53 protein-coding genes, 1 tRNA gene and 1 pseudogene (1 of these 55 running past the window's edge) are annotated in these 57,671 nt (G+C 41.4%); 30 read left to right on the forward strand and 25 right to left on the reverse strand.

Annotated features, from left to right (window positions below; translation table 11 throughout):
* The 6 genes and pseudogenes from LX92_RS15235 to LX92_RS22480 form a co-directional block, all read left to right on the forward strand.
* Nucleotides 1-1,927: pseudogene (locus tag LX92_RS15235) on the forward strand (hypothetical protein); the annotation flags it as partial.
* 7 nt (nucleotides 1,928-1,934) lie between these two features.
* Nucleotides 1,935-3,386 (forward strand): hypothetical protein, encoded by a 1,452-nt coding sequence (locus LX92_RS15240; protein ID WP_109652451.1) that lies wholly within the window; start codon nucleotides 1,935-1,937, stop codon nucleotides 3,384-3,386.
* A 22-nt stretch (nucleotides 3,387-3,408) separates the two neighbouring features.
* Nucleotides 3,409-4,566 carry a gliding motility-associated C-terminal domain-containing protein gene (locus LX92_RS15245; protein WP_223308387.1) on the forward strand — a complete coding sequence of 386 codons (1,158 nt, stop codon included), beginning with the start codon at nucleotides 3,409-3,411 and terminating at the stop codon, nucleotides 4,564-4,566.
* 229 nt (nucleotides 4,567-4,795) lie between these two features.
* Nucleotides 4,796-5,536, forward strand: a complete 741-nt coding sequence (locus LX92_RS15250; RefSeq protein WP_109652454.1) for a M15 family metallopeptidase — start codon at nucleotides 4,796-4,798, stop codon at nucleotides 5,534-5,536.
* Nucleotides 5,537-5,575: 39 nt separating this feature from the next.
* Nucleotides 5,576-6,337: a M48 family metalloprotease gene (locus LX92_RS15255; RefSeq protein WP_109652457.1), complete on the forward strand. Its 762-nt coding sequence runs from the start codon at nucleotides 5,576-5,578 to the stop codon at nucleotides 6,335-6,337.
* Between the two features lie 132 nt (nucleotides 6,338-6,469).
* Entirely contained in the window at nucleotides 6,470-6,637 is a 168-nt protein-coding gene (locus tag LX92_RS22480) for a DUF6747 family protein (protein WP_170117868.1), read from the forward strand.
* Between the two features lie 98 nt (nucleotides 6,638-6,735).
* On the opposite strand, the gene LX92_RS15260 is transcribed toward LX92_RS22480, so the two are convergent.
* Nucleotides 6,736-7,131 carry an ankyrin repeat domain-containing protein gene (locus LX92_RS15260; protein WP_109652878.1) on the reverse strand — a complete coding sequence of 132 codons (396 nt, stop codon included), beginning with the start codon at nucleotides 7,129-7,131 and terminating at the stop codon, nucleotides 6,736-6,738.
* 244 nt (nucleotides 7,132-7,375) lie between these two features.
* Here LX92_RS15260 and gpmI point away from each other — a divergent pair, with 244 nt between their 5' ends.
* The 4 genes from gpmI (at nucleotide 7,376) to LX92_RS15280 (ending at nucleotide 11,397) form a co-directional block, all read left to right on the forward strand.
* Nucleotides 7,376-8,878 carry a 2,3-bisphosphoglycerate-independent phosphoglycerate mutase gene (gene gpmI, locus LX92_RS15265; RefSeq protein WP_109652460.1) on the forward strand — a complete coding sequence of 501 codons (1,503 nt, stop codon included), beginning with the start codon at nucleotides 7,376-7,378 and terminating at the stop codon, nucleotides 8,876-8,878.
* 13 nt (nucleotides 8,879-8,891) lie between these two features.
* On the forward strand, nucleotides 8,892-9,677 hold the full coding sequence (locus LX92_RS15270) for an ABC transporter substrate-binding protein (RefSeq protein WP_109652463.1): 786 nt from the start codon (nucleotides 8,892-8,894) through the stop codon (nucleotides 9,675-9,677).
* A 74-nt stretch (nucleotides 9,678-9,751) separates the two neighbouring features.
* Entirely contained in the window at nucleotides 9,752-10,570 is an 819-nt protein-coding gene (gene map, locus LX92_RS15275; RefSeq protein ID WP_109652466.1) for a type I methionyl aminopeptidase, read from the forward strand.
* A 59-nt stretch (nucleotides 10,571-10,629) separates the two neighbouring features.
* A complete protein-coding gene (locus tag LX92_RS15280) occupies nucleotides 10,630-11,397 on the forward strand; it encodes a class I SAM-dependent methyltransferase (RefSeq protein ID WP_109652468.1) in 768 nt (255 codons plus the stop codon).
* Here LX92_RS15280 and LX92_RS15285 read toward each other — a convergent pair.
* The 8 genes from LX92_RS15285 to LX92_RS15320 form a co-directional block, all read right to left on the reverse strand.
* Nucleotides 11,394-12,434 carry an FAD:protein FMN transferase gene (locus tag LX92_RS15285; protein ID WP_109652471.1) on the reverse strand — a complete coding sequence of 347 codons (1,041 nt, stop codon included), beginning with the start codon at nucleotides 12,432-12,434 and terminating at the stop codon, nucleotides 11,394-11,396. The genes LX92_RS15280 and LX92_RS15285 overlap by 4 nt on opposite strands.
* Nucleotides 12,412-12,768 carry a Na(+)-translocating NADH-quinone reductase subunit F gene (locus LX92_RS15290; protein WP_109652474.1) on the reverse strand — a complete coding sequence of 119 codons (357 nt, stop codon included), beginning with the start codon at nucleotides 12,766-12,768 and terminating at the stop codon, nucleotides 12,412-12,414. Before LX92_RS15290 ends, LX92_RS15285 begins: the two co-directional genes overlap by 23 nt.
* 89 nt (nucleotides 12,769-12,857) lie before the next feature.
* Nucleotides 12,858-14,165 carry an NADH:ubiquinone reductase (Na(+)-transporting) subunit F gene (nqrF, locus tag LX92_RS15295; protein ID WP_109652476.1) on the reverse strand — a complete coding sequence of 436 codons (1,308 nt, stop codon included), beginning with the start codon at nucleotides 14,163-14,165 and terminating at the stop codon, nucleotides 12,858-12,860.
* Between the two features lie 2 nt (nucleotides 14,166-14,167).
* Complete coding sequence (gene nqrE, locus LX92_RS15300; protein ID WP_109652477.1) at nucleotides 14,168-14,914, reverse strand: NADH:ubiquinone reductase (Na(+)-transporting) subunit E; 747 nt, start codon at nucleotides 14,912-14,914, stop codon at nucleotides 14,168-14,170.
* A 21-nt stretch (nucleotides 14,915-14,935) separates the two neighbouring features.
* On the reverse strand, nucleotides 14,936-15,583 hold the full coding sequence (locus LX92_RS15305; protein WP_109652479.1) for an NADH:ubiquinone reductase (Na(+)-transporting) subunit D: 648 nt from the start codon (nucleotides 15,581-15,583) through the stop codon (nucleotides 14,936-14,938).
* 1 nt (nucleotide 15,584) lies between these two features.
* Complete coding sequence (locus tag LX92_RS15310) at nucleotides 15,585-16,334, reverse strand: Na(+)-translocating NADH-quinone reductase subunit C (RefSeq protein WP_109652481.1); 750 nt, start codon at nucleotides 16,332-16,334, stop codon at nucleotides 15,585-15,587.
* Nucleotides 16,335-16,336: 2 nt separating this feature from the next.
* Complete coding sequence (locus tag LX92_RS15315) at nucleotides 16,337-17,620, reverse strand: NADH:ubiquinone reductase (Na(+)-transporting) subunit B (protein WP_109652483.1); 1,284 nt, start codon at nucleotides 17,618-17,620, stop codon at nucleotides 16,337-16,339.
* Between the two features lie 3 nt (nucleotides 17,621-17,623).
* Nucleotides 17,624-18,976 (reverse strand): Na(+)-translocating NADH-quinone reductase subunit A, encoded by a 1,353-nt coding sequence (locus tag LX92_RS15320; protein ID WP_109652486.1) that lies wholly within the window; start codon nucleotides 18,974-18,976, stop codon nucleotides 17,624-17,626.
* A 151-nt stretch (nucleotides 18,977-19,127) separates the two neighbouring features.
* On the opposite strand from LX92_RS15320, the gene LX92_RS15325 reads away from it, so the two are divergent.
* From LX92_RS15325 to LX92_RS22925, 5 genes are all read left to right on the forward strand, one after another.
* The gene (locus tag LX92_RS15325) at nucleotides 19,128-20,372 is read left to right on the forward strand and encodes a type IX secretion system plug protein (protein WP_109652490.1); all 1,245 of its coding nucleotides are present in this window, start codon (nucleotides 19,128-19,130) and stop codon (nucleotides 20,370-20,372) included.
* 28 nt (nucleotides 20,373-20,400) lie between these two features.
* Complete coding sequence (locus tag LX92_RS15330; protein WP_109652493.1) at nucleotides 20,401-21,534, forward strand: DUF3667 domain-containing protein; 1,134 nt, start codon at nucleotides 20,401-20,403, stop codon at nucleotides 21,532-21,534.
* A 1-nt stretch (nucleotide 21,535) separates the two neighbouring features.
* Nucleotides 21,536-21,931 carry a Co2+/Mg2+ efflux protein ApaG gene (gene apaG / locus LX92_RS15335; protein WP_109652497.1) on the forward strand — a complete coding sequence of 132 codons (396 nt, stop codon included), beginning with the start codon at nucleotides 21,536-21,538 and terminating at the stop codon, nucleotides 21,929-21,931.
* A gap of 81 nt (nucleotides 21,932-22,012) precedes the next feature.
* On the forward strand, nucleotides 22,013-23,641 hold the full coding sequence (gene pruA, locus LX92_RS15340; RefSeq protein WP_109652500.1) for an L-glutamate gamma-semialdehyde dehydrogenase: 1,629 nt from the start codon (nucleotides 22,013-22,015) through the stop codon (nucleotides 23,639-23,641).
* Between the two features lie 367 nt (nucleotides 23,642-24,008).
* Nucleotides 24,009-24,140 (forward strand): hypothetical protein, encoded by a 132-nt coding sequence (locus LX92_RS22925; protein WP_262509852.1) that lies wholly within the window; start codon nucleotides 24,009-24,011, stop codon nucleotides 24,138-24,140.
* Between the two features lie 4 nt (nucleotides 24,141-24,144).
* Here LX92_RS22925 and rsmG read toward each other — a convergent pair whose 3' ends face one another.
* Nucleotides 24,145-24,780 carry a 16S rRNA (guanine(527)-N(7))-methyltransferase RsmG gene (rsmG, locus tag LX92_RS15345; protein ID WP_109652502.1) on the reverse strand — a complete coding sequence of 212 codons (636 nt, stop codon included), beginning with the start codon at nucleotides 24,778-24,780 and terminating at the stop codon, nucleotides 24,145-24,147.
* 108 nt (nucleotides 24,781-24,888) lie between these two features.
* Here rsmG and LX92_RS15350 point away from each other — a divergent pair, with 108 nt between their 5' ends.
* Nucleotides 24,889-25,992, forward strand: a complete 1,104-nt coding sequence (locus LX92_RS15350) for a fatty acid desaturase family protein (RefSeq protein ID WP_109652506.1) — start codon at nucleotides 24,889-24,891, stop codon at nucleotides 25,990-25,992.
* Between the two features lie 13 nt (nucleotides 25,993-26,005).
* Nucleotides 26,006-27,190 (forward strand): pyridoxal phosphate-dependent aminotransferase, encoded by a 1,185-nt coding sequence (locus tag LX92_RS15355; RefSeq protein WP_109652509.1) that lies wholly within the window; start codon nucleotides 26,006-26,008, stop codon nucleotides 27,188-27,190.
* A 45-nt stretch (nucleotides 27,191-27,235) separates the two neighbouring features.
* Here the strand turns inward: LX92_RS15355 and LX92_RS15360 are convergent, their stop codons facing one another.
* Nucleotides 27,236-28,726, reverse strand: coding sequence for a TrkH family potassium uptake protein (locus LX92_RS15360; protein WP_109652512.1), 1,491 nt, complete (start codon nucleotides 28,724-28,726; stop codon nucleotides 27,236-27,238).
* A gap of 1 nt (nucleotide 28,727) precedes the next feature.
* The gene (trkA, locus tag LX92_RS15365) at nucleotides 28,728-30,077 is read right to left on the reverse strand and encodes a Trk system potassium transporter TrkA (protein ID WP_109652515.1); all 1,350 of its coding nucleotides are present in this window, start codon (nucleotides 30,075-30,077) and stop codon (nucleotides 28,728-28,730) included.
* Nucleotides 30,078-30,292: 215 nt separating this feature from the next.
* Between trkA and ubiE the strand changes: the two genes are divergently transcribed.
* Nucleotides 30,293-31,021, forward strand: a complete 729-nt coding sequence (gene ubiE / locus LX92_RS15370; RefSeq protein ID WP_109652518.1) for a bifunctional demethylmenaquinone methyltransferase/2-methoxy-6-polyprenyl-1,4-benzoquinol methylase UbiE — start codon at nucleotides 30,293-30,295, stop codon at nucleotides 31,019-31,021.
* A gap of 3 nt (nucleotides 31,022-31,024) precedes the next feature.
* Nucleotides 31,025-31,720, forward strand: a complete 696-nt coding sequence (gene porT, locus LX92_RS15375) for a type IX secretion/gliding motility protein PorT/SprT (protein WP_109652521.1) — start codon at nucleotides 31,025-31,027, stop codon at nucleotides 31,718-31,720.
* 53 nt (nucleotides 31,721-31,773) lie between these two features.
* On the opposite strand, the gene LX92_RS15380 is transcribed toward porT, so the two are convergent.
* Entirely contained in the window at nucleotides 31,774-32,433 is a 660-nt protein-coding gene (locus tag LX92_RS15380) for an RNA methyltransferase (RefSeq protein ID WP_317047070.1), read from the reverse strand.
* A 93-nt stretch (nucleotides 32,434-32,526) separates the two neighbouring features.
* Here LX92_RS15380 and tamL point away from each other — a divergent pair, with 93 nt between their 5' ends.
* From tamL to LX92_RS15435, 11 genes are all read left to right on the forward strand, one after another.
* A complete protein-coding gene (tamL, locus tag LX92_RS15385) occupies nucleotides 32,527-35,139 on the forward strand; it encodes a translocation and assembly module lipoprotein TamL (RefSeq protein WP_170117869.1) in 2,613 nt (870 codons plus the stop codon).
* 59 nt (nucleotides 35,140-35,198) lie between these two features.
* Complete coding sequence (gene fbaA / locus LX92_RS15390) at nucleotides 35,199-36,266, forward strand: class II fructose-bisphosphate aldolase (protein WP_109652524.1); 1,068 nt, start codon at nucleotides 35,199-35,201, stop codon at nucleotides 36,264-36,266.
* A gap of 26 nt (nucleotides 36,267-36,292) precedes the next feature.
* Complete coding sequence (gene accD / locus LX92_RS15395; RefSeq protein ID WP_109652882.1) at nucleotides 36,293-37,153, forward strand: acetyl-CoA carboxylase, carboxyltransferase subunit beta; 861 nt, start codon at nucleotides 36,293-36,295, stop codon at nucleotides 37,151-37,153.
* Nucleotides 37,154-37,249: 96 nt separating this feature from the next.
* A complete protein-coding gene (rpsO, locus tag LX92_RS15400; protein WP_109652527.1) occupies nucleotides 37,250-37,519 on the forward strand; it encodes a 30S ribosomal protein S15 in 270 nt (89 codons plus the stop codon).
* Nucleotides 37,520-37,714: 195 nt separating this feature from the next.
* The gene (locus LX92_RS15405) at nucleotides 37,715-39,946 is read left to right on the forward strand and encodes a polyribonucleotide nucleotidyltransferase (RefSeq protein WP_109652530.1); all 2,232 of its coding nucleotides are present in this window, start codon (nucleotides 37,715-37,717) and stop codon (nucleotides 39,944-39,946) included.
* A gap of 158 nt (nucleotides 39,947-40,104) precedes the next feature.
* Nucleotides 40,105-40,968 carry a sigma-70 family RNA polymerase sigma factor gene (locus tag LX92_RS15410; protein WP_013304569.1) on the forward strand — a complete coding sequence of 288 codons (864 nt, stop codon included), beginning with the start codon at nucleotides 40,105-40,107 and terminating at the stop codon, nucleotides 40,966-40,968.
* 334 nt (nucleotides 40,969-41,302) lie between these two features.
* On the forward strand, nucleotides 41,303-42,013 hold the full coding sequence (locus LX92_RS15415; RefSeq protein WP_109652533.1) for a peroxiredoxin: 711 nt from the start codon (nucleotides 41,303-41,305) through the stop codon (nucleotides 42,011-42,013).
* Between the two features lie 109 nt (nucleotides 42,014-42,122).
* A complete protein-coding gene (locus tag LX92_RS15420) occupies nucleotides 42,123-42,344 on the forward strand; it encodes a VF530 family protein (RefSeq protein ID WP_109652536.1) in 222 nt (73 codons plus the stop codon).
* Nucleotides 42,345-42,794: a tRNA (cytidine(34)-2'-O)-methyltransferase gene (locus LX92_RS15425; RefSeq protein WP_109652539.1), complete on the forward strand. Its 450-nt coding sequence runs from the start codon at nucleotides 42,345-42,347 to the stop codon at nucleotides 42,792-42,794. It abuts the gene before it with no gap.
* A gap of 154 nt (nucleotides 42,795-42,948) precedes the next feature.
* Entirely contained in the window at nucleotides 42,949-43,611 is a 663-nt protein-coding gene (gene rpe / locus LX92_RS15430) for a ribulose-phosphate 3-epimerase (RefSeq protein ID WP_109652542.1), read from the forward strand.
* Nucleotides 43,611-44,576: a YpdA family putative bacillithiol disulfide reductase gene (locus tag LX92_RS15435; RefSeq protein ID WP_109652545.1), complete on the forward strand. Its 966-nt coding sequence runs from the start codon at nucleotides 43,611-43,613 to the stop codon at nucleotides 44,574-44,576. The genes rpe and LX92_RS15435 overlap by 1 nt, the downstream gene beginning before the upstream one ends.
* 609 nt (nucleotides 44,577-45,185) lie before the next feature.
* Here LX92_RS15435 and LX92_RS15440 read toward each other — a convergent pair.
* The 12 genes from LX92_RS15440 to LX92_RS15495 form a co-directional block, all read right to left on the reverse strand.
* Nucleotides 45,186-45,259 (reverse strand) — tRNA-Arg (locus LX92_RS15440).
* A 30-nt stretch (nucleotides 45,260-45,289) separates the two neighbouring features.
* On the reverse strand, nucleotides 45,290-45,736 hold the full coding sequence (locus tag LX92_RS15445; RefSeq protein ID WP_109652548.1) for a GatB/YqeY domain-containing protein: 447 nt from the start codon (nucleotides 45,734-45,736) through the stop codon (nucleotides 45,290-45,292).
* A gap of 90 nt (nucleotides 45,737-45,826) precedes the next feature.
* Entirely contained in the window at nucleotides 45,827-47,737 is a 1,911-nt protein-coding gene (gene ftsZ, locus LX92_RS15450; protein WP_109652551.1) for a cell division protein FtsZ, read from the reverse strand.
* Between the two features lie 49 nt (nucleotides 47,738-47,786).
* Nucleotides 47,787-49,109, reverse strand: a complete 1,323-nt coding sequence (gene ftsA / locus LX92_RS15455) for a cell division protein FtsA (protein WP_109652554.1) — start codon at nucleotides 49,107-49,109, stop codon at nucleotides 47,787-47,789.
* Nucleotides 49,110-49,116: 7 nt separating this feature from the next.
* Entirely contained in the window at nucleotides 49,117-49,836 is a 720-nt protein-coding gene (locus LX92_RS15460; protein WP_109652557.1) for a cell division protein FtsQ/DivIB, read from the reverse strand.
* On the reverse strand, nucleotides 49,826-51,178 hold the full coding sequence (gene murC, locus LX92_RS15465) for a UDP-N-acetylmuramate--L-alanine ligase (RefSeq protein ID WP_109652560.1): 1,353 nt from the start codon (nucleotides 51,176-51,178) through the stop codon (nucleotides 49,826-49,828). Before murC ends, LX92_RS15460 begins: the two co-directional genes overlap by 11 nt.
* Nucleotides 51,179-52,312 carry an undecaprenyldiphospho-muramoylpentapeptide beta-N-acetylglucosaminyltransferase gene (gene murG, locus LX92_RS15470; protein ID WP_223308388.1) on the reverse strand — a complete coding sequence of 378 codons (1,134 nt, stop codon included), beginning with the start codon at nucleotides 52,310-52,312 and terminating at the stop codon, nucleotides 51,179-51,181.
* 10 nt (nucleotides 52,313-52,322) lie between these two features.
* Nucleotides 52,323-53,522, reverse strand: a complete 1,200-nt coding sequence (locus LX92_RS15475) for an FtsW/RodA/SpoVE family cell cycle protein (RefSeq protein ID WP_109652563.1) — start codon at nucleotides 53,520-53,522, stop codon at nucleotides 52,323-52,325.
* Nucleotides 53,523-53,524: 2 nt separating this feature from the next.
* Nucleotides 53,525-54,859, reverse strand: a complete 1,335-nt coding sequence (gene murD / locus LX92_RS15480; RefSeq protein ID WP_109652566.1) for a UDP-N-acetylmuramoyl-L-alanine--D-glutamate ligase — start codon at nucleotides 54,857-54,859, stop codon at nucleotides 53,525-53,527.
* Entirely contained in the window at nucleotides 54,860-56,080 is a 1,221-nt protein-coding gene (mraY, locus tag LX92_RS15485) for a phospho-N-acetylmuramoyl-pentapeptide-transferase (protein ID WP_109652569.1), read from the reverse strand.
* Nucleotides 56,081-56,100: 20 nt separating this feature from the next.
* Nucleotides 56,101-57,564: a UDP-N-acetylmuramoyl-L-alanyl-D-glutamate--2,6-diaminopimelate ligase gene (locus tag LX92_RS15490; protein ID WP_109652572.1), complete on the reverse strand. Its 1,464-nt coding sequence runs from the start codon at nucleotides 57,562-57,564 to the stop codon at nucleotides 56,101-56,103.
* Nucleotides 57,561-57,671, reverse strand: partial view of a penicillin-binding protein gene (locus LX92_RS15495; RefSeq protein ID WP_109652575.1) — the 3' portion only. The gene runs 1,896 nt beyond the window's last position; 111 of the gene's 2,007 nt are visible here — the last part of the coding sequence; the start codon falls outside the window, past its right edge; the stop codon is at nucleotides 57,561-57,563. Before LX92_RS15495 ends, LX92_RS15490 begins: the two co-directional genes overlap by 4 nt.

The raw sequence follows: 57,671 nt of genomic DNA on the forward strand, positions 1-57,671 counted from the left end.
TGTAAACGAAACAGACATCGCTGCCAATAAAGCGGCGATAACCTCCAACGATTCCGACATTGCAAACAATGCCGCAGCCATCACCGCACACAATACGGCCGATGGGGATTTAAGTGCTACAAACGAACTTACTGATTTAAAATTGGATGCTTCGAATATACTTACACTTACCAATCCTGCCACTGGCTCGAATCAAGTGGATCTATCTGGTTTTGTTTCTTCTGATAATCAATATCCAGATAAATTTGCATTGAATGGAACTTTTCTGGAATTATCCTTAATTCGGGATGGACTTTCGGATCGAACCGTTAACTTGGATGGTACTTTTGCTACCGATGCACAAGTAAGTACACAGATCAGCAATGCCATTACGGCTTCTGAAGCATTGGATTATGATAAAGTAATCGGGAATGAATCTGTTACTGCCTTAACTTTTGATGGAACTAATTTAACGTTAGAACAAGATGGTGCAGCAAATAAGACTGTAAATTTAAGTTCTGTGAGTTCTGACAATCAATATCCAGATAAATTTGCATTGAATGGAACTTTTCTGGAATTATCCTTAATTCGGGATGGCCTTTCTGACCGTACAGTTAACTTGGATGGTACATTTGCAACCGATGCACAAGTCAGCACAGCGATTGCGGCTTCTGAAGCACTAGATAATGATAAAAGTGCAACGAACGAACTATCTGATTTAAAATTGGATGCTTCGAACATACTTACACTTACCAATCCTGCTACTGGCACGAATCAAGTGGATTTATCTGGTTTGGTCTCTTCGGATGATCAACAAGTTGAATTATTCGCTTTCAATGGATCCACTTTTGAATTATTATTGGGAATTGAAAATGATGCAACGACCAGGGTAGCAAATTTATCATCCTTACATGCTGACGGTACTGAAACAAAAGTTGTTGCAGGGGATTCCAATATAATTGTGACAGGCGATGGTTCCTCAACTTCACCTTATGGTATTTATAATAATTTTACCGAAGTTGATGGAAGTATTTCCAACGAAATTCAGGATTTACAATTTTCCAGTGGTGTCATCTCATTAACAAACGACCCAGATGCCACTACCATAGACCTTAGCGCATACGACGATAATGCCGCAGACGATTTTGACGGGGAATGGACCAGCTTAAACAACATTCCAGCGGATATCGCTGATGGTGATAATGATACACAATATACGGCCGGAACTGGTATCAACCTTTCAGGAACCGAGTTCTCTGTCAACAACTTAGCCGGTGATGTTACAGGACCTACAAATGCCACTGTAATTGCCGATGGGGCAATTGTTGGTGGTGCAGGAGGTAAAATCGCGGATAATTCGATTACCGCATCCGATCTTGCCCCTAATTCTGTTAATGCATCGGAAATCAATGCAAATGCAGTAGGCACCTCAGAACTTAAAGTTGATGCCGTAGAGACCGAAAATATAAAGGACGCCAATGTTACTCCCGTTAAAATTGAACCGGGAAGCAATAATCAAGTATTGGTTACAAACAGTTCTGGAAACGTAGCCTGGGAAGACCAAACTTCGAATACGGTTGGTGCTGAGACCAACAATAGTATTTCCGCTGGAGCTAACGGTGGTGCATTTTATGAGAGTCCGATCAAGGCCTTCGGGAAAATATCTTCCGGTGGTGGAGTGACCAAAGCAACTGCAGGAGTTACGGCTACAAGAATAAGTACAGGTCGTTACCGGGTAACATTGCCAACGGGTGCTGTATCCGATGCCGACTATATCATTCAATTGACTCAGCCTGGAAGAGGTGGGGCCGGTAATGATGACCCGGGTATCTCCTACTCCAACCAAACCGCAACAAGTTTTGAGGTTATCATTGGGGACAATGACAATGGCGGTACGGACAGAAGTCGATTTGATTCGGAATTTATGTTTACAATTTTAGATTTATAATAAGAATATGAAAAAACAATTTCTACTTTTTACTTTACTTCTCATTACTGGTTTTTCCTATGGGCAGATTGAAAGCGGTCTTTTATTTGGCCTTACCAAAGGGACGACTGCCGAGATCAATGCCATTAGCGGAATGGAAGAAGGACAGATGCTCTATAATACCGATACACAGGAAATTTACGTTTACGATGGCTCCGCATGGGTAAAATCCTCAAATTCCAATTGGTTACAAAATGGCAATACCTCTAGTAACGGTTCTTTCCTCGGTACGACCAATGATGTGGCAATGGATATAAAATCGAACAACATAAGCATGCTGCAATTCGGTAGAAGACAAACCTTGGGCCTTACCCAATCGTATCCGGATTACAATGACAATGACCAATACCTGACCTACGTTAAAGGTAACAACGGAACCTCAGCCTTACAATTTCAGGCAGATGCCGCCGATTTTTACAAACCCATGTTCTTTACCGACTCTAATGGTAACTTCAGGTTAAAAGGAAGTGCCGCCCAAACCGATTTATTTGAAATAGGTTCTACGGGCACGTCCAATAACGGGGAAGTCGAATTCATTATCGGTGATGATGGGGCAGAACCTTTCGTATTCAAAAGATATGACTATAGGGACCAATTAAAAAAGGAATTGTTTCGCATACAAGGTAGTTCCAACGCACAAACTGCAAAACCAAGGGTAGGCATCAATACGGGCCAATTGGCAAATTCAACCTTGGAAGTCAATGGATCGGTCGCAACGGCCATTGCCTCACCGAGCTCAAGTTTAACCTTGGATGAAACACACCACACGGTTATCATTACTTCAAACAGTAGTATTACGCTACCCGCAGCCAATTCCTGCGAGGGTAGAACCTATATTGTCAAAAACACCTACGGTAGCGCCATCAATATTTCGACTTATGTTGATAATACCGGGACAAATTCGACCTCTGTTCCATCGAATAGTGTGGTACAGTTACAAAGTAACGGCAGTGTATGGCACTCCGTTACCCCAGGCACTCCAACCATAACCTATTCCCAAACCTTTTCGGGTAGGGCCTATTTTTACAATAACACATGGTACTCCCCTAACCAAACCTATGGCCTCGGTTTATATTGGAATCAAAGCCATGGTACAAGTAGCTCTCCAAGTTATAACACCACGGGTTTAGCAGGTTTGCCCATCACACGAAATGAGACCCTTATTAAATTTGTGATGAAGAATGATTTTAATGGAAATCCTTCCGGAACCCAATACATAAACTTATCAGTGCTTAGGAATGGGTCTTTTATTAACATAGGAACCTATACAATTACCGGAGGTAGTACCAATATAACTATGAGTAATCAAGATGTAAATTTCGAACTACAGGAAAACGACCTATTGGTTTGGGCCTGTAGAAGCATAAGCGGTATCAATCGATTTTCATACGCATCAATAACTTTTGAATTTGGCTATTAAATAAATGGATAAATACCAAACAATGAGGATTGCACTTATCATGTTTTTTGCTTTTAACCTGGCTTTGTCACAAGATGCCGTGCATAACTATGGCGCCATGCAAATACATGGTTCCACCATGGTCGGTTTTCATATGGATCTGATCAATGACGGTGACTTTGACCAAAATTCAGGGTTGGTAGGTTTTTATGGTTTTGACAAATCGATTATCGTTTCCGGTAGTCGTATTCCGGTATTCTACGATGCCGAAATCGCCGTGGATAACGGTTTGTATCTAAACACCCAAATAGATGTGACCAACAACGTGAACTTAGTCGTTGGCGACGTTATTACCCCAAGGATCAACACCGATGTATTTACCAATTTTATGGAAAATGCCTTCTATGTGGGTGAGAATGACGTATCCTTAATCGATGGATATGCCGCCTTTACCAACAAGGACAGTTTTACCTTTCCCGTGGGGGATGATGAAAGGTTAAGGCCTTTAAGTATCACTTCCGAAAAAATTGACCCACTCGTTAAATGCGCCTATTTTTTTGAAGACCCCAACTCCCCTTCCGTTTTTGCGAAGAGTTTTGAAACCGAGAAAATTGCCTCCGAGTATATGTCGGTGAGCGATAAGGAATATTGGAATTTGGAAGGCGAGGTATTGACCACCGTAACCTTAACCTGGGATGAATATAGCAATATTGGTTCCTTGGCAGAATTTCTTGGAGACCTGAAGGTTGTGGGCTGGAGCAAAGAACAGGACGAATGGGTAAATCTGGGAAACACCAATGTTGAAGGAGGCCTTGTACGTGGATCGGTCACCTCTGCCCCCTTTCTACCCAATGACTATGAAATATTGACCCTGGGGGGTAATGCCGACATCGTGGAAAAATTTGACACCGTTGAACTTGATAATTATTACATGACTCCTAACGGGGATGGCAAAAACGATTATTTGGTCCTTGATGGGATTGAGGTTTCGCCCAACAATTCCTTGCAGATATTCAATAGATACGGAGTACTGGTCTATTCCAAGGAAGACTACAACAATGAGTTCAATGGTATTTCGAATAGAGAATCGGTAATTTCCCGTGATAAAGGATTGGCCACGGGTATTTATTTCTACATCATTACCATGCATGATTTAAAACAGCGCCACCAAGGATATCTTTATCTTTCCCTGAAACAATAATCATACCTTGACAAAGATCGAATAAATGCCTATATCAAGGTGGGGTTTTGGAAGAACACCTACGATTTGTTTAATTTTAGCGTATTGAAAATCAGCGTCATCCTTAAAAAACATAAAAGGTCTTGCCTTTTAAAACATCAAAACGCGATAAATTACGTTATAGGTATAGAATGGCAGCATATTTGCAAGTAGCCTTTCAATAAATACCGTGGATTAAATCTAAAAAAACATGAAAAGAAGATCATTCATAAAAAAAAGTAGCGTTTCTGGATTGGCCTTGGCCTTGGCCCCATCACTAATGGTTGCCAAAGACCGTGAATTGGAATATTCCGTATTGGAATTAATGGGAAAGGAAGATATTCAGTTATATGGGGAAGGTATTAACCTTAGAAAGGAAGCCCATGACGCCTTTTTGGCCATGAAAAAAGCTGCTTACAGTGATGGGATTGATCTGAAAATCGTTTCCAGCTATCGCAGTTTTGATCGTCAGGAGTTGATCTGGGAGCGTAAATACATCAAGTATACCGAAGACAAAGGCATGGATCCTCTTACCGCCATTGAGAAAATTATAGAGTATTCGACCATTCCCGGTACCAGTAGACATCACTGGGGAACCGACATCGATATTATTGATGGGTACCGTAAGACCAATGGGGATGTGCTGGTTCCTGAAAAATTTGAAGCAGGTGGACCTTTTGAGGATTTTAAAAAATGGATGGATGGCAATGCCAACAAATTCGATTTCCATATCGTATATACCAAAGACCCTAAACGAAGAGGGTTTAAATACGAACCTTGGCATTACAGTTATGCCCCAATTTCCGTCCCCATGTTGACCGCTTACCGAAGGTTGAATATTGTACAGCTTTTACGGGAAGAGGAATTCTACGGTAGCGAACATTTTACCACAGGATTTATCAAAAATTACTTGAGAAATAATATTCTGGACATAAACACCGCACTTCTATAGGTTTTTTATATATTGGGCCAACACTCAAAAACACTAACCATGAGAAGAGGCAGTTGGAAAATAAGGATTTTTATAGGCTTGGCCATTGTGGCTTTTGCCTTTATCCAGAGATGTAGCAATAAGGAAGAAAATCCGTATACCGGCAGGGAACAGACCATTAACATGACCTCTGAGCAGGAAATTGCCATTGGCGTGCAAAGTGCCCCTGAAATAGCCCAGCAACACGGCGGACTATACCCCGATGAGCGCCTACAGTCCTTTGTGGATTTTGTGGGTGAAAAATTAGTCGATAACAGCATCGCCCGGGAAACCCCCTATGAATATGATTTCCACTTATTGGCAGATGATCAAACCATAAATGCCTTCGCCCTACCCGGTGGTCAGGTCTTTATTACCTATGCCCTATTTTCACAACTGAACGAAGCCCAATTGGCGGGAGTCCTTGGTCATGAAATAGGACATGTCATCGGCAGGCATTCCGCAGAGCGCATTGCGGAGAGCAGTTTTTGGCAAACCATTACCATGGGAGCCTCCGTGGGTGCCGATGCAGGGGGTATCGTTGGCAGTATAGGACAGAACACCCTATTGAAAAATGGTCGTGGCGATGAGCTTGAAAGTGATGAACTTGGCGTTCTTTTCATGATAAATGCCGGCTATGACCCGACCGAAATGATCGAGGTCATGAAAATTTTAAAAGCGGCTGCAGGACCCAATCGTGTACCTGAATTCCAAAGCTCCCACCCTGATCCGGAAAACCGTATCGAAAAAATACGGGAGGCCATAGCCAAATATGGCGGATAGCCTTTTCCAAAAAAAACATTATCCTGTTTGATTTACGCTTTATTTTAGTATCTTTGGTTTTCCCGTAAATCTTTATATCGCCTCAGATTTAACCCTTATAGCTTTGATTTATTATCACTTAAGCAAAACTATATGGGAACACTATTACATTTTAAGAACATTTACACCGAAGCTTTTGAGAATTGCAAACCTGATTTTGTAGTATTACTCCTAAAAGCGTATTTCATTTTCTGCGTTTTAATGTTGACTATGGCTTTCTATGCTTTTATCTATAGGGTAGCTACAGGCTTTGATTTTTAAACTTCGAAGATTCACTCTTTTACTTGAACACTATTTGATGTGAATAAAAAAACCATCCCGCCAGGCGGGATGGTTTTTTTTATAGTTTAAACGATTCCTCAACTTTGCATTTCGGCATTGATCACCTCCAAGGCCTCCTTGGCATTGGAAAATTGCGCTATTTGCACAATGGAATGCCCTCTATTGCTTTTAATGCTCAAATCCGCCTCATTAGCGATCAAAACTTTCAATATCTCAACCTTGTTATAGCGGGCAGCGAACATAGCCGGGGTCATACCCAATGATTTCTGGTTGACATCCTCTCCCATTGCAATTAACTTTTTCACTAAATCCAAGTCCCCTTTCACAATGGCCATACAAAAAGAATTGATTTCGGAATTTTTAATCGAAATAAGGTTCACATTCGAATTCCCATTTGTGTTATGATGGTTTGCCATCATAGCAGGAGCCGCGAGCATAAAAGCAGCGGCTGCAATTAAAATTGTTTTTCTCATGATGATTGTTTTTTTTACCGGATAGTATCCAGTAATGATTGATGATAAATTTATATTACTATATAAATAGAGACCCACAATGATGAAAATTGTTTCAGCTTCAACTGTTAAATAACGAAATTTTAACATTTTGATCATTGATGATCGCACTAACATCACCAGTGTACAATGTTAAAAAAAGCCCCTGAAATAACTAGTTAAACTTATTGGATCACCGTATTTTTGCAGAACGAAATTATACATCATGAACAAAAAAGTAATCTTAATGATTTTGGATGGATGGGGAACATCCCCAGATCCAAAAGTTTCCGCAATTGACAACGCAAACACTCCTTTTATAGACAGTTTATATACCAAATACCCTAATGCAGCATTACGTACAGATGGGTTAAATGTAGGTCTGCCAGATGGCCAAATGGGAAACAGTGAAGTTGGGCATATGAATTTAGGTGCCGGAAGAATTGTTTATCAAGAACTAACCAGGATTAACCTTGCGATTGAAAACAATACTTTAAAAGACGAAAAAGTCTTGGTTGATGCATTTAACTATGCAAAAACAAACAATAAAAAAGTACATTTCTTAGGGTTATTGAGCAATGGCGGTGTCCATTCCCACATTAGCCACTTAAAAGGCTTATTAAGTGCCGCAAACGACAATAACCTTGACAAGGTATTTGTACACGCCTTTACGGATGGTAGGGATGTAGACCCAAAATCCGGAGCTTCCTTTGTTGCCGATTTAGAAGACCATATGGCAAAAACAACAGGTAAAATCGCCACATTGACAGGTCGATATTATGCAATGGATCGGGACAATCGATGGGAAAGGGTAAAACTGGCTTATGATGTAATTGCCAATGGAATCGGTGACACCACCGATAATGTGGTTGCAAGTTTGGAAGCCAACTATGCCAATGGAGTTACGGATGAGTTCATTAAACCTTTAGTTGCCGATAAAAATGGTATCGTTGAAGAAGACGATGTGATCATCTTTTTCAATTTCAGGACAGACCGCGGAAGGGAATTGACCAATATGTTGTCCCAAAACGATTTTCCTGAGTACAATACAACAAAACGAAAATTATACTATGTTACCATGACAAACTATGATGATAGTTTTAAAGGTATCCATGTTATTTTCAACAAGGATAATATCACTGAAACTATTGGTGAAGTATTATCCAAAGCGGGCAAAAAACAAATCAGGATAGCGGAGACAGAAAAATATCCCCATGTTACTTTCTTTTTCTCAGGAGGAAGGGAAGAGCCTTTTGAAGGCGAAAGTAGAATTCTGAGAAACTCACCTAAAGTAGCAACTTACGACTTAAAGCCTGAGATGAGCGCTTTTGAATTAAAAGATGCTTTGGTGGAAGAATTAAAGAAGCAAGAAGCTGATTTTGTATGTCTCAATTTTGCGAATGGTGATATGGTAGGTCACACCGGTATTATGGAGGCTGCCATCAAAGCTTGTGAAGCTGTGGATATTTGCGCTAAGGATGTAATTGAAACAGGCTTGGAAAATGGATACTCAACCATATTGATCGCTGACCATGGTAATTGCGAAACGATGATCAACCCTGATGGTTCCCCTAATACGGCACATACTACAAATCCTGTTCCCGTAATTTTAATTGATAAGGATTTAAAGGAAATAAAAGATGGAGTCTTAGGCGACGTTGCACCAACCATTTTAAAAATGATGGGTGTTGCACAACCTGAAGCCATGACAAGAGCATCATTGGTGTAAAACACTACGTATAATGCATAATAGAATAAAAGACCAACTTGGAAGAACTACGGTTTTACCTAGTTGGCCTTTTCGCATTATATCCCTGGTTCCATCAGAAACCGAATTACTTGTAGATTTGGGCCTTGAAGAGTACTTAGTTGGAATCACCAAATTTTGCGTCCATCCAGGTCACTTAAAAAAAACAAAAACCATTGTTGGAGGAACCAAAAAAGTCTCCTTTGATAAAATCGCCGAATTAAAGCCCAATATTATCCTTTGCAACAAAGAAGAAAACTCTAAGGAAATTGTTGAGGCGCTTGAAAAAAAATACGCAGTTCACGTCTCTGAGGTGAACAATATCAAAAACGCCTTACACTTAATAAAACAATACGGCACCTTGTTCAATTGCGCAGAAAAATCAGAAATTTTAGTTTCTAAGATTGAAGGCAAACAAAAGAGTTTTAAAACCTTTATTGAACATAAACCCAAAAAAAGAGTGCTCTATTTTATTTGGAAAAAGCCATGGATGCTTGCAGGAAAGGACACATTCATAGATTATTTGCTCCAATTAAATGGCTTTATCAACATGAGCCCTGAAAACCCTCGATATCCGACAATTGACAACGATTTTTTAAATAATACCAAAGTAGATTTAGCCTTGCTTTCCTCAGAACCATTTCCTTTTAAGGAACAACATATCAATGATATTGAAAATACCGGTTTGGAAGGAAAAGGCCTCCTTGTGGATGGCGAATATTTTTCCTGGTATGGCTCCCGTCTATTATTGGCTTTTGAGTACTTTAAAAGCCTGCATTAACTCATTTCAAAAACCTACTAGATTGGCGTCATTTGGCTTCCAATCCTCAAAGTAAATATTTACCTTTGCATCTTATGATTAAGATAAAAACTCCTGAAGAAATCGAACTAATGCGCGAAAGCGCATTGATCGTTTCTAAGACCTTGGGTATGCTGGCTTCCGAAATCAAGCCTGGTGTCAACGCCTTATTTTTAGATAAGCTGGCCGAGGAATTCATTAGGGAACAAGGTGCAGAACCCGGATTTTTGGGTATGTACGATTTTCCCAACACACTGAATATGAGCCCAAATGCCCAAGTCGTGCATGGCATTCCAACGAGCGAACCCTTAAAAGACGGGGATATTATCTCCGTGGATTGCGGTTCGTTCAAAAATGGATATTATGGCGATCACGCCTATACTTTTGAGGTAGGTGAGGTAGCCCCAGAAACCAAAAAATTACTACAGGTCACCAAAGAATCCCTCTATGTGGGTATTCGTGAATTTAAAGTAGGTAATCGCGTAGGCGATGTCGGTTATGCCGTCCAAAATTATTGCGAAAACCATGGTTATGGTGTCGTACGGGAATTGGTTGGCCATGGATTGGGCAAAAAATTACACGAAGACCCGGAAATGCCCAATTACGGAAGACGTGGTAGGGGTAAAAAATTCATGGAAGGCCTTGTGGTTGCCATTGAGCCCATGATCAATATGGGAACAAAGAACATAAAGCAGCTTAAAGATGGGTGGACCATCCTTACTGCAGACGGACAGCCCAGTGCACACTTTGAACATAATGTAGCGATTGTAAACGGCAAACCGGAACTCTTATCAACCTTCCAATATATTTACAAGGCTTTGGGAATTGAAAGTGATGAAGAAGATGATTTCCATCAAAAGAAAGTTCAATTATAGCCCGCTATAACCGATTCGCTTTTTAAAGAAAGGCAGGATAAATGGAGCAGGGATGATACATGAAAAAAGTCTTTAAATATTTCCTAAATGCCATTCCAAGACCCTTGCTCATAAAAGTGAGTTACTGGATCAGGCCTATTATGGCCCTTTGGCTTCGCGGAAATAAATATACCGATCCTATCGACGGTAAACGGTTTAGGACTTTTTTACCTTATGGCTATGAAAGTCCGAGGGACAATGTGCTGTCTCCCTCTACCCTATCCCTGGAACGCCATCGATTATTGTGGTTGTTTCTACAAAAGGAAACCGATTTTTTTACGGAACACTTAAAAGTATTGCACTTCGCCCCGGAACAGGCCTTTTACAAACGCTTTAGAAACCTTGGCAACCTAGATTACACGACTACGGACCTCAACTCCCCCTTGGCCGATGTTGAAGCCGATATCTGCAATCTACCCTTTGCCGATAACACCTATGATGTCATTCTATGCAACCATGTTTTGGAACATATACCCGATGACGAAAAAGCCATGCAGGAATTATACCGGGTCCTCAAACCTGGGGGATGGGGAATTTTTCAAATACCCCAAGACCTAAACAGGGAACACACCTTTGAGGACGATAGTATTACAGACCGAAAGGAACGGGCCCGAATATTTGGACAATACGATCATGTGCGCATCTATGGAAAGGATTATTTCGATAAGCTTAGAACCATAGGATTTGAAGTAAAGGAGGTTGATTTCAACAAAAACCTTTCCCCGGAGGAGATAGACCGGTATCGATTGGCGGCCACTGAAATAATTCCTTTCGTCCGAAAGCCCTAGTCCACGACCAACTTTTTAAAGCCATCGGTCATATACTCCTTGGTTTGCCCATCTTCATCAAGATAAACGACATAAGCCTCCAATTCCTTCCTTGTAGCCAATATCGCCTTGGTCTTCTCCAAATCCATCGCCATGAAGGACGTTGCATAGGCATCGGCAACGGCGCATGAATTCGCAAGTACGGTCACACCCAAGGTACTGGCATTCTTGGTATATCCCGTCTTGGGATCAATGGTATGCACATATTTTTTTCCGGTAAGTGAATCAATCCTAAACTTTCGATAGTTTCCTGAAGAGGCCAAAGCCTTATCCTTTAACTGGATCAGGATTTTCAATTTACGACCCAACCCTATCTGGGGATCATCGATACCAACGACCCAAGGCTTCTGTTTTATTTGATTAATACCTTTCCCAACAAGTTCGCCCCCTACTTCCAAAAGATAATCCTCAATACCCTTTTGGTCCATCATTTTCGCCAATCGGTCAATGGCATACCCTTTGGCTATGGCATTAAAATCCAAATAGGTATTCGCATATTCCTTTTGGATTTTATTGTCAGCTGTGAGATTTACCTTGGGGAGCCCTACATATTGCATAAGGCTATCGACCTTAACGCTGTCCATCGCCACCTTTTTTCCTGGACCAAAGCCCCAAGCATTGACCATAATACCCACGGTTGGATCAAAATAACCCTCGGTGTGTTCATAAATTTCCTTTGAGAGCTTAAAAACCTCTTGGAACATAGCATCAACAGTCACATCAGCATCCCCTTGATTGATCCTTGAAATGTCGGATGTTGGGATATAGGTCGACAAGGATTGATTGACAACATTGAAAACCGAATCGATGGCGTGCTGGTAATCCAACTCCCTATCCGCGATATAAGTGATGCTATAAGACGTACCCAAAGCACCCCCGGCATTGGAATTCTTAACCAAGTTCCTTGGCGTATCGGCACAGGATAGGATGACCATCACCATACACAAAATAACCACTACTTTCAATTCCTTTCCTTTAAAATTCAATAAGTCCTTCATAATCGACAATATATTCCTCATTTAAGTATACGGGTAAATTTCGGTCCTTGGCATTGTAGAGTCCAACACCTGCATAATATAATTTTCCTTTTTGGCTTACGGCATGGTCTTTCATTCTTTCCATTAAAGCAACATCGTATTTTCGAGGGTCTTGTGGATGGGCCACATTCCGTACCACGATAAAATGAAGTTCCTTATCCTTTAAGCAAACGAATTGGGGATTCTTTTTGGGCTTACTATTCACCCCCATGAATTCATACCCCTCGGCCTGAAGTTGCCTTCCGACGATATTCATGGCCAAATTATGTAATTCCTGTGCACTAAGTGGTCTCATCAACGTCATTCATTAACTAAAAAAACCTGACAGATCTTGAAAATCTGTCAGGTTTGTGATTTATATTTTAAAAATCAAGATGTCTATCATTATCCACCAAAATCATCAAAGCGGATATTCTCATCTGGGATACCAAAGTCCTCTCCCATCTTCTGAACAGCTTTGTTCATCAATGGAGGTCCACAGAAATACAATTCGATATCCTCAGGAGACTCGTGCTTGCTTAAATAATTATCGATCACACAATTATGGATGAATCCGACAAAACCATCACCAGGAGCATCTATGTCCGCCTTAACCTTCCAATTATCCTCTTCCATAGGTTCTGAAAGCGCCAAATAGAATTTAAAATTCGGGAATTCCTTCTCCAATTCATAGAAGTGATCCAAGTAGAACAACTCCCTTTTGGAACGACCACCATACCAATAGGTGACTTTACGGTTCGTTTTCAAGGTTTTGAACAGATGGTACAAATGCGAACGCATTGGCGCCATACCTGCCCCACCACCGACATAAAGCATCTCGGCATCGGAATCATTGATAAAGAACTCACCATAAGGTCCGGAAATCACTACTTTATCCCCTTTTTTTCTTGAGAAAATATAAGAGGAAGCAATACCAGGATTCACATTCATCCAACCATTTTGAGACCGATCCCATGGTGGTGTCGCAATACGTACATTCAACATGATCTCCCTACCCTCAGCAGGATAAGAAGCCATAGAATATGCCCTTTCGACAGTCTCAGGATTTTTCATTACCAATGGCCAAAGGTTGAATTTATCCCATTCAGCCTGGAATTTATCCGGAGTCTCATGTTCCTCTGGGTGTGCCGTAATATCGATATCGGCGTATTTGATCTCACAAGGTGGGATTTCAATCTGAATATATCCACCCGCTTTATAATTCATATCCTCAGGAATCTCAACAACGAATTCCTTGATAAAAGAAGCTACATTATAGTTACGTACAACGGTACCTTCCCATTTCTTGATACCGAAAACCTCTTCAGGAATGGTGATTTCCATATCCTGTTTTACTTTTACCTGACAGGCCAAACGCGCCCCTTCGTTCAATTCCCTTTTTGAGAAATGGGGAGTCTCGGTTGGCAAGGCTTCCCCTCCACCGGACAACACATGGCATTCACACTGGATACAAGTACCCCCACCACCACATGCGGAAGGAAGGAATATTTTTTGGTTACCGAGTGTCGATAACAAGGAACCACCAGAACTCACTTCAATCTTTTTCTCCCCGTTTATGGTAATGGTAACCGGTCCAGAAGGCGAAAGTTTTTGTTTGGCGAACAATAGGATGGCCACCAAAGCCAATAATAAAATTAGGAACGAGATTACCGTTATTAAAATTGTTCCACCTGTACTTGTAGCTAAAATCATTTTTACTTGTTTATAGCGTCATTATATGAGACCTCTTTTTCATCGATCTCCTCTTTATTCTCTTTTTTCTCTACCTTTTCGATCTTCGCAGCAGTCGTTTTTTCCACAACAGCAGCCTCTTCATCGCTACCGCCTGTCAACATACCACCAAAACTCTGGAAACCGATACCCATCAAACCTGTAATGATAAAGGTTATACCAAGACCCCTTAACGGCGCCGGTACATTTGAGTATCTGATTTTTTCACGTATTGCCGCAATGGCCAAAATAGCCAAGAACCATCCAATACCGGAACTGACACCGTAATTAAAGGCCAATCCCAACGTAGCGATCTCTCTGGACTGCATAAACAATGATCCTCCTAAAATAGCACAGTTCACAGCGATCAACGGTAAGAAGATACCCAGTGAATTGTACAATGAAGGGGAAAACTTCTCAACCACGATCTCTACCAATTGAACCATAGTCGCAATTGTAGCGATGAAGAGGATAAAGGATAAAAAGCTTAGGTTGTAATCCGCATATTCAGGTCCTAACCAGGCCAAGGCCCCATCACGAAGCAAATACTGATCCAATAGCCAGTTCATGGGTACGGTTACCGCCAAGACGAAAATAACGGCAGCGCCCAAACCTACGGCCGTCGCCACTTTTTTCGATACAGCTAAATAGGAACACATTCCCAAGAATACTGCAAACACCATATTATCGATAAATATGGACTTAAAAAATAATTCTATATGCTCTAACATGTTATTATCTTTAAATGACTATTAGTTGTCTTCTATCAATGCTTTGTTCCTAGACCGTTGTACCCAGATGATGATACCAACAACTATCAAGGCTGCTGGTGGAATGATCATGAATCCGTTGTTTTCATATCCAAAGGCATAAAGTCCGGTTTTGTCAATAGGGTTACCCAAAACAGGGAAACCAAATAAAGTACCCGACCCCAAAAGCTCCCTGAAGAACCCAACGATCACCAAAATAATACCATACCCGAGGGCATTACCGATACCATCGAGAAAGGACCTCCATGGTCCGTTGCCCAAGGCAAAAGCCTCAAAACGTCCCATAATGATACAGTTGGTAATGATCAACCCGACAAATACCGAAAGGGTCTTACTCAATTCGTACGCAAATGCCTTTAAGACCTGATCCACAATGATCACCAAGGTCGCAACAACAATAAGCTGAACGATAATCCTGATTTTTGAAGGGATGATATTCCGCAATAAGGATATGGCCACGTTACCCATACCCAGTACAAAGAGTACGGAAACAGCCATTACAACGGACGCCTTTAATTCGGCGGTAATTGCCAAAGCGGAACAGATACCCAATACCTGAATGGTAATAGGGTTATTATCCGCCAAGGGATCCTTAATTAAGTTCGCATCTTTTTTTGAAAGTAGTGCCATATTATTTAACTCTAATCGTTTCTAAATAGTCCTTATAAAGATTTACACTCTCGCTGATCATCGCAGATACTCCATTACCGGTAATGGTAGCTCCAGCAAGTGCGTCTACCTCATTATCGTCCTTGATTTGGTTCAAGGGATCGTTATTGCCCTTTGCCACAGTAATGCCCGCGTACTTTGTTCCGTCCAAAATGGATTCCCCAACAAAATCATCCATAAAATAACGTTGCTTGATATTGGCCCCAAGACCAGGTGTTTCACCGGCATGGTCGAAATAAACCCCTTGGACCACCATTTGATCATCCAAAGCGACAAAACCCCAAATAGCATCCCAAAGTCCTTTACCCCTCATAGGAATGATATAGAATGTTTTCCCATCCTTATCCCCTATGAACAAAGGTAATTTTCTGGTCTCTCCTGCTTTGGCGGCCGTAGACTGCTTTTTAAGATCGATCAAATAAGCCTGATCATCCTTGGTGATCTTATCCCCTTCAATAACCAATTGCTCCTTAATGTATTTTGAAAACTCCCCTGCCACCTTATCGGTAGGCACAAAATCAACACTACCTTCACCGGAATTCTCATTAACCCCCATGGCATATAGTATGTTCTGTTGTTTTTCCAATCGTTTATTCTCTTCGATCTTTCCACTCAAAGAAGACGACACATAGGCCAAAATGGTACCAACAATAACAACCATAACGGCTGCAAAAATTACCGTGTAACTGTTCTTTTCTGTATTTAATGCCATGATTAAATTGTTTCTGCTTTTAATTCTTCTGCTCTGCTATCTGAATCCTTGGGTAGAATAGTAGCGTTCTTGAATCTTTTTAGACGTTTATTGATATTCGCCTTAACCACATAATGGTCAATAGTCGGTGCAAATACGTTCATCAGCAATATGGCCAAGAACACACCCTCTGGATAAGCCGGATTGAAAACCCGGATCATCACGGACATAAAACCAATAAAAAAGCCATAAATCCATTTCCCGTTATTGGTTTGCGAACCTGTAACGGGATCGGTAGCCATATAGACAATACCAAAGGCCAAGCCACCAACCAACAAATGTTTCCAGTATTCAAAACTCATCAAACCGTAAAAATTACTAGCCTCGGAAATAACACCCAAATCAACAACCAAGTTGAAAATGTAGCCCATAACCAATGAACCGATCACGGCACTCACCATAATTCGCCAGCTTGCTATTTTAGTATATATCAAGAACAACCCACCCAAAAGAATCAGGAACGTTGAAGTTTCCCCCACCGAACCAGGGATAAAACCAAAGAACATATCGGAAACCGAATAATTGAGTTCCGCCAAATGGTTTTGGGCCAAGGCCCCTAAAACGGTTTCCCCGGATATGGCATCAGGTGTTCCCGTTCTTTCCACGGCTTGGTAAACCCAGACTTTGTCACCACTCATCCAAGTAGGATAAGCGAAAAACAAAAATGCCCTTATGGTCAAAGCCGGATTCAGGATATTCATACCTGTACCGCCAAATACCTCTTTCCCTATAACCACACCAAAGACAACGGCAACAGCCAACATCCAAAGTGGTGTATCGATAGGAACGATCAAAGGCACCAACATCCCGGTAACCAAATACCCTTCCTCAACCTCGTGACCTTTGATGATCGCGAAAATGAATTCAACAAGCAATCCGACACCATAGGAAACCACGACCAAGGGCAATACCTTGATAATCCCTATCCAAAAATTATCCCATGTAAGGAAGTTTTCCCACAAGGAAAATTCACGGGATACATTGTTCGCCACATCGATGGCCGCATAATATTGATATCCAGCATTGAACATGGAAAACAATAACACCGGAATCAAAGCCATAATCACCATATTCATGGTACGCTTTAAATCATCGGCACCGCGAACATGGGCCCCAGAATGGGTCGTATCATCGGGAGAGAACAAGAAGGTATGGATTGCGTTGAACGCAGGCGCCATTTTCTTATCCCTATAATGATGCTTTAATATGTGCAGTCTTTTCTTAAAGGTCAGTCTTTTATCACTCATCTCTTAGCCTATTTCTTTATATAATAAATCCAATCCCTCACGAATGATCTTTTGGTGGGGCTGCTTGGAAATGCAAATAAATTCAGTTAAAGCAAAATCCTCAGGAGCCACTTCATAAAGCCCCAGTTGTTCCATTTCATCAAGGTCTTTGATCATGCACGCTTTTAGCAACTGCATTGGAAAAATATCCATAGGGAAAACCTCTTCGTATTGTCCCGTTACCACGAATGCACGATGCTCGCCATTCGTATTGGTATTTAGGTCATATTTCTTTTTGGGGTTTAACCACGAGAATGTCAAGGCCCTGGTCGTCGATATTTTATTGAATACCGGTAGCGCCCACCCGAACAATTCATAATCATCACCTTCCGGAATAGCCGTGACCGTATTATTATAATACCCCAAGTGACCATCCGGTCTACTTTTTGAACCGGTCAACACATCCCCATTAATCACGCGGAAATTATCATTGTTGACCCCACTACCATATAGGAAGGTAGCGATCTCGGCCCCAATTTTTGTAATGTAGTACTTTGGTGTCTTAACCGATGAACCTGCCAATGCGACAATTCGGTCGGCATTGAATTTACCCGTTAAGAACAGCTCCCCTATCAAGACCAAATCCTGGGGTGAAACCGTCCAAACCACTTCACCCTTGTTAATAGGGTCTATTTTATTTATTTGGGTTCCCACCAATCCAGCAGGATGCGGTCCTGAAACCTTATGCAATTCCAATCCGCTTAGTCCCGAAAGGGGGGAATTGGAATTGACCCCTACGGACACATGCACTGCACCCGGTGTCAATTTACCCAAAGCCGTAATTGCGGCCTGAAGTTCTTTTTCCTTACCCTGTAATACGTAATCACTATTGGCAGCCAAAGGCGCCGTAGTATACCCCGAGATAAAAATCGATTTTGGGTTCGTATCCGGGTTCGCAATGATATCGTAAGGTCTTTGTTTTATAAAAGGCCAACACCCTGTTTTTAACAGATGGGCCTTTATTTGTGACGAAGTCGCCTTGGCGGCATCAAAAGCCCCATGTTCGACAACTGCCTGCGTCTTATCGGCAAGTATTTTGATGGACAGGATTTTTCGCCTCGCCCCTCGTTCTATTTCGACTAGCTCACCACTTACCGGTGACACGAACACCATTTCAGGATTGCTTTTATTGAAAAACAGCCCTTCACCAGCCTTAACCTCAACACCCTGTTTTACAAGCATTTTGGGCGTAATTCCGTGAAAATCCTCAAGATTTATGGCATAAACGTTACTTAAAACCGCTTTGGCCGTAGTTTGTTCGGCAGCTCCTACCAAGTTAATGTTCAAGCCTTTTCGTATTCTGATGTCTTTAGACATAAATTGTAGACCTTAGGTTAACAAAATTTCGGGCAAAAATAGCACTTAATGGAAAGTAATCATAATTATCTCCTATAAATTTGGGCAATTCATCGATGTAAATTTGTTAGGAATGGTTTTTGTTTACCTTTACTTTAAAATTGAAGCATAAATGCGGTTTTTCATTAAACAATTATTACTTCTACTATTTACCCCATTTTTATTCGGGCAGGCACAAGAAGAAGTAAGCCCCCCAGACCATATCAGATCCATTGTTTTCAAGGGTGAAAAAGACGACCAATTCCCTGTTGTTCAGATCGGGGAACCTGTTTTTTTGCAGTTTGACGACCTTATGGCCAATGAACAGGACTATTATTACAAAATCGTCCATTGCGATTATGACTGGAAACCATCCCGACTACTAAAATCACAATATTTGGGTGGCATTGACAACCAACGTATATTGGATTACGAAAACAGTTACTCAACCCTACAGCCCTATTCAAATTATAGACTGACCATTCCCAATGACAATGTGCGGCTGAAAGTTAGCGGCAATTACGTTTTGGAGGTTTACAATGGCAGCAACGAGCTACAGTTTTCAAGAAAATTCGTCGTCTACAAGGATTTGGTCACTGTAGGGGGCACCGTTAAGCGTTCCAGGGATTTCGAGTTCATCAATGAAAAGCAAGTCGTACAGTTCAGTGTGAATACTGGAAGCCTTAGATTGGTAAACCCCAAAAAGGAAGTAAAGATAGCCATCCTTCAAAACTACCATTGGCCTACTGCCCTATACAATATAGTCCCTCAATTTACCATAGGCAACGAACTGGTATATAAATATGACCAGGAAACCAGCTTTTATGGCGGTAATGAGTATTTGTATTTTGACACCAAGGACCTTAGGGCCCCAAGCTCTGTGATCTCGCGTATAGAGATCGGGGACCTTTACAACCATTATCTATTTGCCGATCACTCCAGGGCGGATAGACCTTACACCTACTACCCAGACATCAATGGCGACTTCGTGGTACGCACACTACAAGGCAGTGATGCCTCTAGGGAAGCCGAATACACCTTGGTACACTTTAGCCTCCCTTATTCGGAAAGCATTGGTCTTGACAATGTTTATGTCTATGGAAAATTCAACAATTACGCCTTAACCCCACAAAATAAGATGACCTACAACCAGGAGAATGGGATGATGGAGGCTGTCTTAAAAATGAAACAAGGGTTTTACAATTATAAATATGTCATTGAGCGAGAAAACGATGTCATAGAATTGAATACCATTTCCGGTAATTTCCATTTTACCGAAAACACCTATTTAATATTGGTCTATTACCGCAACTTCGGTGACATCTATGATAGCATCATAGGGGTAGGCTCAACCAACTCCCGAAATATCAGCAATTAACGTATATTTATCACCTTGAGTGACAAATATGGGCAAACAATTAATTTCTTTTACCAAGAAAAGGGACCAACTGAAATACAGGGGTACAAGCTGTAAGAATTGCGGACACCCCTTGGATATCAGTGACAAGTTCTGTCCCAACTGTTCCCAAGCGAACAGTACAAAAAAAATGACGCTTAGGGACTTTTTCGACGAGTTTTTCGCGAATGTCATTTCGTACGACTCCAAACTTCTCAAAACCCTATCGGCCCTATTACTGCGCCCGGGAACAATCACCAAGGATTACATCAACGGAAAAAGGGTCTCTTACACCAATCCCTTCAGGTTTTTACTCAGCTTGGCGATCATCTATTTTTTGGCAATCAGTTTTAACAGTGATTTTTCAAAATTCGATGACTACGCCCTGGACAAGGATGCTTCTTCCTTCTTAGGCGAAAACGGTGGGTTTAATTTGGATTTTGGGGATGACGAACAACAAGAGGAATTGTCCCAAGTCATGGATTCATTGAAATTGGGTGATAATATCCTAAAGATATCCGAGCAAATAAAAAAAAGGGATTCAACGCTACTGAGTCACCCCACACAAAGCTTCAAATCATATGCCGATAGCACCTTTGCCATTCGGTTTTCCGGAAAGTACAAGATCACCAGTCTCTTGATCAACAGGAAAAACATAAAATCATACAGTAAATTAATCGAAGAATACCACCTTTCGGACACTTATGAAAACAAGATCGTCTTCAATACAGCGAAGAGTGTAAGCAAGTTTTCCAAGCAACCTGGAAGCTTTTTGAACGAACTTATATCAAAGCTCCCTTTCGCCACTTTCTTCTTTCTTCCCCTCTTTGCCATCTTCATTTGGCTGGTGTACATCAGAAAAAGATATACTTATACCGATCATCTCATATTTAGCTTTCATAATCAATCTTTGTTGTTTATCTTGCTCATTGTTAGCTTCTTAGTAGACTCCATATTTGCCGTGGATAGTGGTTGGATTTTTATCACCATTTTTTCCATCTATTTATATAGGGCCATGCGGAAATTCTACGGGCAAGGAACTTTTAAAACAATCGTTAAATATCTATTTTTGAACACGATTTTTTTTATTTTAGCAGGCATTTCAGTAATACTGCTGTTCACTGGAAGCTTAATCACATACTAGGATGAGGACGATAACACAAGTTACGAAGGGAATAAAGATATCAGTGAACACGAGTTTTGAAGGCACATTCTTCAAAAATTATAAAATGCACTATGCCTTTGGCTATACCATTACCATAGAAAATCAAAGTAAGCATTCAGTTCAATTGACTTCGCGCCATTGGCAAATTTACGATTCATTGAATGAGATTGAAATATTGGATGGGGAAGGGGTCATCGGCAAAAAACCGGTCATTAGACCTGGGGAATCACACACCTATAATTCAGGATGTCTTTTAGCCTCGACCATCGGGGCCATGAAAGGACATTACAATATGATCAACCTTGAATCTTCGGAAGAAGAGTTCAGGGTCTACATTCCCACCTTTAAATTCAGCGCTCCCTTTGCCTTGAATTAATTCTTTTTACCAAATATTTAGTTTTTTATCCATTACCAATTCGGTACCTTTGGCCTGTTTTTCAATTTAAAAGATACAACTATGGGTAAAGGTTTTTTTCAGGTACCAACGGCTATCAATGAGCCGATTAAAAGTTATTCTCCCGGCAGCCCGGAAAGAAAGGAAGTTTTAGACCAATATAAAGCATACTTCAATGGCAATGAGGACATTCCTTTCTACATTGGCAACCAAGAAATAAGAACAGGTAACACCAAACCGATTTCACCACCACATGACCACAAGCATATTGTTGGACAATATCATTTGGCGGAAAAGAAACATGTAGACCAGGCCATTGAAAATGCCTTGGAATCCAGAAAGGCTTGGGCCAATCTAACTTGGGAGCAGCGATCTGCAATTTTCATGAAAGCCGCGGAATTGATTGCCGGACCCTACAGGGCCAAAATCAATGCAGCTACCATGATCGCCCAATCCAAAAACATACACCAGGCAGAAATCGATGCCGCCTGCGAACTCATAGATTTCCTAAGATTCAATGTGGAATATATGTCGCAAATCTATGAAGAACAACCTGATTCCGCAGAAGGTATATGGAACCGCGTTGAATACCGTCCTCTAGAAGGATTTGTTTACGCCATTACCCCATTCAACTTTACTGCGATTGCGGGTAATTTACCTGCCAGTGCCGCAATGATGGGAAATGTTGTTGTATGGAAACCTAGTGATAGCCAAATATTTTCCGCAAAGGTAATCGTAGATGTCTTTAAGGAAGCAGGACTCCCTGATGGTGTTATCAATGTCGTTTACGGTGATCCCGTCATGATTTCCAAAACCGTTTTGGATAGTGCGGATTTCGCCGGACTACACTTTACCGGTTCCACACATGTTTTCAAAGAACTCTGGAAGCAAATAGGAAACAACATACACACCTATAAGACCTACCCAAGAATTGTAGGCGAAACCGGTGGCAAGGATTTTATCCTGGCCCACCCTACCGCAAAACCAAAGCAAGTAGCTACGGCAATAACCAGGGGCGCCTTTGAATTCCAAGGTCAAAAATGTAGTGCCGCCTCTAGGGCATACCTACCAAAATCAACCTCAAAGGAAATCCTGGAGTTGGTAAAAAAAGATGTCCAATCATTCAATAAACCGGGTTCTCCCGAGGATATGACCAATTTTATCACTGCGGTCATACACGAAGGTTCTTTTGACAAATTGGCAAAGTATATTGACCAAGCCAAAGAAGATAAGGATGCCGAGATTGTTGTTGGAGGCAATTATGACAAATCAACGGGTTACTTTATCGAACCTACGGTGATATTGACCACCAACCCCCATTATACCACAATGGAAACCGAATTGTTCGGTCCGGTAATAACCATATACGTATATGATGATAAGGACTGGTCGGCAACCCTTGACCTGATCGATTCCACATCGGAATATGCATTGACAGGAGCTGTCTTATCCCAAGACCGTTACGCTATTGACGAAGCCACAAAAGCATTGCAGAATTGTGCTGGCAACTTCTATATCAATGACAAACCAACAGGTGCCGTCGTTGGCCAACAACCTTTTGGTGGTGCCCGAGCTTCAGGAACCAATGACAAGGCGGGATCGGCACAGAACCTGCTTCGATGGGTATCCCCAAGACTGATCAAAGAGACATTTGTAACCCCAGAAGATTACAGATATCCATTTTTAGGTTAAGCACACAAAACCTAATCCCTTATACGGCCCCTATCTTCCCATGGAAAGTACGGGCCTTTTTTTGCATTCAATATAGCTATTACGCTAACGGAATAAACCCTTAATCAGCATATCAACCCCTATTTTCGGGCAGCAAATTCCATTTTTCCAATCGCATGCCGTATTGTACTTTATAACGCCATTTTGACCTTACATTGGACTTACTTCAAAGAAAAAAAGCAGGGATACAATTCGCGTGGTAAACCACCCCAATCAACTTGTTACAAATACTTTAACACCCTTAAATTAGTGATTCAAGCAATTTTTATGTAAATTTAACGTTAACTTAATGTAAAGTTTTAGCATTTAGGAACCCAAAAAGCAAGACATGAATAAAGATAACAACAACTCGAACACCCCTACAACCAGTATGTTCACCTACTTGGATAGAGTACAGAAATATGTGAAGAAATATGCAGAGAACTGCAGATATTCGTTTAATTCAATGTTTCAAATCTAAAGGATCAACCTTTGAATTTCATAGGTAGATAGACTATTTTTTTTGTTTCAAAAAAGTCTTCCGTAAAATAATCGGACAATTCAAAAGTCTGGGCACTTTTATAATTCTTAAGCTCTTCCGTCAAATCACCTCCCTTTAGATAAAGAATCCCGTTACGCCTGTCGTGCACCGATTCCTTTTTAATTTTCCCTTTTACCCAATGTACGAAGGTCGGCATAACGGCCACTGCCCTACTTACGATAAAATCGAACTGTTTATCCAACTCTTCAACCCTGCTATTCACAGGGGTTACATTCTCCAATTGCAACCCTTCAACAACTTCCTCCACAACCTTGATCTTCTTACCGATTGAATCTACCAAAGTGAATTTCGATTCAGGAAAAAGTATGGCCAAAGGTATTCCCGGAAACCCTCCACCGGTACCTACATCCAAGATTTCACTACCGGGTTTGAACGTTTGGATCCTGGCAATCCCCAGGGAGTGTAAAACATGGCGCAAGTACAATTCTTCGATGTCCTTTCGGGAAACCACATTGATTTTCAGGTTCCAATCCTTGTACAAATCTTCGAGCTTTTTAAACTGATATTGTTGATTATCAGTTAAATTGGGAAAATATTTAAATACTATCTCAGCTTTCATTCCTATCTTTGTATTTCGCAAAAATAGCACATAAAGAATTCCCAATTAACGAAAAGGATATTATTAATCTGCTTTCAATACCTTATATTTACATAAAGCTTACAACAAATGGATACAAAGACCGTGCGATTCTCAAGAAAGGATTCCGCCCAATTTTTTAAAACTTTAAACAAAAGAGTAAACGAATATTTCAAGGAAAACCATAAGAAAAAAACAGGCGATTGGCGCTTACATTTAAAAACGATCGTCATGTTCGGCCTGTTTCTTACACCTTACTTTTTAATATTGACCTTAGGCCTACCCAATTGGGCCAATGTGCTATTGACGATTGTCATGGGCATAGGAATGGCCGGTGTCGGCATGAACGTGATGCACGATGGCAATCACGGCTCCTATTCCTCCAAAAAATGGATCAACAAGATAATGGGGGGAAGTATATATATCCTTGCCGGAAATGTCTACAATTGGCAGGTTCAACATAATGTATTGCACCACACCTATACGAACATCCCTGAACATGACGAAGATTTGGAAGCAGGCCGTATCTTGCGCTTTTCCAAACATGCAGAATGGCGTAAATACCATAAATTCCAACATTTCTATTCTATTTTCCTTTATGGACTCCTAACATTCAACTGGGCCATCACCACTGATTTTCAGCAGATGTACCGTTATATGAAGCGAAAACTATCCTTCGGAAAACTACCCAGTCCCGTAGTGAATTGGAGCACCCTACTGATTACCAAAGCCATCTATGTAACGATTTGGATTGTGTTACCTATGCTTATTTTAGACATTGCCTGGTGGAAAATATTACTTGGTTTCTTTATCATGCATTATGTGGCCGGGGTAATCCTAAGTGTTGTCTTCCAATTGGCACATGTTGTCGATGAAGCTGAAACACCTTTACCCGACGAGAACGGTACAATGAAAAACACGTGGGCGATACACCAACTGTTCACTACTGTGAATTTCGGCACCAAAAACCGCATCGTGAACTGGTTTACGGGAGGTCTTAACCATCAGGTTGAGCACCACATATTCCCGAACATCAGCCATATACATTACACAAATATTTCGAAAATTGTTAAACAAACAGCAAAAGAATATAATTTACCCTACAACGAATATAAAACTACAAGAAAAGCTATAATTTCGCACTTCAAACATTTGAAGGAATTGGGCAGAGAACCCCAATTACAGATTCAATAAATTTTAGCACTAAATGAACAACCATTTATCCGAGCGAATTAACAACATGGCCACTTCGGCCACGTTGGCCATGGCCGCGAAAGCCAGGGAGCTAAGAGGACAAGGCAAAGACATCATTGGATTGAGCTTGGGGGAACCCGATTTCAACATTCCTGATTTCATTAAGGATGCCGCCAAAAAAGCGATTGACGAAAATTACAGTAGTTATTCACCCGTTGATGGCTATGCCGACTTGAAACAGGCCATATCCAACAAATTCAAGAGGGACAACAATCTTGATTATGGGTTAAACCAAATTGTGGTTTCCACTGGAGCCAAACAGTCCTTGGCGAATATCGCCATGGTCATGTTGAACAAAGGGGACGAGGTTATCTTACCTGCACCCTATTGGGTTAGTTACAGTGATATCGTTAAACTTGCCGAAGGTGTTCCTGTTGAAGTACCTACAAGTATTGATACGGATTTCAAGATGACACCCGAACAACTTGAGGCTGCCATTACCCCAAAAACCAAAATGATGTGGTTCAGCTCACCCTGCAACCCTAGTGGATCGGTTTATAACAAGGAAGAACTGAAAGGTTTGGCCGAGGTTTTAAAAAAACATCCGAATATCTTCGTGGTATCCGATGAAATTTACGAGCATATCAACTTTAGGGGAGGTCATGTAAGTATCGCGGGTATTGAAGGCATGTACGATCGTACCATTACCGTAAACGGGGTATCGAAAGCATTTGCCATGACAGGTTGGAGAATCGGATACATTGGTGCTGCTGAATGGATTGTCAAGGCCTGTACCAAGTTTCAAGGACAAATTACGAGTGGCGCCAATGCCATTGCCCAAAGGGCAACGATTACCGCCTTGGAAGCCCCTGTGAGCAAAATACAGTTCATGATCGACGAATTTCATAAACGAAGGGATTTGATTCTTGGACTTTTAGGGGAAATCGAAGGTTTCAAACTGAACGTCCCAGAAGGTGCCTTTTATGTTTTCCCTGATATTTCCAGCTACTTTGGCAAAACCATGAAGGGTACAAAAATCAACAATGCATCTGATTTTGCGTTATACCTATTGGAAAACGCCAATGTTGCCACCGTAACCGGGGAGGCTTTTGGTAACCCGAACTGTATAAGAATATCCTATGCCGCTTCCGAGAAGGAATTAAGAGAAGCCATTTCGAGAATAAAAGCAGTATTGTAAACAACCCTATTTTTAAAGAAAAAAACCCGCAATCGCGGGTTTTTTTTATATGTCTTTCCAGAAATAGGGTGTCAATATAATCAGCACGGTAAAGAGTTCCAACCTTCCCAAAAGCATCAGAAAACCGCACCACCATTTTCCCAACATCGGCAATCCATTAAAATTGCTCAACGGATGAAGGGACCCCAAAGCAGGACCCACATTACCCAAAGAGGAAGCGGCCCCCCCGACCGAGGATTCAAAGTCCAGCCCCAAGAAACTCAACCCCAAGGAACCAATTATAAACAGTAACATGTACAGTACAAAAAAGGCTATTACATTGTAAACGATATGCTCCCTTACGGTTTTATTGTTATATCGCACGGGAATCACCGCATTGGCATGTAAGGTTCTTTTAAACTCCAATAACCCATTTTTGATAATCAATAGGTGGCGCATGACCTTAATACCCCCTGCCGTAGATCCCGCAGACCCCCCAAGAAAGAACAATCCGAAAAAGAAGACCTTGACAAATGGGGTCCAATTGGTAAAATCGGCCGTAACAAACCCGGTTGTCGTAATCACCGAAACGACCTGAAAAAGGGCATGCCGAAAAGAACTTTCAACCTCACCATACGGCATAGGGTGATATTCCGATACAGGAACGTTTGCCTTATAAAGGACCACCAAGCCAACAATAATTGAGAACACTACGATAAAACCAGTGTAGAATCTAAACTCCTCATCCATTAACACACGTCTTACCTTTCCTTTGAAGGCAAAATAACTAAGCACGAAATTACTTCCCGCCAAAAACATAAAGAGAATGACGATATACTGTATCAAAGGTTGGTCGTTCCAATAGGCCAAACTGGCATTTTTTGTTGAAAATCCACCGGTTGAAAGTGTTGCCAAAGAATGGTTCAGAGCGTCGAAAAACGACATTCCTGCCAACTTCAACAATATGGTTTCGGCAATCGTATACCCAACATAGATATACCAGAGCCGTTTTGCGGTATCGGTAATCCTAGGATGTAACTTATCGGCACTAGGGCCCGGGGCTTCCGCAGCGAATAATTGCATGCCCCCTATTCCCAAAAGCGGAAGTATGGCTATAGCCAAAACAATGATCCCCATTCCACCAATCCAATGGGTAAGACTCCTCCATACCAGAATTCCTTCAGGCAAAACCTCAATATCATCCAAAATAGTGGCTCCCGTGGTCGTATACCCTGAGATGGTCTCAAAAAATGCATTGGTAACATCGGGTATAGCCCCAGAAAATAAATAAGGCAACATTCCGGAAATGGACATCACAATCCAACCAAAGGTTACAATGATATACCCTTCCTTACGTTTGACCTCTTTTTTATGGTTTCTGGTAAAATACATGGCGCTCACCCCAGCGAACATGGTCACAATCGAGGCCAAGGCAATATCCAGAGTCGCACCATCACTATAAACACCACTCATTATGGCAGCAAAGAGCATGAACAAACCATTGAAGAGTAGCAACACTCCCATTAAATGGAATATGATTTTCGAGTTCAAGGACATACTATAGGAATAAACGTTCGATTTTTGGAATAGCTTCCGGCAGGCAACAAACCACTACCCTATCACCTTCCTGAATTTGAAATCCACCAAGGGCTATTATCCCTTTCTCACCCCTAACGACACCACCAATGGTTGCTTCCCTTGGAAAGTCTATATCGCGGATGAGCTTACCGGTAACCCTTGACTTGGGTTTAACCTTAAATTCCAATATCTCGGAATTGATATTATTGAGACGCATCAATGCAACCACCTCCCCTTTACGAATATGCCTAAAAATATTGTTCGCCGCCAATAGTTTTTTGTTAATAAGCGTATCGATACCAATAGAGTGTGAAAGCTGAAAATAGTCCATATTCTCAACCAAGGCAATGGTCTTTTTTATATGTTTCGACTTGGCCACCAAACAGGACATGATATTGGTTTCCGAATTACCCGTTACGGCAACGAAAGCATCCATGGAATCCAAACTTTCCTCCTCTAATAATTCCACATTCCTACCATCCCCATTGATAACCAATGCGTTAGGAAGGTCGTCGGCCAAATCAAAAGCCTTTTCCTTGTTTTTTTCAATAAGTTTAACGTTGAATTTTTTGGCGCAAAGGTCGCGTGCGGTCTTAAAGCCGACTTTACTTCCACCCATGATCATGACATTCCTGATTTCCTCTTTCTTCTTGTTGGTCAGCTTGTACAATTCGTCTACCCCTTCCATGGTGGTAATGAAATAGACCTGGTCACCTTCCTTAAAAACGGTGTCCCCACGTGGAATCACTGTGAACTGTGTCCCCAACCGTTGTAATGCGATAGGCATAAAATGGAGTTCGGGGAATATTCGGGCGGCTTCTTTCACCATTTTACCCACAAAAGAGGCTTTCTTTTGCAAGGAAACCCCTACCATGATCAATTTTCCACCTTCAAACTCGTAGGTATCATTAAAGGCCGATTTATTCAATAAAAGCTGAATTTCCTCAGCCGCCAACTGTTCAGGGGAAATCAGCTCATCTATTCCCAATTCGGAAAAACGAATGACATCCTTATGATGTATGAACTCCGTATTCGAAATCCTCGCAATGGTCCGTTTACAGCCCAATTGTTTGGCCAACATACAAAAAGTAATATTGGTGGTCTCGGATGAAGTAACCCCAATGACCAGTTCGGATTGATGTACCTCGGCTTCCTTCAATATCGCTATCGACGTGGCATCGCCACGCAATACCTTTATATCCAAATGGTTATCGGCATACATCAAACTCTCTTTCTCCGTATCTATCAGCGTTATGTTCTGAGATTCGTAGGAGAGCAATTTGGCTAAGTGAAAACCCACTTCGCCGGCACCAGCAATAATAATTTTCATTGATTAAATATATTGATTTCACAACGAAGACAAATACATCTTAATTGTGTTACAAAAAGAAACATTACAAGAAGTAAGACGCCTATTGAACAGTCCATTAGATGAATACACCATAAAATGCGCAACAAAATTACGTATTTTTTAGGTTCATCCTCATTTTATAACATGAATAGTTTAGCTATCGGCTAAGTTGTATCTTTGCCGAAATTCATTATATGACCAAAAAAGTAACCCCTTATCAGGATTCAGATTTAGGAAAAAAAGAACAGGTAACCCAAATGTTCGATAAAATATCAGGAAACTATGATGGTTTAAACCGGGTTATATCCTTTGGGATCGATATAAAATGGAGAAAACGGGTAGTCGCCATCCTAAAGAAAAAGAAACCTGAAATGGTATTGGACATAGCCACAGGAACCGGGGACTTGGCAATCAACCTTGCAGAGACAGGTGCCAAAAAAATCATTGGTCTCGATATCTCCCCAGGAATGCTGGAGGTCGGTAAGAAAAAGGTCTTGGAGAGGAAGTTGGCGCAAACCATAGAAATGGTCGAAGGGGATAGCGAAAACCTACCCTTTGAGGACAATACCTTCGATGCCGTGACCGTCGCCTTTGGGGTACGTAATTTCGAGACCTTGGAAAAAGGCCTTGCCGAGATCTACCGCGTATTGAAGCCCAAAGCGACCTTTGTGGTTTTGGAAACCTCCGTACCCACTAAAACACCCTATAAACAAGGGTATTCTTTTTATACCAAATACGTACTGCCTAAAATCGGAAGGATCTTTTCAAAAGACGATTCAGCCTATGCTTATTTAAGCAAATCGGCATCAGTTTTTCCACATGGGGATGCGTTCAACAATATTTTACGTAAAATCGGGTTTATAGATGTAGTGAACAAACCTCAAACCTTTGGGGTTGCATCTATTTACATTGCCACAAAATAAACTATGAAGAAAATTGTAGTGGCCTTGATCGTATTGACCTGCTTAAGTCAATCGGCAATGGCGCAGTTTAACGAAGATCCGATCATCAACCTCGAGAATGAGGATGAACCCCTTTTAAACTGGGGATATTTTCTTGGTTTTAACCAGTACGACTTTAAATTCGATTATAAGAACGATGCCAAACATATATTGGTAGATAAATCGTTTGGATTCAATGTCGGACTTATTGGGGAGTTGCGCCTCAATGAGTTTTTGGATGTCCGCCTTGAACCTGGCCTACTGTACAATTCCAGGACTTTGGGTTTCCCTGGCTTTACCGAGGAAAGCGATGCCATTAGGGAGGTTAAATCGACCTACATCAACTTTCCCTTACTTTTAAAGGCAAGTGCCAAAAGACTTGGCAACTGGAAGCCCTTTTTAATAGGTGGCGCCTCAATCTCAATGAACCTAGGCAGCAATGAAGATAGCTTGGACGACAATTCAGCGGGCACCTTCAGAATGAAAAAAATGGTCTACAATTACGAGTTGGGATTCGGTATCGATTTTTATTTGGAGTATTTTAAATTTACACCTTCCATAAGGGGCGTTTTTGCCATAAGTGATGAACTCGTACCTGACAATGACCCCGACAGTCCATGGACGGGAAATTTAGCGGGGATGCGTACGCGCGGACTCTTTATCAATTTTACTTTTGAGTAACACCGTCCATCCCATACAGCTTATTTAACCCAAACCTCCTATCGTTGCATGGGTTAGCTCCCTGTTCTTTTGATCTCATTCAAGAAGATGGCCGTCGCCGTAGCCACATTAAGACTTTCGGTACGCTGGTCACCAAACTGGGGAATACTAATCCGATGTTCGACCAAGGCCTCAATGGCACTCGATATCCCATTGGCTTCATTGCCCATCACCAATATCCCTTTTTGGGGCAATGAGGTGGTATGCACATTATCACCATCCATAAAAGTACCATAAACCGACAATGATGATTCATTTATGAATTGCACCAAATCGGTATAAACAATATTCACCCGGGTTATTGAACCCATGGTCGCCTGTAAGACTTTGGGATTAAAACAATCGACCGTATTGTTCGAGCACGCTAAATGTTGAATCCCAAACCAATCACATAACCGTATTATCGTACCCAAATTCCCTGGGTCACGAACATCGTCCAAGGCTAAAACCCAACCCTGCTGGTCCACGGGTTTTTCTTTAGGGAATTTAAAAACCCCCAACACCTTATTAGGACTCTTGAGATTGCTCAATCGTTTCAATTCTTGTTCGGAAACCAACTCGGTGTTAATGTGTTCCGCGTTGTCAAGTACATCGCCGACGGTATAAATGATATGCGCTTCAAAATTGGAATCCAAGAGCTCTTGGACCGTCTTTAACCCTTCCACTACGAACATACCATATTGGTTTCGGTACTTTTTTTGCAGTAAGCTTTTTATAAACTTTATTTGGCTTTTACCAACCATTGAAATAATGTATTTTTGATTTCTATGAGGAGATTATTTCGTATTAATAACCCGAGCGCTAAAATAAGCTTATTATTTTTTGCCATAGTGCTTGCCTCCTGCAATGCACTCAAACGTGTTGACGAAAACGAACTTCTCCTTACAAAGAACACCATTTATGCCGATGGGGAAAAAGTGAACAATGAGGATATCCAAAGCCTTATCATTCAAAATCCCAATAGCACATTGTTGGGTTACCCCTTGCGATTGAATCTATATAACCTTGCCAAACAGAATCCGGATTCCTCCTTCCAAAATTGGCTCTATAAAAAGGAGAAAAGAAAAGACCGGTTGGTCAAGTTACTATCGGAAAAACAAGTGGTCAGACTTGGGGAATCCTTCTTGGTCAAAGGAATGAGTGAATGGCTGAAGAATATCGGCGAACCCCCAGCCGTCATAGACACTTCCGACACTCGAAGAACACTGGAAAGACTTAAGGCCTATTATAGCAGTAAAGGATATTTCAATAACAACACCACCTATGAAATCGACACCCTTAAACGGGAAAAAAGAGCTGGGGTCGACTATAAGATCACTTTAGGCAAACCCTACATGATCGACACCATATCGAACAAGATCTCCTCAAAAACCGTAGACTCGATTTATCATTTGAACAAGGCGCAATCCTTTATAAAGGAAGGGGAACAATTTGATTTGGTGAACTTTGAGAATGAACGTAAAAGGTTAACCTCTATTTTTCGTAATTCGGGAATCCGTAATTTTCAGGAAAGCTCAATCAACTACGCCATTACAAGGGACTCAACCAAATCCGGGGACGACCAGAGTATGGGTATCGACCTTAATATCGATAATTTACGTACCAGAAACAACAATGATATTACCACCTCGGAATATCAAATTGAGAAGTTCAAAAAAATCAACATCTACACCGACTTCATACTTGATGGCGAAGGGGAAGAGGATGGGAATAAAATCATCGAATACGACGGATATACAATCCATTATAAGGACAAATTGAGGTTTAAACCCAAAACCTTAGGTGATGCCATTTTTTTCGAAAAGGACAGCATCTATAGGGAGGTTAACAGATCCAGGACCTATCGGCAGATTACCAACCTGAACGTTTTCAAATACCCTTCCTTAGCCTTTGAGACCGATAGTACACAAACAGGGCTTACCGCAAACATTTATTTAACCGAACGACCAAAATACTCATTGGGAATGGACTTGGATGTCTCCCACTCGAACATTCAGCAAGTAGGTTTGGCCTTTAGTCCATCCTTACAGGCTAGAAATCTATTCAAAGGGGCAGAAAACCTTAGTTTAACCGGTAGGCTGAATGTGGGTTCATCGAACGACCAAAGCATTACCGCCACCGATAACCGTTTTTTCAACCTGTTGGAATTTGGTGCCGACATCAACCTGACCATTCCCAGGATCTGGTTCCCTTTTGTCAATACCGGCAAGATAATACCCAGTTATAGCCTACCCCAAACAAGGCTCTCCCTAGGGACTAGTTTTCAAAAAAACATTGGGCTTGACAAACAGACCTTCAACACCGTTCTGGGATATAATTGGACACCAAACGACCAAAGGCGTCACAGTTTAGAACTCCTAAATGTCCAATTTGTAAACAATGTGAACCCGGATAGATTTTTCAATGTTTACGAAAATACCTATGAACTTTTGGATGAAATAGCGGATTCCTATGATGATCCCGATGCCTATCCTGAACTCGCTGATTATTTTGAGACCAGTGCGGATAGTGATGACCCTAATTTGATCATCCCCTCTGGTACGTCAGGATTTACCCAAGCCATTATCGATGGCACTGTTTCTTCGACAAGTGATGATTATGACGACGTACGCAGCATTGAGGAAAGAAGGGACCGGCTTACAGAGAACAACCTCATTTTCGCTACGAATTACACCTTTAACAAAAACAACAAAAACGGAATTACCGATAATAGTTTTCATCGTTTTCGATGGAAAATCGAAAGCGCCGGCAATCTCCTCTCAGCACTTTCGTATGTCATCCCATTTTACGAGAAGGATGGTGATCTTTTGGTCTTTGACGTACCCTATTCCCAATATATCAAAACCGAATTCGATTATATCAAGTACTGGGATTTAAGACAATCCAAGGTTTTGGCGTTTCGAAGTTTCTTTGGCATAGCCGTACCTTATGGCAATTCGGACAATATTCCTTTTGTACGAAGTTATTTTGCAGGAGGCTCCAACGACAATAGAGCATGGAGTCCCTATTCACTCGGGCCTGGAAAAACAAATGAAGTCAATGATTTCAATGAGGCAAATCTAAAATTAGCCTTCAATCTTGAGTATCGGTTTCCTGTGGTGGGCGATATAAAAGGAGCCCTTTTTGCGGATGCAGGTAATATATGGAACGTATTTGACAGTGAGGATGACCCAGACAAAACCTTCAATGGTGTCGATTCGCTTGCCGATATAGCTTTAGGCACTGGTTTCGGCATTCGGTATGACTTCACATATTTTTTAATCAGGGTAGATTTGGGCTTTAAAACCTATAACCCAGCCGAAGAAATTTCGAAAAGATGGTTCAGGGACTATAATTTTGCAAATTCAGTACTACAAATAGGTATAAACTACCCCTTTTAAACTTAATTATTTCTTACTTTTGTGCTTCACTTTTTTAATAAATTTAAAGCCAAACAATTATGGGCCATAATATTAAGCCTGGTGTAGCCACTGGGGACCAAGTTCAGGAGATTTTCAAATATGCAAAGGATAAAGGATTTGCTCTTCCAGGAGTAAACGTTATTGGTTCTGACACCATCAACGGTGTGCTTGAAACCGCTGCTTCCTTAAACTCTCCCGTAATCTTACAATTTTCAAATGGCGGTGCTCAATTCAACGCCGGTAAAGGGTTGTCCAACGAAAACCAGCGTGCTGCCGTTCTTGGTGCCGTTGCCGGGGCCAAACACGTTCATCAAATGGCAGAAGCCTACGGGGCAACTGTTATTCTTCATACAGACCACTGTGCAAAAAAATTATTGCCTTGGATCGACGGTATGTTGGATGCCAGTGAAAAACACTTCGCAGAAACAGGTAAACCATTGTTCAGCTCACACATGATCGACCTTTCCGAAGAGCCAATCGAGGAGAATATCGAATTGTGCAAAGGATATCTTGAGAGAATGAGCAAGATGGGCATGACCTTGGAAATAGAATTGGGTATTACAGGTGGTGAGGAAGATGGTGTTGACAATTCCGATGTTGATGATTCCAAATTATACACCCAACCAGAAGAAGTAGCTTACGCTTACGAAGAGCTTTCCAAAGTAAGTCCTAGATTTACCATTGCAGCTGCTTTTGGTAACGTACATGGTGTATACAAGCCTGGTAACGTAAAATTAACCCCGAAAATCCTTAAGAATTCCCAAGAGTATATCACTAAAAAATATGGTGTCGAAAACAATCATATCGACTTTGTATTCCACGGAGGTTCTGGATCTACAGTAGAGGAAATCAGGGAAGCCATTGGTTACGGTGTTATCAAGATGAATATCGATACCGATTTACAATATGCCTTCTTAGCCGGTGTTAGGGATTATATCCAGGACAACAAGGATTTTCTACAATCACAGATTGGCAATCCTAATGGACCCGATGAGCCCAACAAAAAATATTACGATCCAAGGGTATGGTTACGCGCAGGTGAAAAGACCTTTATCGACCGTTTGAAAAAAGCGTTCGAAGACCTTAACAATGTAAATACTTTATAAAAGTAGTTTAACCCAATATGGAAGATATGTCGTTGTGGTTCAAAAGAAAGGAAAAAGGAATACAAACAGCCACTGAGGAAAAAAAAGACACCCCAAAGGGCTTGTGGTACAAGTCCCCAACAGGTAAGATCGTTGAATCCGAGGAATTGGCCAAAAATTTCTATGTTAGCCCTGAAGATGATTATCATGTTCGAATTGGCAGCAAAGAATATTTCGAGATTCTTTTTGACGACAACAAGTTTACCGAATTGGATGCCAAGTTGCACTCAAAAGACCCCCTTAAATTCACCGATACCAAAAAGTATACGGATCGATTGAAGGCGGCACAAAAGAAAACCGGACTTAAAGATGCCGTACGCACGGGCTTTGGCAAATCCTTGGGAAAGGATGTCGTCATCTGCTGTATGGATTTTAATTTTATCGGGGGTTCTATGGGTAGCGTTGTAGGTGAGAAAATATCAAGGGGTATAGATTACGCCATTAAAAAGAAAGTGCCTTTTGTCATGATTTCAAAATCCGGGGGAGCCCGAATGATGGAAGCTGCTTTATCTTTAATGCAATTGGCCAAGACTTCTGCAAAAATAGCGCAGTTGGCCGAGGCCAAACTACCCTATATCTCATTGTGTACAGACCCTACAACGGGAGGCACTACGGCATCCTATGCGATGTTGGGCGATATAAACATTTCCGAACCTGGTGCATTGATTGGATTTGCAGGACCTCGTGTAGTAAAAGAAGCAACGGGCAAAGATCTGCCTGATGATTTCCAAACTGCCGAATTTGTCCAGGAACATGGATTTTTGGATTTCATAACACATAGAAGGGATTTAAAGAAAAAAATAAACCTTTATATTGATTTGATCCAAAACAATCCGGTTCGCAAATAAAAAACACTATGCTTCTTGAAACCAAAATTATTAGTATCTTTGCGCCCTGATTGAAAATCAATCATATACATAAAAATCATTTAATATAATATTGGAATGTATCTAACAAAAGAGATTAAGGCCGAGATATTCAAAAAACACGGCGGTAAAGAGGAGAACACAGGTTCTACGGAAGGTCAAATTGCTTTGTTCACACATCGCATCAACCATTTAACGGGTCACCTTAAAAGAAACCACAAAGATTATAACACCGAACGTTCATTGGTAAGACTGGTAGGTAAAAGAAGAAGTCTACTGGATTACTTGAAAAAGAAAGATATTGTAAAATATCGTGAGCTTATCAAAGAATTAGGTATTAGAAAATAGAACTTAAAAGGGGAAGCTAGGCTTCCCCTTTTTTATATACTCCTAAGTCCAGGATTCAAAAAAGGACAAATTCAAAAAGCTGCACTCAGTTTTTCATTGGTCAACACACAACAACACAACAACATCCGACCAGTAAGAATGGCGGATGGACCATTGTTTAACAAACCTGAAAGAATCAGGTTTTAAATCGTATTTATGATTCCAAAAGTATTTAAAGAGGTCATTGACCTTGGTGACGGTAGGGAAATTTCCATCGAAACCGGAAAATTGGCAAAACAGGCCCATGGTTCTGTTGTTGTTCAGTCAGGAAAATGTATGTTATTATGTACAGTAGTTTCCAACTACAAACAATCTGATGTTGATTTCTTACCCTTAACAGTAGATTATCGAGAAAAATTTGCCGCTGCTGGTCGTTACCCTGGTGGATTCTTCAAAAGAGAAGCAAGACCTAGTGATGGTGAAGTATTGACCATGAGACTGGTAGATCGTGTATTGCGACCACTATTCCCTAAGGATTATCACTCTGAAACCCAGGTGATGATTCAATTAATGTCGAATGATGAAGAGGTTATGCCTGATGCCATGGCTGGTTTGGCCGCATCTGCCGCCATTCAATTATCCGATTTCCCTTTTGAATGTGCCATTTCAGAAGCAAGGGTTGGCCGTATCAACGGAGAGTTTGTCATTAACCCAACAAGAGCGCAATTAGAGGAGTCCGACATTGACATGATGATTGGTGCCTCCGCTGATTCCGTAATGATGGTTGAAGGTGAGATGGACGAAATCTCGGAAGAAGAAATGGCCGACGCCATCAAATTCGCACATGAAGCCATTAAGGTACAATGTGCAGCCCAATTACGTTTGGCCGAAGCTTTCGGTAAGAAGGAAGTTCGTGAATATGAAGCGGAAAGGGAAGATGGGGAATTAGCCAAAAAAATTCATGATTTGGCTTATGACAAGGTTTACGCAATTGCCAAGGCCGGTTCATCCAAGCACGAAAGAAGTGCTTCATTCGCAGCGATCAAAGAAGAGATCACAGCATCCTTTTCTGAAGAGGAAATAGCGGATTTCGGGGATTTAATCTCCAAATATTACAATAAAGCGGAAAAAGCAGCCGTACGTGACCTTACCCTTAAGGAAGGTTTACGTTTGGACGGAAGGAAAACCAACGAGATCAGACCTATCTGGTGTGAAGTTGACTACCTACCTTCTACGCATGGTTCTTCAATTTTCACCCGTGGTGAAACCCAAGCATTGGCTACTGTTACCCTAGGTACCTCTAGAGATGCAAATAAAATTGACATGCCATCTTACGAAGGTGAAGAGAATTTCTATTTACACTATAACTTCCCTCCTTTTTGTACTGGGGAAGCACGACCTATTCGTGGAACGTCACGAAGGGAAGTCGGTCACGGTAACTTAGCACAACGCGCCTTGAAAGGAATGATTCCTGCGGATTGCCCTTATACTGTACGAGTTGTTTCTGAAGTATTGGAATCCAATGGTTCCTCCTCAATGGCAACGGTTTGTGCCGGTACCATGGCTTTGATGGATGCAGGTGTGCAAATGAAAAAACCAGTTTCCGGTATTGCAATGGGATTGATTTCCGATAGCGAAACAGGGGAATATGCCGTACTTTCCGATATTTTGGGTGATGAAGATCACTTGGGTGATATGGACTTTAAAGTAACCGGTACTGCAGATGGTATTACTGCCTGTCAAATGGATATTAAAGTAAAAGGATTGTCATACGAAATCTTAGTGAATGCATTGCAACAAGCTAGGGAAGGTCGTCTACACATTCTTAAGAAGTTGACAGATACGATTCCTGCTCCGGCTGCTGATGTGAAACCTCATTCACCGAAAATGGTTACCCGTACTATTCCTAATGAATTTATTGGCGCACTTATTGGCCCAGGAGGTAAAGTTATCCAAGAACTTCAAAAAGAAACAGGAACTACCATTGTTATCAATGAAGATCCCGTAACTGAGGAAGGTATTGTTGAAATCTTAGGTACAGACCAAAATGGTATCGATGCCGTATTGGCAAAAATCGATTCGTTGATGTTCAAACCTCAAGTTGGAAGTGTTTATGAAGTCAAGGTCATCAAGATGTTGGATTTTGGTGCCGTGGTAGAATATGCCGAAGCTCCAGGAAATGAAGTATTGTTGCATGTATCCGAATTAGCTTGGGAACGCACCGAAAATGTTAGCGATGTCGTTAACATGGGCGATGTATTTGACGTAAAATACTTAGGTGTCGATCCTAGGACCCGTAAAGACAAGGTTTCTAGAAAGGCCCTTTTACCAAAACCGGAAGGCTACGTGGAAAGACCACCAAGAAACGATAAAGATCGTGGACGCGGAAGGGATGATCGACGTGGAGGCGGAAGAGACAACCGTGATCGCAAACCAAGAAGGGATTAGTTGACAACACCCTTTTTGATTAAATATTCAAGCCCTGACAGCAACGTCAGGGCTTTTTTTATGGTTAATTGAAAAATAATTTACCCCGTTTGTAACATTTGCCTCTTTTTTACGTATAAATATATGCAGTCTATGCAACTTGAACTTAAATATAGTAGATGAGACAGCTTAAGATTACAAAACAGGTTACCAATAGGGAAACCGCATCTTTGGACAAGTACTTGCAAGAAATTGGCAAAGTGGATTTGATTACCGCAGATGAAGAAGTAGAATTGGCACAACGAATCAAGGCAGGCGACCAGATCGCTCTTGAAAAACTTACAAAGGCCAATCTTCGATTCGTAGTATCAGTCGCCAAACAGTACCAAAACCAGGGACTTACTCTACCTGATTTGATCAATGAAGGAAACTTGGGATTGATTAAAGCAGCACAGCGATTCGACGAAACCCGTGGATTTAAATTTATCTCATACGCCGTATGGTGGATTCGTCAATCCATATTACAAGCATTGGCCGAACAATCACGTATCGTTCGTTTGCCCTTGAACAAGATTGGATCGATCAATAAGATCAACAAAACCTTTGCCTTTCTAGAGCAAGCGCATGAAAGAATGCCTTCTGCCGAGGAAATCGCCAAGGAATTGGACATGACCGTTGAGGATGTAAAACAATCCTTGAAAAACTCAGGCCGTCACGTATCTATGGATGCTCCCTTGATTGCCGGTGAGGACTCTAACCTATACGATGTACTTCGAAGTGGTGAATCCCCCAATCCAGATAGGGAATTATTGCATGAATCATTGCGTACTGAAATTGAACGCGCTTTGGAAACCCTTACTCCTAGGGAAGCCGATGTTATTCGTCTATACTTTGGTTTGGCCGGACAACATTCGATGACCTTAGAGGAAATCGGTGAAACATTCGACCTTACAAGGGAAAGGGTTCGTCAAATCAAGGAAAAAGCGATTCGACGCCTAAAACACACTTCAAGAAGTAAAATTTTGAAGACCTATCTAGGATAGGTTAATTGCAATACCAATAACGTTAAATTCTCCTTAAATTGGAAATTTGGCATATATATTGTAATTTTATAGATAACAACAGTTTATCATGACTGTTCGTTTTTTGATTGATGAATAAACTCCGGCTGATTACCGGAGTTTTTCATTTTACACCTTTTCGCATACCATCCAAAGTTTGTAAAAGACCTTTACCCACCCTTTTCCTCAATATATATACCGCTGTTAATGAATTTATAAAATACTGTATATGTAACAATTGTGGCTTATATCCACCCTCCTTCCAAAGTATCTTTAGACTACAGAATCAAGTTATCTTTAATATAAAAACAATACCATGGAAGAACAATTGGAACAGGTAATCAGTATGCCAAGAATTGGCGATGCTGCCCCAGCGTTTAAAGCAGTAACCACACAAGGTGATATTAATTTTCCCGCCGATTACAAGGATAGTTGGGTCATTTTATTCAGTCACCCTGCCGACTTCACTCCCGTATGCACGTCAGAGTTTATGACATTCGCTACTATGGAGGAAAAATTCAATAAAGCAAATTGTAAACTGGTCGGTCTTTCAATCGATGGCCTCTATAGCCACATCGCATGGCTAAGAACCATTAAGGAAAAAATAGAATATAAAGGCATGAAGAATGTCGAAGTCAACTTCCCCTTGATCGAGGACATTACCATGGAAGTCGCAAAAAAATATGGGATGATACAACCCAATGAAGATTCCACTAAGGCAGTACGGGCCGTATTCTTCATTGACCCCAAAGGAATTATAAGGACCATCATCTATTACCCCCTAAGTTTGGGAAGAAATTTTGATGAACTTTACAGGGTAATCATCGCCCTTCAGGCCGCCGACGAATTCGGTGTGGCAACACCCGCAGATTGGTACCCCGGTGATGATGTCATCATTGGCCCAGCAGGTTCCTGTGGTAGTGCCAAGGACAGAATGGAAGACGGGGACATTGATTGTAAGGATTGGTTTTTCTGTACCAAAAAACTGGATAAGGATACCGTCATGGATAGGGTACTTAAAAAATAACCCATATTCATTTTATGATATAAACAGGCAACAGGCGTATAAATACCTGTTGCCTGTTTGGTTTTATAATGCGGAACAAACAACTACATTTGTCACAAGTTTTGAAACTATGGAGAACACACAACCCAACAACCCCCTGCACGGTGTAAAATTAGCGGACATTTTGGAGTATCTTACCCAAAAGTATACCTGGGAAGAATTGGCGAATCAAATCAACATCAACTGCTTCAAAAACAATCCTTCAATAAAATCATCATTGCGTTTTTTGAGAAAAACACCTTGGGCCCGTGAAAAAGTGGAACAATTTTATTTACATTCAATTCGACAATAAATGCCTTTGAACATCGTCCTCATTGAACCGGAAATCCCTAACAATACAGGCAACATTGGTCGTCTTGCCCTAGCTTCCGGCTCAAACCTACATCTCGTAAAACCCTTTGGCTTTGAAATAAACGATAAGCGTCTCAAACGTGCCGGCCTGGATTATTGGCCCCATATCTCCCTATTCATCTATGAAAACATAGCGGACTTTTACGCAAAACACAAGGATAAGAATCTAGTGTATTTTTCGAGCCATGGAAAAAAGGACCATTGGTCAATCGACTTTGAAAATGATATGTTTCTTGTATTTGGTAAGGAATCGGTGGGACTACCGGAGACCATTACCCAAAGCAATTCCGACAAACTCTACAAAATACCGCTCTACAGTCCACACATTCGAAGCCTAAACTTGGCCAATGCCGTAAGCATTGCCGTATATGAGGGTTTGAAACACCTTTAAGATTTCGATTTTATCAAAATTAGCGCCATTAAATACTTGTCCAATACTTTTGTCAACTGTTTTTTGAAAAATATTCAAACCTGTTTTTTGAAGAAATCCAAGACATTAAAAACGATATCAAATCATTACTTTTACATAAAATTCCAGGAATAGCATGACACACAACATTAAAATTGCGCCTTCCCTCCTCGCTGCTGATTTTGGCAACTTGCAACGGGATGTTGAAATGGTGAACAATAGCGAAGCCGATTGGCACCATATTGATATTATGGACGGTGTTTTTGTTCCGAATATTTCATACGGAATGCCCGTATTAAAAGCCATTCAAAAGCATGCCACAAAACCATTGGACGTGCATTTGATGATTGTTGACCCCGACAGATACATAAAAACCTTTGCCGATCTGGGGGCAAGTGTTTTAACGGTGCATTACGAAGCCTGTAATCACCTCCACCGCACCATTCAGGCCATAAAGGCCGAAGGGATGATGGCCGGTGTTGCCATAAATCCACATACGAACATCAGCCTCTTGGAAGATACGATCAAGGACATTGACCTCGTCTGTATCATGAGTGTAAACCCTGGTTTTGGCGGACAATCATTCATCGAGAACACTTATGAGAAAACCAGAACCCTTAAGGCTATGATCCACGGCAAAAGGGCCAAAACCCTGATAGAAATCGACGGAGGGGTCACTTCCAAAAACGCCAAGGCCCTGATCAATGCCGGAGCCGATGTTTTGGTCGCTGGTAGTTTTATTTTCAAAAGCGACAACCCAACACAGACCATACACGAATTAAAGGAAATTTTAAGCTAATGGATTATTTTGATGTTGTAATAGTAGGTGGCGGACCTATTGGCATTGCTTGTGGATTGGAAGCACAGAAAAACGGGCTTAGCTATGTGATCATAGAAAAGGGACCTATTGTCAATTCCCTTTTTAACTACCCCGTCAATATGCAATTCTTTTCGTCTTCCGATTTATTGGAGATTGACAATATTCCGTTTATAAGTAACGAAGCCAAGCCCAAAAGAAACGAAGCCCTGGAATATTACCGGAGGATCGTCACCAATAATGCCCTAAAAATAAACCTCTTTGAAACGGTTGAAAACGTTAAAAAAGTAGATTCCGGATTTGAGGTCCAAACCAACAAGCAAACCTATGGTGCATCATACACCATCATTGCCACAGGTTTCTATGACATTCCCAATCTACTTGACATTCCTGGGGAGGATTTGGACAAGGTCTCCCATTATTACAAAGACCCCCATTTCTATGCGAGTCAAAAATTGGCGGTCATAGGCGCAAGTAATTCCGCAATAGATGCCGCATTGGAATGCTATCGAAAAGGGGCGGAAGTCACCTTGATCATTCGCGAGCCCGAGGTTGGCCAACGCGTTAAATATTGGGTACGGCCCGATATCATCAACAGGATCGAGGAGGGCAGTATCAAGGCTTATTTCAACTCGAACGTAAAAGAAATCCTTCCCCATACGATATTGGTGGATACACCCGAAGGTACCATCGAATTGGAAAATGATTTTGTCCTAGCCCTAACAGGTTACCAACCTAATTTTGGTTTTCTTGAAAAATTAGGCGTTCAACTTTCTGATGACGGGAAAAGATTGCCGCAATACAATAAGGAGACCATGGAAACCAATGTCGAAGGCCTTTATCTTGCCGGGGTCATCTGTGGCGGTATGGAAACCCATAAGTGGTTTATCGAAAACTCCCGTATTCATGCCCCGATGATCATGAATTCGATTTTGGCCAAAAAATAAAACCAGGATTACTGGATTTTGGGCGCACTGGAAATCCGGAGTGATTTCCGAAGCCACAACTTATGATGAGGTTGTATGCCATGCTTGTATTGCGTAGGTTAAAACAATCCAAGTTATTACCACTAGGAATAAAGTTAGTGGCAACAGCATGGGGAGGTACTTCCATCCCTTCCTGGGGTTTGAAAATCCGGTAATTTATGAATTATCCAATCTTTACCTTATAGCTGCCAGAAGCGGGATAAAAAGAAAGCGTCATCTCCAATATCGCCCATAAAACCTTATTACCAATATACTCCCGAGCAATATCTTGATTAATCCATTTTAGGATAGAAGTATCCAATCTCTTTCCTTAAACATATGGACTGTCTTTTGACCTATTAATTCAGTAATAGAAACCCTATTTTGACATTACAGCATGGTTAAGGCAACAGGTGTGTTGGAATAGTGCCGGATTTCAGGATTACTCCGGAAATAAAAAGCAGCATCCAAACCACGAAAAAACTTCCCTGCTCCGTTGCAACGTTCTTTACAATAACATAAAAGGAAATACAATTATAGAAACGAAAAAAGCAACTAATTGAACTTCAATTAGTTGCTTTCGAATTTAAGTGACCCCGGAGGGATTCAAACCCCCAACCCTCAGAGCCGAAATCTGATGCGCTATTCAGTTGCGCCACGGAGCCATTTATGTAATACACGCTGTTAAGAGCGCGCTAAGATAGTTTATTTTTTACAATAGTAGAAATGGTTTTTCCATCTGCTTGTCCGGCCAATTCCTTTGACACCATCCCCATTACCTTACCCATATCCTTCATACCTTCCGCGCCAACGGCATCAATGGTCTGCACCACCACTTTCTCAATTTCCTCTTCGGTCAATTGCTCGGGTAAAAATTGTTCTATAACAGCCGCTTGTTCCAATTCCGGGGCAGCAAGGTCATCCCTACCCTGTTCGGTATAAATAGCCGCACTATCCTTTCTTTGTTTTACCAACTTTTGAACCAATTTGGTTTCATCGGCTTCAGATAATTCACCACCTGCCCCACTGGTCTGCGCCAAAAGCAAAGCGGATTTTATCGCCCGCAACGATTCCAAGGCTACAGTATCCTTAGCTTTCATTGCAGTTTTCATCTTTTCCATTACCTGTTTTTGTAAACTCATAACGTATACATTTTGAGCCTACAAAGATAAAAAAATAAACCCGAAAATTGGAGAAGTTTTCGGGTTTAAAGCAGGCTGTCCAACATGTGGTTAATCCACGTTATCGTGCAAAAATGAGTTATTGGAACGCAATTGGATGTCTTCATTGCTATCCTCACTCAAAGTTGTTCTTGAAACTTTCTTCTGAATGGGTTTATCATTCAAACTAACACCTTGACGCTTGTAAGCGGGCTCCTTTTCAATCTCATCGATATTACTCAGATTGTTTTGGAATTTATAGTTGAAATCCTTTAATTTTCTTCTGCGCTCATCGGCACGTTGTTTTAACAATTCCTCTATTGGACTATCCATAGGGTCTGTTTCCTCAACCTGCTGTGGAGCGGTTTTTATGGTTCTCTTCTCAAAGATCAACTCATCCTCGATGATTTTAGGCTCGAACTCCTCTGCCTTTGATTTGGCACCCGTCAATTGATTTTCCAACTCCATATAGTCATCCAGACTATAACGGGTCTCCCCTTCCTTACTGTATTCTAAAACAGGAATGACTTCTACATGGCCATTAACATCCATGTCCTTTACTTCGTCATCCAAATTAAAGGTAATGACGTTCGCATTTTCCTCTTCATTCTTTGTATCGTTCAAGGGCATATCAAAACTAATGGCAAACTGATCTTCATCCTTTTTGGTTGAAATAACTTCAGGCTCCACTACTTCAATATCATTGATATTATCCTTGGCCTCAAAGATGACAAAATCATCCTCTGAAACATTTTCCGCGACGACTTCCTCATAGAAGACGTTGAAATTCCTGATATAATTCGTGGTTGGAATCAAATCCAAACCATCGCCTTCCTCAAATTCGAATTTCGCTTTCGGTTGTTGGGAAACTTCCTCCTCTTGATCCTCGACCAATTGGTGAACAATGTTCTGAGGTGTCAGATTCTGCACTGCCTTTTGCTCATCTTCCAACGTATGGATGATTTTTTTAGATTCGGTATTTACAATATCATCCTGTTGATCGATATTAAAACCCGTGGCGATAACAGTAACCGCGATAGCTTCCCCTAAGGAATCATCCTCACCAACACCCATGATGATGTTCGCGCCGTGACCGGCTTCCCCTTGTATGTGATCATTGATCTCACCAATTTCATCAATGGTAATTTCCTGTGCCCCGGAAACGATCAACAGTAAGACATTCTTTGCCCCGGAAATTTTATTGTCATTCAATAAAGGTGAATCCAAAGCCTTCATTATAGCCTCATTGGCCCTTGAAGAACCAGAAGCCATGGCAGAACCCATAATTGCCGTACCACTATTTGAAAGCACGGTTTTGGCATCACGTAAATCGATATTTTGTGTATAATGGTGGGTGATGACCTCGGCTATACCCCTTGCGGCAGTGGCCAATACTTCATCTGCTTTTGAGAAACCAGCCTTGAAACCTAAATTTCCGTATACTTCCCTTAATTTATTATTATTGATGACGATGAGCGAGTCAACATTGGCACGTAATTTCTCAATACCCTTCTGGGCTTGATCGCACCTCATTTTACCTTCGAATTGGAAAGGCATAGTAACAATACCAACAGTAAGAACATCCATTTCCTTCGCTTGCTTGGCAATTACAGGGGCAGCACCAGTACCTGTTCCCCCGCCCATACCTGCGGTAATGAATATCATTTTTGTGGTATTATCCAACATGGATTTAATATCCTCCATGCTCTCTATGGCAGCCTGTTCACCTACTTCGGGATTTGCCCCTGCACCCAACCCTTCAGTCAGGGATACACCTAGTTGTATTTTATTGGGAACCGGACTATTGTCCAAAGCTTGGGAATCGGTATTGCAGATTACGAAATCCACGCCGTTTATTCCGGCCTGGAACATGTGGTTAATGGCATTGCTACCTCCACCGCCAACGCCAATGACCTTAATTACATTGCTTTGGTTCTTGGGTAAATCAAAAGCGATACTATCCATTTCAGTGTTCTTGCTCATACTGTTTATATTACTGGTTTTCTTTATACGTGTTTATAGTTTCTACTCCTTATTCGGCATTGTCCAAGAAATCCTTCAATTTTTCGGACCATTTATCAAATACGGATTTTCGTTCCCTTGTTTGTGTCTTGGCATTGGTGTTACCTTCTTCATGATCGGCCAATACCATTTCTTCCTCTTCTTCTGTTTGGTGGGACACCATTATCTTCACATCATTCTTCACAGCATTCATAAGCAATCCTACAGCAGTCGCATATAATGGGCTAGCCACCTCTTCATCCGTATCCCCGGCCAAGTGTTCATTGGGATACCCTATCCTTGTATCCATACCGGTGATATATTCCACCAATTGTTTAAGGTGTTTTAATTGACTACCCCCACCTGTGAGGACAATACCGGCAATCAATTTTTTCTTTTGCTCTTCGTGACCATAATTCTTTATCTCAACATACACCTGTTCGATAATCTCCACAACCCTGGCGTGAATGATCTTTGAAAGGTTCTTGAGTGTTATTTCCTTGGGTTCACGACCTCTTAATCCAGGAATGGAGACGATCTCGTTGTCCTTGTTTTCCCCTGGCCATGCCGAACCAAATTTAATTTTCAATAACTCGGCCTGCTTTTCGATGATCGAACAACCTTCTTTAATATCTTCCGTAATTACCCCTCCACCAAACGGAATTACCGCTGTATGTCTGATAATCCCATCTTTAAAAATCGCCAAATCGGTAGTACCACCCCCTATATCGATCAAGGCTACACCGGCTTCTTTTTCTTCCTGACTTAAAACCGCATCGGATGAGGCCAATGGTTCCAAGGTAATCTTACCTAGGTCCAAGCCCGCACTTTTAATACATCTACCTACATTCTTTATGGAAGAAACCTGTCCTACAACGACATGGAAATTGGCTTCCAACCGGCCGCCATACATCCCAATCGGTTCTTTGATCTCGGCCTGACCGTCAACTTTATATTCCTGTGGCAATACATGTATTATTTCCTCCCCGGGAAGCATTACCAATTTATACACCTGATTACAAAGTCTATCCAAGTCATCCTCATTGATCACCTCCTCAGAATCGGCCCTTGTGATATAGTCGCTATGCTGTAAGCTTCGGATATGCTGACCAGCAATACCGACCACTACGGAACCAATTTTCAATCCCGAATTGATCTCAGCCTGTTCAACGGCCTGTTGAATGGATTTTATGGTTTGTGTGATGTTATTGACCACACCCCGGTGTACGCCCAAACTCTTTGACCTACCGATACCCAGTATTTCAATCTTCCCATATTCGTTTTCCTTACCGATTATGGCAACAATTTTGGTAGTTCCGATATCTAAACCAACTGAATATTTACCCTGTTCCATTTCTTAATTATATTTTGGTGCACACTACTTGATTGTTAAACTCCAGACTTACAATGTTATATTGTTCCAAGGTCTCATCCTTGTTCGCCTTCGTATAAAATGCCTTAAAGTTGTTGAATTTTTCCTCCAGATTATCTACCCCACCCAAGTTCACTACGAACTGCTCCATTCTAAACCTCAATTGATACTTCTCTTCACTCGCTATATGAATGCCTATTACATTTTTTCTTAAGAAGTCATCCTTATTTATATATTTCAAAATTTCATAAACATCCTCAAGGCTTTTTCCCGTTACCTTTCCGGTAATAATTGGGACCCTCGCAGAATGACTCGTGGATAATGGCATACGTTTTCCGTCATCATCCAGATAAAACTTCGATTCCCCTTCAATTCTTCCGATTGGCTTGCGCTGTACGATTTTCGACGTAAGTCCCCCATTTACAGCAAGATAAACCTGAGCACTTTTTACCATTTCATTGGCCTCAACGACCTTCTCCATAGTATTCAAATCTAATTTTTCTTTAGACTCATTTACAAGGGGGCCAAATTTTTGTATTAACAATTTATTAACCATGGCCTGAGTGATATAAAGATTATGGTCACCGACGAATTCAATATTAAAATCATTCACTGTTTTCTGACCACTTCTGTGATTCGAAAATGCGTAAAGCCCAGTGATTACCACCAAAAGAGCCATCAACTTTATGTAGTTCCAATTAACCCGCATATTCCAATTCCTTTTTTATTTTCGAAACTTCCAATCCAATATCCCCTGCCCCCATAGTCACCAAGACCTCAGGGTTCTGTAATTTTATTTCATCGATAAGTTTTGATTTCTCCACTAGTTTCTTCATGGGGTTATCTATCATATTCAGCAACCATGAGGAAGTGACCCCTTCTATAGGCTCTTCCCGTGCCGGATAAATATCCAATAACACAATACTGTTGAATTGTGATAAACTCTTTGCGAAATCATCCGCAAAATCCTTTGTCCTTGTAAACAGGTGTGGTTGAAAAACAGCCAAAACCTTTTTATTGGGATGCATCTCTGAAATCGCATGATAAACCGCATCTATCTCTGTAGGATGATGGGCATAATCATCGATGAACACAAAACCATCTTCCTTGATTTTATAAGAGAACCTTCGTTGTACCCCCTTAAATGACTGCAAGGCATCTGCCAAAAGCCTTGGCGAAGCACCTGTCTCCGTTGCCATGGCAAAAGCAACCAAGCCATTAAGCAGGTTATGTCTTCCTGGTTTATTGAACTTCACCCCTGTCAATGTCAATTCCGGAGTAACCAAATCAAAAATATATCCCCCCTCCTGAACCCTTGGGTTTCCAATACAATAATCCGAGTCATCGTCGATACCATAGGTAATACCCTGTAACGGCAAACCGTTACGTACATAAAGCTTTCCACCGGACTCCAATTTATCGGCAAATTCCCCGAAAGACCTTATTAGTTCGTCATTGCTGCCATAAATATCCAAGTGATCGGCATCCATTGAGGTAATACAAGCAACATTGGGCTGCAACTGCAAAAACGAACGATCGTATTCATCTGCTTCCACTACGGAATATTCAGTCCCCTTAAACAGGAAGTTACTATCAAAATCTTCTGAAATACCCCCTAAAAATGCCGTAAATGGCGTCCCTGCCTCATTGAGCAAATGCGCCAAGATACTTGAAGTGGTCGTTTTACCATGCGTACCGGCAACAGCAAAACAGAACGTATCCCTGGTAATGATACCCAGTACTTCAGACCGCTTTTTCACGGTAAATCCATACTGTAGAAAATATTGGTATTCGGTATGACAATCCGGAACGGCGGGTGTATAGACTATCAAGGTGTTACTAGGGTCCATATACCTCCCATCAATGGAAGCAACATCATCGTTATAATGAATATGGATCCCCATTTCGGAAAGTGCCTCGGTCAGAGGGGTCTTGGTCTTATCGTACCCTGCAACATGCTTCCCAATGAACATAAAATAACGTGCCAGGGCAGACATGCCAATGCCTCCCACCCCAATAAAATAAACGTTATGTATATCCTTTAAAGTCATTTAGTCCCTTATCAATTTTTCAATTTCATCAACTATGGCGGCCGTTGCATTGGGCATGGCCAATTTCCTTATGTTATCCCCTAACTGTACTTGTTTTTCCTTTGACTGGAACATTTCCTGAAAAACCCCCTCAAAGTTTGCGTCCAATTCTTTCTCCCCGACCATTATGGCGGCATTTTCACGAACCAAGGCCATGGCGTTTTTTGTTTGATGATCCTCGGCTACATTGGGAGAAGGAATAAAAACCACCGGTTTACCTACAATACATAGTTCGGATACCGAACTTGCCCCTGCCCTTGATATAATAAAATCACTGACCGTATAGGCATAATCCATTCTATTCAGGAAATCAACTACCTTAACATCCGACGTGTTGAACTTTTTATATTCTTCAAAATAGAGTTTACCACATTGCCATATCACTTGCACGCCCAATCCTTTGAAATAGTCCAACTTTTGTGCGATCAGTTGATTGATTCTCCTTGCCCCAAGGCTTCCTCCCAAAACCAACAAGGTGGGCTTATCCATCTCCAATCCGAAAAAATCCAATGCCTCTTTTTTGTCTTTACCCAGCGTTACCAAGTCCCCACGTACAGGGTTTCCTGTTTTTACAATTTTCTCCGATGGAAAAAAAGCTTCCATACCGTCATAGGCAACACAGATCTTAGCGACCTTATCCTTCAATAATTTATTGGTGATTCCGGCATAAGAGTTTTGTTCCTGTAAAACACAAGGTATTCCCCTACCAGAAGCCACCTTCAATAAGGGACCACTGGCAAACCCTCCCGTACCAACAACGGCATCGGGTTTGAATCTTGAGACTATTTTACCTGCTTTGAACAAACTACTAATCAATTTTATCGGAAACATTAAATTCTTAAGGGTCAGTTTCCTTTGCAACCCCGTAATCCATAATCCTTCAATAGGGTACCCAGCCTGGGGCACTTTCTCCATTTCCATCCTATCCTTGGCTCCAACGAACAGAAACTCAGCCTTAGGGTGTCTTTTTTTTAGCTCATTCGCTATGGCGATTGCAGGATATATATGCCCGCCAGTTCCGCCACCCGACAATATAAACCTGAGCGCTTTTATCGGGTTATCCCCATTTGCCATATTATGTTTTGCTGAACCCATATAACCAATTCTATAATTGTCCGCTTAATATTTCCAAAGGATTCGCTTCATCCACATCAACATTCTTATTTTCCTGAACCTCATACTTTCTGCTGGCACTCAACACTATCCCTATGGCCAAACAAGTCATCCAACTTGATGTACCCCCACTACTGATCAATGGCAAGGTCTGTCCGGTAACCGGAAATAATTCCACCGCTACAGCCATATTTATCATGGCCTGAAAGACAATAGGCAAACCTGCCCCCAGCACCAGTAATTTTCCAAATACCGAGTGATTACCGTTGGCCACCACCACAATGCGAAACAACAACAGCAAATAGAAGAACATGAGCACGAAACCACCGAGCAAGCCGTATTCCTCAACGATTATCGCATAGATAAAATCCGAGGAACTCTGGGGTAAAAAGTTTTTTTGGACACTTTTTCCCGCTCCTTTTCCAATTACACCCCCAGAGGCTATGGCTATCTTGGCCCTCTCAATTTGATAATCAGCCTCAGTATCTTCCGGATTGGCAAAACTCTCGATCCTACTTATCCATGTATCAACACGATTCGGAAACAAATCAGGTACCGCCTTCGCCGTTAAAATGAACAGGGTAAGACTCAATATCCCCACACCTACGATTCCCAGTATATATTTTATGGGATATCCGCCTAAAAAACACAACAGGAGCACCATGGAAAACATAATGGCAGCCGTGGAAAAATTCGCAGGTAACACAAGTACTATAACCAAGAATACCGGAATCCAAAGTGGCAGAATACTTTCCTGGAAGGTCACCACCTTATCCTTGATCTTGGATAAGTAGCGCGCTACATAAATCATTAAGACCACCGCAGCCAAGTTGGATGTCTGAAAGGTGATACCCACTAAGGGAATACGAATCCATCTACTGGCATTGGCCCCATCGATGGTGGTTCCTTGCGCCAAAGTGAATATCAATAACACCAAAACTATGGGCATCGCAATCAACGATAAGCCCTTAAAAAAATGGACCGGGATTTTATGTACCCCATATATAATCCCAAAACCCAAAAACAATAGAAAAGCATGTTTTACCAAATGCCCGCCGGTGGTACCATTACCAACGACATACACCAAGTTGCTACTGGCGCTATAGACAGGTAAAAATGAAAACAAGGCCAAAAGTGCCACAACGGCCCAAATGGCTTTATCCCCTTCTATATTTTTAATAAAATCCAACACGTTTATAAATTTTTAATCGCTTCCTTAAACTGGTTTCCCCTGTCCTCGTAATTTTTGAACAAATCAAAACTTGCACAGGCCGGGGACAACAAAACAGTATCGCCTCGTTCCGCTATTTTATATGCGACCTTCACCGCTTCTTCCATAGCGTAGGTTTCCACCAATAAATCGACGACATTGCCAAATGCATCCACAATCTTCGAATTATCGGTACCCAAACAAATAATGGCTTTCACCTTTTCCCGTACCAAGGGCATCAACTCCTTGTAATTGTTTCCCTTGTCAACCCCACCAACAATCCAAACCGTTGGCGCGCTCATGCTATCCAACGCAAAATAGGTAGCGTTAACATTCGTAGCCTTGGAGTCATTGATATACTGCACATGCTGAATTTTCAGCACCTTTTCCAATCGATGTTCCGCTCCTTGGAAATTGGCTACACAATCCCGTATGGTCTGCTTACGGATTCCTACAAGTTTGGCCGCCAGTGATGCCGCCATGGTATTCTTTAAATTGTGTTTTCCTTCCAGTGCCAGTGTGCTCGTTTTCATTTTTATTATCTCGTTATTAATCTTAATCACTATTTCATTGTCCTTTAAAAAAGCCCCTTGTTCCAATTCCTTTTGAATTGAAAACGGCATTACTATGGATTTGACCGGGTGCTTGGCCAACCAAGACTCGATTACCTCATCATCGGCATCGTAAATCAAAAAATCCCCATCCGTCTGGTTCTTCGCTATCCTGAATTTAGAAGCCACATAATTCTCAAATTTATAATCGTAGCGATCCAAATGATCAGGGGTAATGTTCGTTAAAATAGCTATATGTGGTTTAAAATCAACGATGCCATCCAACTGAAAACTACTTATTTCCAAAACATAGCATTCGCATACTTTTTCAGCCACCATCTTGGCGAAACTATCGCCAATATTACCCGCCATACCAACATTTAAACCGTCTCCCTTTAAAATATGGTGGGTGAGCATTGTCGTGGTGGTCTTCCCATTGCTCCCCGTAATCCCAATAATCCTCGCATCGGTAAATAGTGATGCGAATTCAATCTCGGAAATAACAGGTATACCTTTGTCTACCAGATCAACAATCAAGGAAACCGTATCGGGTATACCTGGGCTTTTCATGACCACATCGGCATTCAATATTTTTTCCTTGGAATGGTTTTTCTCTTCCCAATCGATCCCATAATGTTCAAGAACGTTCTTATATTCCCGCTTTATTTCTCCTTTATCCGAAACAAAGACTTCGTATCCTTTCCTTAATCCCAAAATAGCGGTACCTACCCCACTTTCCCCTCCACCAAGGATTACCAAGCGCGCCATCTAGCGTATTTTTAAGGTAACAACCGTTATAATGGCAAGCATGATCCCTACAATCCAGAACCGGGTAACGATCTTACTTTCATGGTATCCCCTTTTCTGATAATGATGATGCAATGGGGCCATCAAGAATATTCGCTTCCCTTCCCCCAACTTTTTCTTGGTGTATTTAAAATATCCTACCTGTAGCATCACGGAAATAGATTCTGCGAAGAATATTCCACATAATACAGGTATCAACAATTCCTTACGTATGATTATCGCTATAACGGCTATGACCCCACCAATCGTCAAACTTCCCGTGTCTCCCATAAATACCGTCGCAGGAAAGGCATTGTACCATAGGAAACCGACCAAGGCCCCTACAAATGCCGTTACAAAAACCAACAATTCACCAACGCCGGTGATATACATGATATCCAAGTAGTCCGAAAAAATAATATTACCCGACACCCAAGTAAAAATACCTAGGGTGAATACGATTATTGCCGATGTACCCGCGGCCAAGCCATCTATACCATCGGTAAGATTGGCCCCGTTTGAAACGGCAGTAACAATCAAAATGATCATAGGAATGAAAATCAACCAAACATAATCCTTTGCCCCCTCACCGGCCCATGCGATAAGGTTACCATAATCGAACTCATTGTTCTTAATAAATGGAACCGTTGTCCTTGTTGATTTGATATCCATACCTTTTACATGCTCTACCTCATATTGCTTGGTGATGATACTTTTATCATGATCACGCATGGTTACTTGGGGGTGGAAATATAGTGTGGCACCCACAATCAGCCCCAAAACCACTTGGCCCAAAATCTTGAATTTTCCTTTCAGCCCTTTTTTGTCTTTTTTAAATATTTTGATGTAATCATCTATAAAACCTATGACCCCCATCCAAAGGGTGGTCACAATCAAAAGGATAACATAAACATTGAGGATATCGGCAAACAACAACACCGGAATCAGTGTCGCCATAATGATAATCAAACCTCCCATTGTCGGGGTACCCGCTTTTTGTTCCTGACCTTGCAATCCTAAATCCCGTATACTTTCCCCTATTTGCTTACGTTGCAACAAGAGGATCACTTTTTTACCGTATACGGTGGCGATAACCAAAGAAAAAAGAATGGCCATGACCGCCCTAAAGGAGATAAAACCGAATAGGCTTGCCCCTGGCAACTGGTATTCTTTTTCTAAGTAGTCAAACAAATAGTATAACATTCCTGGTATGCTTAATTCAATTATTTATCCAATGCCCTTAATACTTCCCTTACTATTTTAAAATCATCAAAATCTATCCGTTCCCCATTGGTTTCCTGATAGGTTTCATGCCCTTTCCCGGCAATTAGGATAATATCCTTGGGAAGTGCCAATTGACATGCCGTTTTAATGGCCTGTTTACGATTCTCTATAGACAATATCTTCCTTACGTTCTGAGGTTCTACCCCAGCTTCCATTTCCTCTATGATCATCGTGGGTGATTCCGATCTCGGGTTGTCCGAGGTGAAAATGGTTTTGCTACTCATTTGGGAAGCGATTTTGCCCATTACCGGACGCTTAGACTTGTCTCGGTCGCCACCACACCCCACAACGGTGATGACGTTTTCATTTCCAGTCCTCAATGTGTCAATTGTCTCGAGCACATTTTTTAAGGCGTCCGGCGTATGGGCATAATCCACTATTGCCGTAATTTTTTCCTTTGATATAAAATATTGGAACCTGCCGTCCACATTATCCAATTCACTCAGCAAACGAAGTGTTTCCAATTTTTCAAGACCCAATAGGTCTGCCGTGGCATATATGGCCAAGACGTTGTAGGCATTGAAACTACCTATAAGTTTGGTCCATAACTGATCTTCATCTATCCTCAACAGTTGGCCATCGAATTGACTTTCCAATATCTGCGCCCTATAATCCGCATAGGATTTTAAGGCATAGGTGAATTTTCTGGCCTTGGTATTCTGCAACATTACCGACCCATTCTTATCGTCGATATTGGTCAATGCAAACGCCTTATTGGACAAATTGTCGAACAAGGATTTTTTGGTATCCCGATAATCGGCAAAGGTTTTATGGTAATCCAAATGATCATGGGTGAGATTGGTGAAAATAGCACCTTCAAACACCAAACCTTCCGTTCTTTTTTGATGGATCCCATGGGAACTCACCTCCATAAAACAAAATTCAACACCTTCGGCACTCATAAGCGCCAAGTGCTCATTGATGGTCAGTGCATCCGGAGTGGTATGGCTGGTCGCATATTCCTTGTCATCGACCATGATTTTTATGGTAGATATCAAACCTACCTTAAAACCGGCTTTCTTGAACAACCTATACAATAGACTACTAATGGTCGTTTTACCGTTGGTTCCGGTAATACCCACCAATTTCAAGTTCTTCGATGGGTTGCCATAATAATTGGAAGCCATTATGGCCAGAGCCTTGTTTCCATTGTCCACCTCAACATAGGTCACCCCATCCACTATTTGTTCGGGCATGGTTTCACAAACAATGCATACCGCCCCCGAATCAATAGCCTTTTCTATATACTTATGACCATCTGTCAATGTTCCCTTTATCGCAACAAAAACATCATCCAAGCCCACTTTTCGCGAATCGAAAGTAATGGCATTGACCATGGTATTGGTAGAACCACTAACTGCCGAGAGGCTAACCCCAAATAATATGTCTTTTAATAAATTCACGAAAGTTCCAGTATTATCTTTTCCACTTTACTAATATCCGTCCCTTGGGAGATGGATTGTTTCTTTACCTTGCCATTGCCCTTAATCTCCACGGTTATCCCGAGATT

It is taken from the genome of Maribacter polysiphoniae (assembly GCF_003148665.1).
In the GTDB taxonomy this organism is placed as follows: Bacteria; Bacteroidota; Bacteroidia; order Flavobacteriales; family Flavobacteriaceae; genus Maribacter_A; species Maribacter_A polysiphoniae.

What these genes read in the sequence shown, in the direction of transcription:
- LX92_RS15240 (WP_109652451.1), top strand. Translation starts at nt 1,935, where the DNA reads ATGAAAAAACAATTTCTACTTTTTACTTTACTTCTCATTACTGGTTTT.
- LX92_RS15245 (WP_223308387.1), top strand. Translation starts at nt 3,409, where the DNA reads ATGAGGATTGCACTTATCATGTTTTTTGCTTTTAACCTGGCTTTGTCA.
- LX92_RS15250 (WP_109652454.1), top strand. Translation starts at nt 4,796, where the DNA reads ATGAAAAGAAGATCATTCATAAAAAAAAGTAGCGTTTCTGGATTGGCC.
- LX92_RS15255 (WP_109652457.1), top strand. Translation starts at nt 5,576, where the DNA reads ATGAGAAGAGGCAGTTGGAAAATAAGGATTTTTATAGGCTTGGCCATT.
- LX92_RS22480 (WP_170117868.1), top strand. Translation starts at nt 6,470, where the DNA reads ATGGGAACACTATTACATTTTAAGAACATTTACACCGAAGCTTTTGAG.
- LX92_RS15260 (WP_109652878.1), bottom strand. Translation starts at nt 7,131, where the DNA reads ATGAGAAAAACAATTTTAATTGCAGCCGCTGCTTTTATGCTCGCGGCT.
- gpmI (WP_109652460.1), top strand. Translation starts at nt 7,376, where the DNA reads ATGAACAAAAAAGTAATCTTAATGATTTTGGATGGATGGGGAACATCC.
- LX92_RS15270 (WP_109652463.1), top strand. Translation starts at nt 8,892, where the DNA reads ATGCATAATAGAATAAAAGACCAACTTGGAAGAACTACGGTTTTACCT.
- map (WP_109652466.1), top strand. Translation starts at nt 9,752, where the DNA reads ATGATTAAGATAAAAACTCCTGAAGAAATCGAACTAATGCGCGAAAGC.
- LX92_RS15280 (WP_109652468.1), top strand. Translation starts at nt 10,630, where the DNA reads ATGAAAAAAGTCTTTAAATATTTCCTAAATGCCATTCCAAGACCCTTG.
- LX92_RS15285 (WP_109652471.1), bottom strand. Translation starts at nt 12,434, where the DNA reads ATGAAGGACTTATTGAATTTTAAAGGAAAGGAATTGAAAGTAGTGGTT.
- LX92_RS15290 (WP_109652474.1), bottom strand. Translation starts at nt 12,768, where the DNA reads ATGAGACCACTTAGTGCACAGGAATTACATAATTTGGCCATGAATATC.
- nqrF (WP_109652476.1), bottom strand. Translation starts at nt 14,165, where the DNA reads ATGATTTTAGCTACAAGTACAGGTGGAACAATTTTAATAACGGTAATC.
- nqrE (WP_109652477.1), bottom strand. Translation starts at nt 14,914, where the DNA reads ATGTTAGAGCATATAGAATTATTTTTTAAGTCCATATTTATCGATAAT.
- LX92_RS15305 (WP_109652479.1), bottom strand. Translation starts at nt 15,583, where the DNA reads ATGGCACTACTTTCAAAAAAAGATGCGAACTTAATTAAGGATCCCTTG.
- LX92_RS15310 (WP_109652481.1), bottom strand. Translation starts at nt 16,334, where the DNA reads ATGGCATTAAATACAGAAAAGAACAGTTACACGGTAATTTTTGCAGCC.
- LX92_RS15315 (WP_109652483.1), bottom strand. Translation starts at nt 17,620, where the DNA reads ATGAGTGATAAAAGACTGACCTTTAAGAAAAGACTGCACATATTAAAG.
- LX92_RS15320 (WP_109652486.1), bottom strand. Translation starts at nt 18,976, where the DNA reads ATGTCTAAAGACATCAGAATACGAAAAGGCTTGAACATTAACTTGGTA.
- LX92_RS15325 (WP_109652490.1), top strand. Translation starts at nt 19,128, where the DNA reads ATGCGGTTTTTCATTAAACAATTATTACTTCTACTATTTACCCCATTT.
- LX92_RS15330 (WP_109652493.1), top strand. Translation starts at nt 20,401, where the DNA reads ATGGGCAAACAATTAATTTCTTTTACCAAGAAAAGGGACCAACTGAAA.
- apaG (WP_109652497.1), top strand. Translation starts at nt 21,536, where the DNA reads ATGAGGACGATAACACAAGTTACGAAGGGAATAAAGATATCAGTGAAC.
- pruA (WP_109652500.1), top strand. Translation starts at nt 22,013, where the DNA reads ATGGGTAAAGGTTTTTTTCAGGTACCAACGGCTATCAATGAGCCGATT.
- LX92_RS22925 (WP_262509852.1), top strand. Translation starts at nt 24,009, where the DNA reads ATGAATAAAGATAACAACAACTCGAACACCCCTACAACCAGTATGTTC.
- rsmG (WP_109652502.1), bottom strand. Translation starts at nt 24,780, where the DNA reads ATGAAAGCTGAGATAGTATTTAAATATTTTCCCAATTTAACTGATAAT.
- LX92_RS15350 (WP_109652506.1), top strand. Translation starts at nt 24,889, where the DNA reads ATGGATACAAAGACCGTGCGATTCTCAAGAAAGGATTCCGCCCAATTT.
- LX92_RS15355 (WP_109652509.1), top strand. Translation starts at nt 26,006, where the DNA reads ATGAACAACCATTTATCCGAGCGAATTAACAACATGGCCACTTCGGCC.
- LX92_RS15360 (WP_109652512.1), bottom strand. Translation starts at nt 28,726, where the DNA reads ATGTCCTTGAACTCGAAAATCATATTCCATTTAATGGGAGTGTTGCTA.
- trkA (WP_109652515.1), bottom strand. Translation starts at nt 30,077, where the DNA reads ATGAAAATTATTATTGCTGGTGCCGGCGAAGTGGGTTTTCACTTAGCC.
- ubiE (WP_109652518.1), top strand. Translation starts at nt 30,293, where the DNA reads ATGACCAAAAAAGTAACCCCTTATCAGGATTCAGATTTAGGAAAAAAA.
- porT (WP_109652521.1), top strand. Translation starts at nt 31,025, where the DNA reads ATGAAGAAAATTGTAGTGGCCTTGATCGTATTGACCTGCTTAAGTCAA.
- LX92_RS15380 (WP_317047070.1), bottom strand. Translation starts at nt 32,433, where the DNA reads ATGTTCGTAGTGGAAGGGTTAAAGACGGTCCAAGAGCTCTTGGATTCC.
- tamL (WP_170117869.1), top strand. Translation starts at nt 32,527, where the DNA reads ATGAGGAGATTATTTCGTATTAATAACCCGAGCGCTAAAATAAGCTTA.
- fbaA (WP_109652524.1), top strand. Translation starts at nt 35,199, where the DNA reads ATGGGCCATAATATTAAGCCTGGTGTAGCCACTGGGGACCAAGTTCAG.
- accD (WP_109652882.1), top strand. Translation starts at nt 36,293, where the DNA reads ATGTCGTTGTGGTTCAAAAGAAAGGAAAAAGGAATACAAACAGCCACT.
- rpsO (WP_109652527.1), top strand. Translation starts at nt 37,250, where the DNA reads ATGTATCTAACAAAAGAGATTAAGGCCGAGATATTCAAAAAACACGGC.
- LX92_RS15405 (WP_109652530.1), top strand. Translation starts at nt 37,715, where the DNA reads ATGATTCCAAAAGTATTTAAAGAGGTCATTGACCTTGGTGACGGTAGG.
- LX92_RS15410 (WP_013304569.1), top strand. Translation starts at nt 40,105, where the DNA reads ATGAGACAGCTTAAGATTACAAAACAGGTTACCAATAGGGAAACCGCA.
- LX92_RS15415 (WP_109652533.1), top strand. Translation starts at nt 41,303, where the DNA reads ATGGAAGAACAATTGGAACAGGTAATCAGTATGCCAAGAATTGGCGAT.
- LX92_RS15420 (WP_109652536.1), top strand. Translation starts at nt 42,123, where the DNA reads ATGGAGAACACACAACCCAACAACCCCCTGCACGGTGTAAAATTAGCG.
- LX92_RS15425 (WP_109652539.1), top strand. Translation starts at nt 42,345, where the DNA reads ATGCCTTTGAACATCGTCCTCATTGAACCGGAAATCCCTAACAATACA.
- rpe (WP_109652542.1), top strand. Translation starts at nt 42,949, where the DNA reads ATGACACACAACATTAAAATTGCGCCTTCCCTCCTCGCTGCTGATTTT.
- LX92_RS15435 (WP_109652545.1), top strand. Translation starts at nt 43,611, where the DNA reads ATGGATTATTTTGATGTTGTAATAGTAGGTGGCGGACCTATTGGCATT.
- LX92_RS15445 (WP_109652548.1), bottom strand. Translation starts at nt 45,736, where the DNA reads ATGAGTTTACAAAAACAGGTAATGGAAAAGATGAAAACTGCAATGAAA.
- ftsZ (WP_109652551.1), bottom strand. Translation starts at nt 47,737, where the DNA reads ATGAGCAAGAACACTGAAATGGATAGTATCGCTTTTGATTTACCCAAG.
- ftsA (WP_109652554.1), bottom strand. Translation starts at nt 49,109, where the DNA reads ATGGAACAGGGTAAATATTCAGTTGGTTTAGATATCGGAACTACCAAA.
- LX92_RS15460 (WP_109652557.1), bottom strand. Translation starts at nt 49,836, where the DNA reads ATGCGGGTTAATTGGAACTACATAAAGTTGATGGCTCTTTTGGTGGTA.
- murC (WP_109652560.1), bottom strand. Translation starts at nt 51,178, where the DNA reads ATGACTTTAAAGGATATACATAACGTTTATTTTATTGGGGTGGGAGGC.
- murG (WP_223308388.1), bottom strand. Translation starts at nt 52,312, where the DNA reads ATGGGTTCAGCAAAACATAATATGGCAAATGGGGATAACCCGATAAAA.
- murD (WP_109652566.1), bottom strand. Translation starts at nt 54,859, where the DNA reads ATGGCGCGCTTGGTAATCCTTGGTGGAGGGGAAAGTGGGGTAGGTACC.
- mraY (WP_109652569.1), bottom strand. Translation starts at nt 56,080, where the DNA reads ATGTTATACTATTTGTTTGACTACTTAGAAAAAGAATACCAGTTGCCA.